Annotated in this window: 50 protein-coding genes and 1 pseudogene (1 of these 51 only partly in view); 16 read left to right on the plus strand and 35 right to left on the minus strand. The window is 69.8% G+C overall.

From position 1 onward, the window contains the following. Nucleotides 1–597 (plus strand): annotated as a pseudogene (locus tag Q0Q47_RS07150) (RNA-binding protein); the annotation flags it as partial. Nucleotides 598–605: 8 nt separating this feature from the next. Beyond that, complete coding sequence (gene rsmD / locus Q0Q47_RS07155) at nucleotides 606–1160, plus strand: 16S rRNA (guanine(966)-N(2))-methyltransferase RsmD (RefSeq protein ID WP_293856582.1); 555 nt, start codon at nucleotides 606–608, stop codon at nucleotides 1158–1160. Nucleotides 1161–1276: 116 nt separating this feature from the next. On the opposite strand, the gene mutL is transcribed toward rsmD, so the two are convergent. From mutL to Q0Q47_RS07200, 9 genes are all read right to left on the minus strand, one after another. Then, on the minus strand, nucleotides 1277–3160 hold the full coding sequence (gene mutL, locus Q0Q47_RS07160) for a DNA mismatch repair endonuclease MutL (protein ID WP_293856585.1): 1884 nt from the start codon (nucleotides 3158–3160) through the stop codon (nucleotides 1277–1279). A 90-nt stretch (nucleotides 3161–3250) separates the two neighbouring features. Beyond that, nucleotides 3251–4531, minus strand: a complete 1281-nt coding sequence (locus Q0Q47_RS07165) for a pitrilysin family protein (RefSeq protein ID WP_293856588.1) — start codon at nucleotides 4529–4531, stop codon at nucleotides 3251–3253. Nucleotides 4532–4587: 56 nt separating this feature from the next. Further along, nucleotides 4588–5883 (minus strand): pitrilysin family protein, encoded by a 1296-nt coding sequence (locus tag Q0Q47_RS07170; protein ID WP_293856591.1) that lies wholly within the window; start codon nucleotides 5881–5883, stop codon nucleotides 4588–4590. Between the two features lie 159 nt (nucleotides 5884–6042). After that, nucleotides 6043–6750 carry a hypothetical protein gene (locus Q0Q47_RS07175; protein WP_293856594.1) on the minus strand — a complete coding sequence of 236 codons (708 nt, stop codon included), beginning with the start codon at nucleotides 6748–6750 and terminating at the stop codon, nucleotides 6043–6045. 20 nt (nucleotides 6751–6770) lie between these two features. Then, nucleotides 6771–7304 carry a signal peptidase II gene (gene lspA / locus Q0Q47_RS07180; protein ID WP_293856597.1) on the minus strand — a complete coding sequence of 178 codons (534 nt, stop codon included), beginning with the start codon at nucleotides 7302–7304 and terminating at the stop codon, nucleotides 6771–6773. A 63-nt stretch (nucleotides 7305–7367) separates the two neighbouring features. Next, the gene (gene ileS, locus Q0Q47_RS07185) at nucleotides 7368–10445 is read right to left on the minus strand and encodes an isoleucine--tRNA ligase (protein ID WP_293856600.1); all 3078 of its coding nucleotides are present in this window, start codon (nucleotides 10443–10445) and stop codon (nucleotides 7368–7370) included. A gap of 310 nt (nucleotides 10446–10755) precedes the next feature. Next, nucleotides 10756–11463: an HAD family hydrolase gene (locus Q0Q47_RS07190; protein ID WP_293856603.1), complete on the minus strand. Its 708-nt coding sequence runs from the start codon at nucleotides 11461–11463 to the stop codon at nucleotides 10756–10758. 13 nt (nucleotides 11464–11476) lie between these two features. After that, on the minus strand, nucleotides 11477–12487 hold the full coding sequence (locus tag Q0Q47_RS07195; RefSeq protein WP_293856606.1) for a bifunctional riboflavin kinase/FAD synthetase: 1011 nt from the start codon (nucleotides 12485–12487) through the stop codon (nucleotides 11477–11479). A 123-nt stretch (nucleotides 12488–12610) separates the two neighbouring features. Next, complete coding sequence (locus Q0Q47_RS07200) at nucleotides 12611–13045, minus strand: MaoC family dehydratase (RefSeq protein WP_293856609.1); 435 nt, start codon at nucleotides 13043–13045, stop codon at nucleotides 12611–12613. A gap of 191 nt (nucleotides 13046–13236) precedes the next feature. On the opposite strand from Q0Q47_RS07200, the gene Q0Q47_RS07205 reads away from it, so the two are divergent. Together Q0Q47_RS07205 and Q0Q47_RS07210 are read left to right on the plus strand one after the other, a co-directional pair. Further along, on the plus strand, nucleotides 13237–13620 hold the full coding sequence (locus tag Q0Q47_RS07205) for a response regulator (protein ID WP_293856612.1): 384 nt from the start codon (nucleotides 13237–13239) through the stop codon (nucleotides 13618–13620). A 45-nt stretch (nucleotides 13621–13665) separates the two neighbouring features. Continuing rightward, complete coding sequence (locus Q0Q47_RS07210; RefSeq protein ID WP_293856615.1) at nucleotides 13666–14283, plus strand: hypothetical protein; 618 nt, start codon at nucleotides 13666–13668, stop codon at nucleotides 14281–14283. Nucleotides 14284–14314: 31 nt separating this feature from the next. Here Q0Q47_RS07210 and Q0Q47_RS07215 read toward each other — a convergent pair whose 3' ends face one another. The 7 genes from Q0Q47_RS07215 to groES form a co-directional block, all read right to left on the minus strand. After that, entirely contained in the window at nucleotides 14315–14788 is a 474-nt protein-coding gene (locus tag Q0Q47_RS07215; RefSeq protein WP_293856618.1) for an META domain-containing protein, read from the minus strand. Between the two features lie 245 nt (nucleotides 14789–15033). Then, a complete protein-coding gene (hisG, locus tag Q0Q47_RS07220) occupies nucleotides 15034–16014 on the minus strand; it encodes an ATP phosphoribosyltransferase (RefSeq protein ID WP_293856621.1) in 981 nt (326 codons plus the stop codon). After that, nucleotides 16011–17126: an ATP phosphoribosyltransferase regulatory subunit gene (locus Q0Q47_RS07225; protein WP_293856624.1), complete on the minus strand. Its 1116-nt coding sequence runs from the start codon at nucleotides 17124–17126 to the stop codon at nucleotides 16011–16013. The genes hisG and Q0Q47_RS07225 overlap by 4 nt, the downstream gene beginning before the upstream one ends. Nucleotides 17127–17308: 182 nt before the next feature. Beyond that, nucleotides 17309–18823, minus strand: a complete 1515-nt coding sequence (hisS, locus tag Q0Q47_RS07230) for a histidine--tRNA ligase (protein WP_293856627.1) — start codon at nucleotides 18821–18823, stop codon at nucleotides 17309–17311. A gap of 233 nt (nucleotides 18824–19056) precedes the next feature. Further along, complete coding sequence (locus Q0Q47_RS07235; RefSeq protein ID WP_293856630.1) at nucleotides 19057–19599, minus strand: tetratricopeptide repeat protein; 543 nt, start codon at nucleotides 19597–19599, stop codon at nucleotides 19057–19059. 132 nt (nucleotides 19600–19731) lie between these two features. Continuing rightward, nucleotides 19732–21369: a chaperonin GroEL gene (groL, locus tag Q0Q47_RS07240; protein WP_293856633.1), complete on the minus strand. Its 1638-nt coding sequence runs from the start codon at nucleotides 21367–21369 to the stop codon at nucleotides 19732–19734. Between the two features lie 48 nt (nucleotides 21370–21417). Continuing rightward, a complete protein-coding gene (gene groES, locus Q0Q47_RS07245; protein ID WP_293856636.1) occupies nucleotides 21418–21708 on the minus strand; it encodes a co-chaperone GroES in 291 nt (96 codons plus the stop codon). A 309-nt stretch (nucleotides 21709–22017) separates the two neighbouring features. On the opposite strand from groES, the gene Q0Q47_RS07250 reads away from it, so the two are divergent. Continuing rightward, on the plus strand, nucleotides 22018–23457 hold the full coding sequence (locus tag Q0Q47_RS07250) for a lipopolysaccharide biosynthesis protein (protein ID WP_293856639.1): 1440 nt from the start codon (nucleotides 22018–22020) through the stop codon (nucleotides 23455–23457). Here the strand turns inward: Q0Q47_RS07250 and Q0Q47_RS07255 are convergent. The 3 genes from Q0Q47_RS07255 to Q0Q47_RS07265 form a co-directional block, all read right to left on the minus strand. Next, nucleotides 23435–24355, minus strand: a complete 921-nt coding sequence (locus Q0Q47_RS07255; protein ID WP_293856642.1) for a DMT family transporter — start codon at nucleotides 24353–24355, stop codon at nucleotides 23435–23437. The genes Q0Q47_RS07250 and Q0Q47_RS07255 overlap by 23 nt on opposite strands. Beyond that, the gene (locus tag Q0Q47_RS07260; RefSeq protein ID WP_293856645.1) at nucleotides 24352–24858 is read right to left on the minus strand and encodes a GNAT family N-acetyltransferase; all 507 of its coding nucleotides are present in this window, start codon (nucleotides 24856–24858) and stop codon (nucleotides 24352–24354) included. The genes Q0Q47_RS07255 and Q0Q47_RS07260 overlap by 4 nt, the downstream gene beginning before the upstream one ends. A gap of 73 nt (nucleotides 24859–24931) precedes the next feature. After that, entirely contained in the window at nucleotides 24932–25525 is a 594-nt protein-coding gene (locus Q0Q47_RS07265; RefSeq protein WP_293856697.1) for a hypothetical protein, read from the minus strand. Between the two features lie 220 nt (nucleotides 25526–25745). On the opposite strand from Q0Q47_RS07265, the gene Q0Q47_RS07270 reads away from it, so the two are divergent. Then, nucleotides 25746–26456 carry a L,D-transpeptidase gene (locus Q0Q47_RS07270; RefSeq protein WP_293856700.1) on the plus strand — a complete coding sequence of 237 codons (711 nt, stop codon included), beginning with the start codon at nucleotides 25746–25748 and terminating at the stop codon, nucleotides 26454–26456. 46 nt (nucleotides 26457–26502) lie between these two features. On the opposite strand, the gene Q0Q47_RS07275 is transcribed toward Q0Q47_RS07270, so the two are convergent. From Q0Q47_RS07275 to aceB, 3 genes are all read right to left on the minus strand, one after another. Further along, nucleotides 26503–27282 (minus strand): DUF2076 domain-containing protein, encoded by a 780-nt coding sequence (locus Q0Q47_RS07275; RefSeq protein ID WP_293856703.1) that lies wholly within the window; start codon nucleotides 27280–27282, stop codon nucleotides 26503–26505. A gap of 101 nt (nucleotides 27283–27383) precedes the next feature. Further along, nucleotides 27384–27947 (minus strand): NUDIX domain-containing protein, encoded by a 564-nt coding sequence (locus tag Q0Q47_RS07280; protein ID WP_293856706.1) that lies wholly within the window; start codon nucleotides 27945–27947, stop codon nucleotides 27384–27386. Between the two features lie 6 nt (nucleotides 27948–27953). Then, the gene (gene aceB / locus Q0Q47_RS07285; protein WP_293856709.1) at nucleotides 27954–29555 is read right to left on the minus strand and encodes a malate synthase A; all 1602 of its coding nucleotides are present in this window, start codon (nucleotides 29553–29555) and stop codon (nucleotides 27954–27956) included. A gap of 282 nt (nucleotides 29556–29837) precedes the next feature. Between aceB and Q0Q47_RS07290 the strand changes: the two genes are divergently transcribed. Next, the gene (locus Q0Q47_RS07290) at nucleotides 29838–31598 is read left to right on the plus strand and encodes a methyl-accepting chemotaxis protein (protein ID WP_293856712.1); all 1761 of its coding nucleotides are present in this window, start codon (nucleotides 29838–29840) and stop codon (nucleotides 31596–31598) included. A 114-nt stretch (nucleotides 31599–31712) separates the two neighbouring features. After that, nucleotides 31713–32741, plus strand: coding sequence for a flagellar motor switch protein FliG (gene fliG, locus Q0Q47_RS07295; protein ID WP_293856715.1), 1029 nt, complete (start codon nucleotides 31713–31715; stop codon nucleotides 32739–32741). Nucleotides 32742–32846: 105 nt separating this feature from the next. Here fliG and Q0Q47_RS07300 read toward each other — a convergent pair whose 3' ends face one another. The 6 genes from Q0Q47_RS07300 to Q0Q47_RS07325 form a co-directional block, all read right to left on the minus strand. Next, on the minus strand, nucleotides 32847–33227 hold the full coding sequence (locus Q0Q47_RS07300) for a response regulator (RefSeq protein ID WP_293856718.1): 381 nt from the start codon (nucleotides 33225–33227) through the stop codon (nucleotides 32847–32849). A 97-nt stretch (nucleotides 33228–33324) separates the two neighbouring features. Then, entirely contained in the window at nucleotides 33325–33876 is a 552-nt protein-coding gene (locus Q0Q47_RS07305; RefSeq protein ID WP_293856721.1) for a hypothetical protein, read from the minus strand. 8 nt (nucleotides 33877–33884) lie between these two features. Next, nucleotides 33885–34430: a response regulator gene (locus Q0Q47_RS07310; RefSeq protein WP_293856724.1), complete on the minus strand. Its 546-nt coding sequence runs from the start codon at nucleotides 34428–34430 to the stop codon at nucleotides 33885–33887. Nucleotides 34431–34527: 97 nt separating this feature from the next. Further along, nucleotides 34528–35898 (minus strand): glycolate oxidase subunit GlcF, encoded by a 1371-nt coding sequence (glcF, locus tag Q0Q47_RS07315; RefSeq protein WP_293856727.1) that lies wholly within the window; start codon nucleotides 35896–35898, stop codon nucleotides 34528–34530. A gap of 49 nt (nucleotides 35899–35947) precedes the next feature. Beyond that, nucleotides 35948–37132, minus strand: a complete 1185-nt coding sequence (glcE, locus tag Q0Q47_RS07320; RefSeq protein ID WP_293856730.1) for a glycolate oxidase subunit GlcE — start codon at nucleotides 37130–37132, stop codon at nucleotides 35948–35950. Between the two features lie 31 nt (nucleotides 37133–37163). Continuing rightward, entirely contained in the window at nucleotides 37164–38600 is a 1437-nt protein-coding gene (locus tag Q0Q47_RS07325) for an FAD-linked oxidase C-terminal domain-containing protein (RefSeq protein ID WP_293856733.1), read from the minus strand. A 163-nt stretch (nucleotides 38601–38763) separates the two neighbouring features. Here Q0Q47_RS07325 and Q0Q47_RS07330 point away from each other — a divergent pair, with 163 nt between their 5' ends. Together Q0Q47_RS07330 and Q0Q47_RS07335 are read left to right on the plus strand one after the other, a co-directional pair. Next, a complete protein-coding gene (locus tag Q0Q47_RS07330; protein ID WP_293856736.1) occupies nucleotides 38764–39699 on the plus strand; it encodes a LysR family transcriptional regulator in 936 nt (311 codons plus the stop codon). A gap of 124 nt (nucleotides 39700–39823) precedes the next feature. After that, on the plus strand, nucleotides 39824–40207 hold the full coding sequence (locus Q0Q47_RS07335) for a cytochrome c family protein (protein ID WP_293856739.1): 384 nt from the start codon (nucleotides 39824–39826) through the stop codon (nucleotides 40205–40207). Here the strand turns inward: Q0Q47_RS07335 and Q0Q47_RS07340 are convergent. Next, on the minus strand, nucleotides 40204–41499 hold the full coding sequence (locus Q0Q47_RS07340; RefSeq protein WP_293856742.1) for a DUF3422 family protein: 1296 nt from the start codon (nucleotides 41497–41499) through the stop codon (nucleotides 40204–40206). The two genes, Q0Q47_RS07335 and Q0Q47_RS07340, sit on opposite strands and share 4 nt — an antisense overlap. A 175-nt stretch (nucleotides 41500–41674) precedes the next feature. Between Q0Q47_RS07340 and Q0Q47_RS07345 the strand changes: the two genes are divergently transcribed. The 3 genes from Q0Q47_RS07345 to Q0Q47_RS07355 are packed head-to-tail and all read left to right on the plus strand — an operon-like array spanning nucleotide 41675 to nucleotide 44618. Beyond that, the gene (locus Q0Q47_RS07345; protein ID WP_293856745.1) at nucleotides 41675–42469 is read left to right on the plus strand and encodes a (Fe-S)-binding protein; all 795 of its coding nucleotides are present in this window, start codon (nucleotides 41675–41677) and stop codon (nucleotides 42467–42469) included. 50 nt (nucleotides 42470–42519) lie between these two features. Next, nucleotides 42520–43956 carry a LutB/LldF family L-lactate oxidation iron-sulfur protein gene (locus tag Q0Q47_RS07350; RefSeq protein WP_293856748.1) on the plus strand — a complete coding sequence of 479 codons (1437 nt, stop codon included), beginning with the start codon at nucleotides 42520–42522 and terminating at the stop codon, nucleotides 43954–43956. Continuing rightward, nucleotides 43953–44618 carry an LUD domain-containing protein gene (locus Q0Q47_RS07355; RefSeq protein ID WP_293856751.1) on the plus strand — a complete coding sequence of 222 codons (666 nt, stop codon included), beginning with the start codon at nucleotides 43953–43955 and terminating at the stop codon, nucleotides 44616–44618. The genes Q0Q47_RS07350 and Q0Q47_RS07355 overlap by 4 nt, the downstream gene beginning before the upstream one ends. Here Q0Q47_RS07355 and Q0Q47_RS07360 read toward each other — a convergent pair. From Q0Q47_RS07360 to Q0Q47_RS07380, 5 genes are all read right to left on the minus strand, one after another. Further along, complete coding sequence (locus tag Q0Q47_RS07360; protein WP_293856754.1) at nucleotides 44608–45210, minus strand: maleylpyruvate isomerase N-terminal domain-containing protein; 603 nt, start codon at nucleotides 45208–45210, stop codon at nucleotides 44608–44610. The genes Q0Q47_RS07355 and Q0Q47_RS07360 overlap by 11 nt on opposite strands. Continuing rightward, nucleotides 45207–46298, minus strand: a complete 1092-nt coding sequence (locus Q0Q47_RS07365; RefSeq protein WP_293856757.1) for a cupin domain-containing protein — start codon at nucleotides 46296–46298, stop codon at nucleotides 45207–45209. The genes Q0Q47_RS07360 and Q0Q47_RS07365 overlap by 4 nt, the downstream gene beginning before the upstream one ends. Nucleotides 46299–46340: 42 nt before the next feature. After that, nucleotides 46341–48452, minus strand: coding sequence for an ABC transporter ATP-binding protein/permease (locus tag Q0Q47_RS07370; protein WP_293856760.1), 2112 nt, complete (start codon nucleotides 48450–48452; stop codon nucleotides 46341–46343). Nucleotides 48453–48548: 96 nt separating this feature from the next. Further along, complete coding sequence (locus Q0Q47_RS07375; RefSeq protein ID WP_293856763.1) at nucleotides 48549–49424, minus strand: HAD family hydrolase; 876 nt, start codon at nucleotides 49422–49424, stop codon at nucleotides 48549–48551. Between the two features lie 73 nt (nucleotides 49425–49497). Further along, complete coding sequence (locus tag Q0Q47_RS07380; protein ID WP_293856766.1) at nucleotides 49498–51147, minus strand: EAL domain-containing protein; 1650 nt, start codon at nucleotides 51145–51147, stop codon at nucleotides 49498–49500. A 367-nt stretch (nucleotides 51148–51514) separates the two neighbouring features. Here Q0Q47_RS07380 and Q0Q47_RS07385 point away from each other — a divergent pair, with 367 nt between their 5' ends. The 3 genes from Q0Q47_RS07385 (at nucleotide 51515) to Q0Q47_RS07395 (ending at nucleotide 54970) form a co-directional block, all read left to right on the plus strand. Then, the gene (locus Q0Q47_RS07385; protein ID WP_293856769.1) at nucleotides 51515–52864 is read left to right on the plus strand and encodes an aspartate aminotransferase family protein; all 1350 of its coding nucleotides are present in this window, start codon (nucleotides 51515–51517) and stop codon (nucleotides 52862–52864) included. Nucleotides 52865–52973: 109 nt separating this feature from the next. Continuing rightward, a complete protein-coding gene (locus Q0Q47_RS07390) occupies nucleotides 52974–54326 on the plus strand; it encodes a L,D-transpeptidase family protein (protein WP_293856772.1) in 1353 nt (450 codons plus the stop codon). Nucleotides 54327–54337: 11 nt separating this feature from the next. Then, the gene (locus Q0Q47_RS07395; RefSeq protein WP_293856774.1) at nucleotides 54338–54970 is read left to right on the plus strand and encodes a hypothetical protein; all 633 of its coding nucleotides are present in this window, start codon (nucleotides 54338–54340) and stop codon (nucleotides 54968–54970) included. On the opposite strand, the gene Q0Q47_RS07400 is transcribed toward Q0Q47_RS07395, so the two are convergent. Further along, nucleotides 54951–56760: the 3' portion of a bifunctional acetate--CoA ligase family protein/GNAT family N-acetyltransferase gene (locus tag Q0Q47_RS07400; protein ID WP_293856777.1), read on the minus strand. The gene runs 899 nt beyond the window's last position; only the last 1810 of its 2709 coding nucleotides appear in the window; its start codon lies beyond the right edge, outside the window; it ends in the stop codon at nucleotides 54951–54953. The two genes, Q0Q47_RS07395 and Q0Q47_RS07400, sit on opposite strands and share 20 nt — an antisense overlap.

Consider the following 56760-nt stretch of genomic DNA (forward strand, 5'->3'; position numbering starts at 1 on the left):
GGCGAAGAGCGCCCGGCCCGTCGCGACCGCGACGCCCCGCGCGGACGCTCTGCCCGTGACGAGGCGGCCGACGAGCGCCCTGCCCGTCCGCCGCGCCGGCATCCCACCGAGCCCGTCAAGAGCGTCTGGCGCGCCGAGGCGGACGCGGAGGATCGCCCCAAGGTCGCGCACGTGCCCAGGCGCGGCGCCGATCCCAAGGCGGCCCGCGCCGAGAGCGCCGAGCGCGAGCACGTCCGGGCCGGCAAGGTGACGGCCCGCAGCGGACGCTCCGTGCTCGTCGAGAAGGTGGCTCGCGATCCGGCCGCGCAGGCCGTGCGCGAGGCCAAGCCCCGCCGCACCGAGCGCCCTGCCCGCTCCGCCTGGTCGGACGAGGATCGTCCGGCCCGCCCGGCGCGCGACGGTGACGACCGCCCGCGGCGTCCGCGCTTCGACCGCGCCGAGGGTGACCGTCCGGCTCGTCCCCAGGGCGACCGGCCGGCCGGTGGCCGCAAGCCCGGTGGTTTCGGCGGCAAGCCCGGCGGCTTCGGCGGCAAACCCGGCGGATTTGGCGGCAAGCCCGGCGGCCGTCCGCCGCGCGGTCCGCGCCGCGACGGCTGAGGCCGCCCGTGCGGATCGTCGGGGGCCGGTTCAAGGGTCGCGCGCTCGCCGCGCCGAAGACCCATGCCGTGCGCCCGACCTCCGACCGGCTGCGCGAGACGCTCTTCAACGTTCTCGCGCACGCCTACGACGATCCGGTGGCCGACGCCCGCGTGCTCGACCTCTTCGCCGGCACGGGGGCGCTCGGCTTCGAGGCGCTGTCGCGCGGCGCGGCCTATGCCCTCTTCGTCGACGACTCGGCGGAGGGCCGCGGCCTGGTCCGCGCCAACATCGACACGTTGGGCGTCGCCGGCATCACCAAGGTGTTCCGCCGCGACGCCACGCGGCTCGGGCCCGCGCACCCCAACCAGCCGTTCTCGCTGGTCTTCTGCGATCCGCCCTACGGCAAGGGCCTCGCGACGCCGGCCCTCGCAAGCGCACTCTCGGGCGGCTGGCTCACGCCCGGCGCGCTGTGCCTGGTCGAGGAAGCCGCGGAGGCGGAGGTGACGCTGCCGGAAGGCTTCCACCTGCTGGAAGAACGCGCCTACGGCGACACCAAAGTCCTCTTCGCGCAGGCGGGCTGAGACCGACCGCCTAGAGCATCATTCCACCGAGTGGATGCCGGTTGGTGGAAAAAGATGATGCTCAATCAAGATCCTAGAGCGCAAACCGACCTGACGCAGTGAGGTCGGTTTGCGCTCTAGCGCCGCCCGAACAGCCGCTCCACGTCGGCGAGCTTCAGTTCGACATAGGTCGGACGGCCGTGGTTGCACTGACCGGACAGGGGCGTCGCTTCCATCTCGCGCAGCAGGGCATTCATCTCCTCGGGCCGCATGCGACGGCCCGCGCGCACCGAGTGGTGGCAGGCGAACGTCGCCAGCACGTGGTCGAGCCTGTCCTCCAGGGCCAGGGTGCCACCCCACTCCTCGAGGCTGGAGGCGAGGTCGCGCACCAGCGCCGACACGTCGGCCGCCGCCAGGGCGGAAGGCATTTCGGTGACGGCCACCGCGCCGGGGCCGAAGGATTCCAGCACGAGCCCGAGTTCCGCGAGCAGGCCGGCCTTGTCCACGAGACGCTCCGCCTCGACCGGGTCGAGATCGATGACGGCGGGGATCAGCAGCATCTGCCGGGCGATGCCGCGCTGGGCCCGGTCCTTCTTGAGGCGCTCGTAGACGAGCCGCTCATGGGCGGCATGCTGGTCCACGATGACGAGGCCGTCGCGGGTCTGGGCGATGATGTAGGTCTCGTGGATCTGCGCCCGCGCCGCTCCCAGCGGGCGATCGAACAGATCCACCACGCCGTCGTCGGCCCGCGCGTCCGCGGACGGCTCGGCGAGCGCCGCGAAGGCCGCCTGTGCCGCCTCGGCGAATCCCGAGGGTCCCGTTTCGCTCCGCCAGTCGGTTTCGCTCCGCCATGACGGACCGGGCGAGGACGACGGCGCCGCCGGCGACGCGCGCCAGTTCCAGTCGGCGACACGGGGCGCGTCGCGCCGGTCGAAGGACTGCAGGCTCGCGCCCGAATGCGGCACGATGGCGGGGCGCAGGGCATCGAGCGTGCGGGCCGAGACCGTGTTGGCGGCCCGGTGCCCCGCGCCGGCGAGCGCCTCCTTCAAGGCTCCGACGAGGAGCCCGCGAACCAGCCCGGGATCGCGGAACCGCACCTCGCTCTTTCCGGGATGCACGTTGACGTCGACGGACCGCGACGGGCACTCCACGAACAGGGCCACGGCGGGATGGCGGCCGGCCGGCACCACGTCGGCATAGGCGGCTTTCACCGCGCCCATGAGCAGCTTGTCGCGCACGGGCCGTCCGTTGACGAAGAGGTGGACGCCTCCCGCCGTCGGCCTGTGAAACGTCGGCAGGCCGGCGAGCCCGCCCACCACGATCTCTTCGCGGGTGGCGTCGATGGGGACGCTGTTGGCGACGAAGTCGGTGCCGAGAACCTGGCCGAGACGACGGGCCAGCGCGTCCGGCCCCTCGCCCTGGACGGCGGGATAGTCGAGCGCCGGCGTTCCCTCGCCGGCCAGCGCGAAGCGCACGCCGGGATGGGCCATCGCCAGCCGGCGCACCACGTCGGCCACGGCCTGGGCCTCGGCGCGGTCCGTCTTGAGGAACTTGAGGCGTGCCGGAGTGGCGAAGAAGAGATCGGCGACCTCGACGCGCGTCCCGCGGTCGAGCGCGGCCGGACGAACGGGGTGCTTGAGGCCGGCATCCACCAGGATCGAGGAGGCCTGCGTCGCACCGGCCGGCCGGGTCGAGATGGTGAGGCGGGCCACGGCGCCGATGGACGGGAGCGCTTCGCCACGAAACCCGAGGGTCTGGATGGCGAACAGGTCGCCGTCCGGGAGCTTGGAGGTCGCGTGGCGCTCGACGGCGAGTTCCAGGTCCTCCGGTCCCATGCCGCAGCCATCGTCGACCACGCGGATGAGGCGGCGCCCCCCGGCCTCGATCACCACCTCCACGCGGCGCGCGCCGGCGTCGAGCGCGTTCTCGACCAGTTCCTTGACGGCGGCTGCGGGACGCTCGACGACCTCGCCGGCGGCGATGCGGTCGACGAGCACGGGATCGAGGCGGCGGACCGGCATCGGCGGCTCCGGAGGCGAATCGGGCCCCATTCTACCCCGGCCGGGCGACCTGGCGCCGCTCCGGTTGAAGGCATCAATTCGGGTGCGAGATCACAACCCGACTGGCTTGCCGGCCACCGCCACGAGCAGCTTGCCGTCGCCATAGAGCCGGCGCGCCGTCCGCGCCACGTCCTCGCCGGTGACGGCCGCCACCAGCCCGTTGCGCCGGTCCATGTAGTCGATGCCCAGATCGTCGTTCTGGATGCGGACGAGCTGGCCGGCGATCTTCGTCGAGGTGTCGAAGTTCAGCGCATAGGACCCGATGAGATACTTGCGCGCCTTGTCGAGTTCGTCCGCCGTCGGTCCTTCCGCGACGAGAGAGGCGATCTGCTCCTGGATGATCGAGATGGACTCGGCCGCACGCTCGTTCTTGGTCGAGGTGCCACCCATGTGGAGCGCGCCGTGGTCGAACGGGGCGAGCTGCGACCAGACCGAGTAGGCCAGCCCGCGCTTCTCGCGAACCTCGCGGAAGAGGCGCGAGGAGAACACCCCGCCGCCCAGGATGTGGTTCACGACGACGGCCGCAATCCAGTCCGGGTCGTTGCGCATCAGGCCGCGGGCCCCGAAGCGGATCGAGGACTGGGGCACGTCCAGGGTGACGACCTTGGACGTCCCGACGCCCTGCGGGTCGGCCTGCGGCACCGGCACCAGGGACGCCTGCGCCGGCAGCGGCCCGAACACCCGGTCGAGTTCGCCCGCCAGCGTCTGCGCATCGATGGCGCCGACCACCGCGATCTTCAACGTGCTGCGGGCCAGGACCCGGCGGTGATAGTCGACGAGATCGTCCCGGGTGATCGCCGGCAGGCTCTCCAGCCTACCGTTCACCGTCCGCCCGTAGGGATGGTCGGGAAAGGCCGTCGCGAAGAAGGTGCGGCTCGCCAGCGAGTCCGGGTCGTTCGCCTCGTGCCGGATGCCGGCCTCGATCTGGGCCCGCACGCGCTCGAGCGGCTCCTCGTCGAAGCGCGGCTCGGTCAGCGCCAGCCGCAACATGTCGAACGCCTCGGCCCGGTGCCGCACCAGCGTGCGCAGATGGCCGCCGAAGCCGTCCCGGTCGGCGTTGAACCGCAGTTCGATGGCGAACTCGTCGAGCCGCTCATGGAAAGCCGACGACTCATAGGGACCCGCGCCCTCGTCGAGCACACCCGACAGGAAGTAGCCGAGGCCGGACTTGCCGGCAGGGTCCTGGGACGCGCCGCCGCGGATGGAGAACTCCAGCGCGACGAGAGGCACCGTGTAGTCTTCCACGAGCCAGGCCTCGATCCCTCCTGGGGAGACGACGCGCTGGATCCTGGAGGCGGAACTCTTCTCGATGCGGGTAACGGGGGCGTTCATGGCGGACTCGGTCGGTGCAGGACGGGAGGGCGTTCGTGGGCGGGCCGGGAGCCCGGTCAGGCAGCCTCGTCCTTGAGGAGATAGCCGGTGACGGCGCGGCGCCCGTCGAGCCAGCGCTGGGCGGCCTTCCGGACGTCCTCGCCGGTCACGGCGTCGATGTCGCGGGGCCACGCGGCAACGCTTTCGACGGTGCCGCCGGTGGCCAGCGTCGAACCGTAGATGCGGGCCAGCGATGCCTGGCTGTCCTGGGCGTAGACCGTGTCGGCGATGAGACGGGTCTTGGCGCGCGCGAGTTCGCGCTCGTCCACGCCGCCCGAGACGATCTCCGCGATGCAGGCATCGAGGTCGCCGTCGAGCGACTGCAGGGTCACGCCCGGGCGCGGCACGGCATAGAGGAGCAGGCGCGAGCGATCCAGCGCCGAACTCTGGTACCAGCCGCCGGCGGCCACCGCGACCTTCTGTTCCACCACGAGGCGCCGGTGGAGGCGTCCGGTGGAATGGGCGGCCAGGATCTGGACCAGCACCTCGAGGGCTTCGGCCTCACCCGGAGCGCCCGTCGTGTAGGACGGCACGAGATAGGCCTTCTGCAGCGAGGGCTGCTCGACCTTGGGGTCGGCCAGCGTCACGAGGCGGGCGGCGCGGGGATCGGGCTCCTGCGGCCGACGGCGCACAGGGGGCTCGCCACGGCGCGGGATCTGGCCATAGGTGCCCTCGGCGGCCTTGCGCACCTCGTCGGGCGTGACGTCGCCGGCCAAGACGAGAATGGCGTTCTCGGGCGTGTAGAAGCGCCGGTAGTAGGCCAGCGCGTCCTCGCGGTTCAGGCCCTCGATCTCGTGCATCCAGCCGATGATCGGCTTGCCGTAGGGGTGGTGCGTGAACAGCGTCGCCGCCACCGACTCGCCCAGCTGAGCGCCGGGATCGGTGTCGGTGCGCATGCGCCGTTCCTCGATCACGACGTCGCGCTCGGGATCGACGATGTCGTCGGTCAGCACGAGCCCCTGCATCCGGTCGGCCTCGAAGCCCATGACCGTGGCCAGGTGGTCGCGCGCCACGCGCTGGAAGTAGGCCGTGTAGTCGGTCGAGGTGAAGGCGTTCTCCTGGCCGCCCAGCTCGGCGACCACGTTGGAGAATTCGCCCTGCGGATGCTTCTCCGTGCCCTTGAACATGAGGTGTTCGAGGAAGTGGGCGATGCCCGACTTGCCGATTGGATCGTCAGCCGACCCGTTGCGGTACCAGATCATGTGGGTGACGACCGGCGTCCGATGATCGGGGATCACCACGACCTGCAGGCCATTGTCGAGCGTGAAGTCCGCGACGGTGGGCCCGGTGTCGGCGGTCGTCGTGGCTGTCATGGCGGCGGGCACTCCTGCGGGCGTGTTGAAACGGACGATGCGCGCCGGCGCGAAGGACGTCGGACGCCTTCCCTCATATAGAATGGGGGCCCGTCCAACGACAGACCCCCATGTCCTAAACTCTTCTTCAGGTCCGCCGGACCCGCAGTCGCGAAAGCCTCACTCGTCGTCAGGCGACTTGGGCTTCGGACGATAGGTGTTCAGCGGGTCCTTTTCCTCGCGGTCGCTCAGGCGCGGCGCGACCAGGGTCTTGCCGGCGTTCAGAGGCGCCTTGTTGGACGGAACACGCATGCCCGTGGGCGGATCGGTCAGGTAGCGGCGCGGAGGCTCCTGGCCGGCGACGAGCAGGTTCTGCTCCTGGGCCTTGGGCGCCATCGCCTTCAGCTTGTCGGGGGCGACCCAGCCGCTCTCCGCGAGGCTTCCCTCGACGACGAAGGGCGCGGGCTCGCTCGGCGTGGTCTTGCCATAGGTCCGGCCGCCCGGGATGTCGCTCGGCCGCCGCAGCTCGCCATCGAGGTACTTGCGGTCGGCACGCTCGCCGACCGGCGTCTTGCGGTACTTCTCCTCAGCGGCGCGGCGGGCGACGTCGGGATCGTTCGGCCACGCGGCGTTGCGCGCGGAGGCCGGAGCCTCAGGCGTCCGGAGCTTCATCTGCGGCGGCACGACCAGCGGTGCACGCTCGCGATACTCGATGTCGGGCTGCTCGTCCGACTTCAGCCCGAGGAGGCCGAGCATGCTGTCGAGCACGCCCGTCTGGGCCTGGGCCGGAGCGCCCGCGAGGAGAAACGCGCCGCACGCCAGGGCGGCAAGGCGGGCGCACATGCGCAGCTTGAGCACCATGGATGGCTTTCCCTGCTGTTGTGTCATCGAACTCTCGTGCCGCCTCATCACGGCTGATTTGAGGCGCCTTCGGACGTCCCGCCCTCGTTCGCCATGCGCGACGCGTGGCCGCGGCGTCCCTCGAGCACCAGCGAGTCATACAGAAGCAGGCCCACGCCTGCAACGATGGCCGAGTCCGCTAGGTTGAACACGTATGGAAATACAGGGATCCAGTAAAGAAGAACGAAATCGACGACCGCCCCGTAGACGAAGCGATCGACAGCATTGCCCAGCGCGCCGCCGATCAGCAGACCGAGGCCGAGCGCCAGGACCCACCCGGAGCTTCGCATGAGCCAGATGCCGAGCCCGACGGCCGCGGCGACGGACAGGACCACCAGGCCATAGCGGCCCCAATCCTCGTGCTGCTGAAACAGGCCGTAGGAAATCCCCCGATTCCAGACCATCACCAGGTCGAAGAGCCAGCCGACCCGGATGGGAGGGCTCTCCGGCAGGCGCAGGCCGTAGAGGATCCAGGCCTTCAGGGCCTGATCCAGGACGAAGGTCAGGGCGGCAAGGGAAAAGCCGAGCAGGCGGGGGGTCATGCCCCGACAGGTAGGACCTCGCCGGCGCGATGGCAACCGGCGAGGTGAAGGTCGGCGGGCCGTTCAGCCCGCGTGGGCCGCATCCCATTCCCGCATGGCGGCCGCATCACGCGGCGTGATGTCGGGGAAGTCGGGGTCGGCGCCGATCTCGGTGGAGAACTTCCATGACCGGGCGCATTTGCGCCCCGCGGCCGGCCTCGGCACGACGGCAACGCCCGGCACGTCGTCGAGCCGGAACGCGTCCCGCGGTCCTTCGCCGGTCATCAGCAGCAGGCCGGAGGTGATGCAGATCTCCGCGAGGTCGACGGTCGAGAGCAGGTCGCGCAGCCCGTCGTCGACGACGTGGAGCTCGGGCGCGGCCTCGAGCGACGCACCGATGCGCTTCTGGGCGCGCTCGATCTCGAGCGCCCCCGTCACCACCCGGCGCACGCGCCGGATCGTGGCCCACTTCTCGGCCAGAACGTCGTCGCGCCAGGACCCCGGGGTCTCCGGGAAGGTCTCCAGATGCACCGAGCCTCCGGTGTCTCCGTAGCGCGCAAGCCAGGCTTCCTCGGCCGTGAACACGAGGATGGGCGACAGCCAGACCGTGACCCGGCGGAAGATCGCCTCGATCACCGCCAGCGCACCCTGGCGGACCGCGCTCGACGCCGGATCGCAATAGAGCACGTCCTTGCGCACGTCGAAGTAGAACGCCGACAGGTCGCTGGTCATGAAGGACGACAGTTGCGAGACGACCCGCTTGTAGTCGAACTCCGCATAGGCCTCGCGCACCCCCGCGTCGAGCTCGGCGAGCCGGTGCAGCATCAGCCGCTCCAGTTCGGGCAGGTCGGCCGGCACGAGCGCGTAGTCGGGCCGGTGATGGGCGAGCGTGCCCAGCATCCAGCGCATCGTGTTGCGGAGCTTGCGGTAGGTCTCCACGAAGGTCTTGAGGATCTCGGGGCCGATGCGCAGGTCGTCCGAGTAGTCGGCGGCGGCCACCCACAGGCGCAGGATGTCGGCGCCGGAGTCGCGGATGACGTCCTGCGGGGCGGTCACGTTGCCCTTCGACTTGGACATCTTCTCGCCCTTCTCGTCGAGGACGAAGCCGTGCGTCAGCACCACGTCGTAGGGCGCCCTGCCCCGCGTGCCGCAGCTCTCCAGCAGGGACGAGTGGAACCAGCCGCGGTGCTGGTCGGACCCCTCCAGGTACATGACGGTGTCGCGGCCGCCGTCGACCCGCCGCTGCACGCCGGCGAGCCCCGGGAAGTGCTCGGGATCCTCCAGGGTGAAGGCGTGGGTCGAGCCGGAGTCGAACCAGACGTCCAGGACGTCGTTGACCTTCTCGTAGGCCGCAGCGTCGTAGTCGTTCCCCAGGAAGCGGGCGCCGGTGGCGTCCGAGAACCAGGCGTCGGCGCCCTCGGCGGCGAAGGCCTCGGCGATGCGCCGGTTGACCCGCTCGTCCTTCAGCACCTCGCCCGTCTCCCTGTTCACGAACACGGTGATCGGCACGCCCCAGGCGCGCTGGCGCGAGATCACCCAGTCCGGCCGGTTGGCGATCATGCCCGTGATGCGGTTCTCGCCGACCGCGGGAACCCAGCGGGTGTGGCTGATCGCCTTCAACGCGACGTCGCGCAGCGTCGCCTTGCGCCAGTCGGCGCCGAAGAGGCGCTGAAGGGTGGCGAGCGTCGCCGCGTCGGAGATGCCGTCGCCGATCGGCCGGTCCATCGCGATGAACCATTGCGGCGTGTTGCGGAAGATGAGCGGCGCCTTGGAGCGCCACGAATGGGGGTAGCTGTGCTGCAGCCGTCCCCGCGCCGCGAGCGAGCCCGTGGCCACGAGCCTCTCGATGACGCGGCGGTTGGCGTCGCCTTCGTTGCCCTTGTCGTCGAAGACGCGGGCGCCGGCGAAGAGCTTCACGTGCGGGAAATAGGCCCCGTCCGGCCCCACCGTGTGCGGCACCTGCTCCGTGCCGGCGGCGGCGAACAGCGCGCGGTTGGCGACGAAGGTGTTGTAGTCATCGGCGCCGTGGCCGGGCGCCGTGTGCACGAAGCCCGTGCCGGCATCGTCGGTCACGTAGTCGGCCGCCACCAGCGGGACGTCGAAGTCATAGTAGCCATCGGTGTCGGCAAGGCCGCGGAACGGGTGGCGGCACGCGCCGATGACGGACGGATCGACGTCGCAGACCCGCTCGAAGGCATCGGCCTTGGCCGCCTTCATCACCTCGTCCGCCAGCTTGTCGGCGATCACGAACAGTTCGCCGGGCTTCGTCCAGTTGCCCTCCGGCGCGGAGGCGACCCGGAAGAGGCCGTAGGAGATCGAACGCGAATAGGCGATCGCGCGGTTGGCGGGGATCGTCCACGGCGTCGTGGTCCAGATCAGCACCGAGGCCCGCGACAGGCTTTCGGCGATCCCGTCGGCCGCCGCTCCGCCGGCAAATCCAGCGAGCGTCCCCAACCGCTCGATCGGGAACTTCACCCAGATCGTCGTCGACTGGTGGTCGTGATACTCGACCTCGGCCTCGGCCAGGGCCGTCTTCTCGACCACGGACCACATCACGGGCTTCGAGCCACGGTAGAGCTGGCCCGACATCGCGAAGGACATCAGCTCGCGCGCGATCTGCGCCTCGGCCGGGTAGGCCATGGTGGAATAGGGGTGCGACCAGTCGCCCTCCACGCCCAGCCGCTTGAACTCCTCGCGCTGCACCGACAGCCAATGCTCGGCGAAGGCCCGGCACTCGCGGCGGAACTCGACGACGTCGACCTCGTCCTTGTTGCGCCCCTTCTTGCGGTACTCCTCCTCGATCTTCCACTCGATTGGCAGGCCGTGGCAGTCCCAGCCGGGCACGTAGTTGCTGTCGTGGCCCAGCATCTGCTGCGAGCGGGTGACCAGGTCCTTGAGGATCTTGTTGAGCGCGTGGCCGATGTGGATGTTGCCGTTGGCGTAGGGAGGCCCGTCGTGCAGGACGAACTTGGGCCGGCCCGCGGCGGTTTCGCGCAGGCGGCGATAGAGATCCATGTCCTTCCAGCGCTGCAGGAGCTGCGGTTCCCGCTGCGGCAGGCCGGCGCGCATCGGGAATTCGGTCTGGGGAAGGAACAGGGTCTTGGAGTAGTCGCGCGCGGACCCCTTGCTGGTGTCGCTGGCGGCGGAGGCGGCGTCGTTCATGGTGTCAACCGGATTGGGCCGGCCAGAATGGGCGGGCCTGACCTGAGAAGGGCATACGGCAAGGTATCCCGGACCTTCGCACGGCCTTTCGGCCTCACGCGAGGGCCGGGCCGGTAATTCGCGCAGCAAGGCGCCGTATCGTCGTCCGGACCACGGTCATGCCGCGCTTCTACCAGCGCCGGGCGCTGGAATAAAGCCCGGCCTGGCGCAAGCTGCCAAAAGCTGGAACCCGGCTTTTGCCCGAAAGCGTGCGACCATGGGGGGAGACCGAAGCGAGGTGCGTTCGCGTCGAAACGAAACGCGGCGTGCTTCAGTCCAGGGCCTCCAGGAGCGGCAGGAGTTCGCCCAGATGGGCGATCCGGTGGAAACGCGGTTCCTCCACGGGCTCGTCGGCGTGCTCGAGCGCCCAGGTGACGTGGTAGGGCACGTGCACCCCCACGGCGCCGGCGGCGATGGCGGGCAGGACGTCGGACTTCAGCGAATTGCCGACCATCAGGGCCCGGCTCGCCCCGTCGCCGTGGCGCGCGAACACCCGGTCGTAGACGGCCGGCGTCTTGTCGCTGACGATCTCGACGCCGTCGAACAGGGCGTCGAGGCCAGACTGCGCGAGCTTGCGCTCCTGGTCGAAGAGATCGCCCTTGGTCACGACCACGAGGCGGAAGCGCCCCGACAGGGCCTCCAGCGTCTCGCGTGCATGGGGCAGGATCTCGACCGGATGGGCGAGCAGCTCGCGACCGCTGCGCAGGATGTCACCGATCACCGCGGCCGGCACGTTGCCCTCGGTCACCTCGATCGCGGTCTCGATCATCGACAGGGTGAAACCCTTGATGCCGAAGCCATAATGGCCGACGTTGCGGCGCTCGGCGGCCAGCAGCCGGCCGCTGAGGTCCGCTCCCTCCGCGTGCGGGGCGAGCAACTCGGCGAAGCGTTCCTCCGTCAGGCGGAACCAGGTCTCGTTGTGCCAGAGCGTGTCGTCGGCATCGAACCCGACGGTGGTGATGCGACGGCTTCCGGACATCGCACCCGCCGTCTCAGCCGGCCAGCGGCAGGAGGCTCGGAGCGGGGATCTCCGCCCCGCGCGCCAGGGCCGTCCGGGCCTGCTCGCAGTCGATGGTCATGCGGGCGATCAGGGTCTCGATCCCGTCGAACTTCTCCTCGCCGCGGATCCAGGCGCAGAATTCCACGTCGAGCGTCTTGTCGTAGAGCGAGCCGGCGAAATCGAAGACGAAGACCTCGAGCAGCGGCGCGCCGTCGTCGAAGGTCGGCCGGCGCCCGAAGCTCGCCACGCCGTCATGCACCACGCCGTCGATGGCGAGGCGGACCGCGTAGATCCCGTGCCGCAGAGCGCAGTCGGGCGAGAGGCGGATGTTGGCCGTCGGAAAGCCGAGCGTGCGGCCCCGCTTGTCGCCGTGCTGGACCGTGCCGCGGACCAGCCAGCGCGAACCGATGAGCCTGGCCGCCGTCTCGACGTCTCCGTCGGAGAGCGCCGTCCTGATCGCGCTGGAGGAGACCGGGGCTCCGTCCTGCACGAGCGGGGCGATGACGTCCACGGCCAGGCCGAGTTGCTCGCCCTCCCGGGCGATGAAGGCCGGCGATCCCTCGCGTCCGCGGCCGAAATGAAAATCGTGCCCCACCGCGACGCCGCGCAGGCCAAGACGCCCGGCCAGGATGTCGCGCACGAACTGCGAGGCGGAGGTCGCCGCCAGCGTCGCGTCGAACGGCAGCACAACGGCGCCGTCGAGGCCCAGGGCCCGAGCCACGGCGAGCTTGACGGGCTCCGGCGTGAGCCGGAACAGCGGCGTGTCAGGCCTGAAGAAGCTGCGCGGATGCGGCTCGAAGGTCAGCAGCACGACCGGGGCGGACAACGCGCGGCCCATCGCCTCCGCCCGGGCGATGACGGCCCGGTGACCGCGGTGCAGGCCGTCGAAATTGCCGATCGCCGCGATCGCCCCCGATATGGCGGCAGGCACGTCGAGGCTGCGCGCGACGGTGAATCCGCGATCTTGTCGAGCACCGGACGGCGGGAGGGACGCTTCGCTCATGCAAGCCGTGTGTTTCTGCAAGCGATCTGCCGTGGGGAGCAAGCGGCTCCCGCAGCACGGGGGTCCGCCAAACGGCCGGCAACCTGACCGTTCACGCCGTTGCGGTCAAGCGTCGGGCGTTCCTCAGGCCGTCTGCGGGGTCGCGGGCACCATCACCCAGGCCTCGCCTTCGAGCACCGGCTTGCCATCGACCAGGCATTGGCAGTCCAGCCGCACCCGCCGGCCCTTCTCCACCATCTCCGCCACCTCGACCACGGCGGCCACGACGTCGCCGATCTTCACCGGAGCCAGGAAGCGCAGGGTCTGCGACAGGTAGACCGCCCCGGGGCCCGGCAGGCGCGTGCCAATGACGGCCGAGATCAGGCTGGCGGTGAACATGCCGTGGGCGATGCGCTGCCCGAACCGGCTGCGCGCGGCGAAGTCGTCGGACAGGTGGATCGGATTGACGTCGCCCGAGACCTCGGCGAACTGGTTGACCGTGCTGGCCATCACCGTGCGCAGCAGCGAATCGTGCATGCCGAGGCTGAGTTCCCCGTAGGTGTAGGTCTTGAGCGCCATGGGCCGTTCTCCTGTGCACTCCACCATCGCGTCCCGACCGCGTTCGGAAAATTAGACTTTGTTCGCCTAATTGCGTGTGCAACGCCGTCGTTAACACGTTTGCAATTGCGGTCGTCTATCTCTGTTGCTGTGGAAGGCTCTCACGGTCCGGACGCTGGTGGGGCGCGGCGGGCCGGAAAGCGGAGGCATTTATGAACATCAGTCCATCGACGCCGATCCTTGTCGTCGACGATTACCAGACGATGATCCGCATCATCAGGAACCTGCTGAAGCAGCTCGGTTTCGAGGACGTGGACGACGCGACCGACGGCACGCAGGCGCTCGAGAAGCTGCGCAAGCGCAAGTATGGTCTGATCATCTCCGACTGGAACATGGAGCCGATGACCGGCTACGAGCTCCTGAAGGTGGTGCGGGCCGACGACAGCCTCCGCGAGACACCCTTCATCATGATCACCGCGGAATCGAAGACCGACAACGTCGTGGCCGCGAAGAAGGCAGGCGTGAGCAGCTACATCGTCAAGCCGTTCAACGCCCAGACGCTGAAGGCCAAGATCGACGCCGTCGGCGAACCCTGAGCGAGGCCGGCCGGCTCCCCCAACCGGCCGCGACACCGCCCCGGCATGAAGTCCCGCACGACGCCCCCGCCACGCAAGCCGACGTCGGGCACCCGCCCGGCGGGCCCCGCTGCAGCCACTTCCCCGAACCGACCCTCGACTGCCGACGCGCCCCCCGATGGCGCCCTTCTCGTGCGCGAGATCGGCGCGGCGGCGGATTACCTGCGCCGTTGCCGCCAGGAGCTCGCCTCGCTCGGCGCCAACGAACTCGCCAAGGACCGCATTCCCGCCGCATCGCGTGAGCTCGACGACATCATCGGGGACGGCGCCGAGTTTTCGCACGCCATCATGATGGCGGCGGAGCGCGTCATGAACGCGTCGGAGGACGATCCGGCGGCCTACCGCGCCCTCGTGCACGAGGCGATCACGAGCATCATCGTCCAGTGCGCCTTCCAGGACATCACGGCGCAGAGGGCGCAGCGGGTGCGCGGCGCGCTCGACACCATCGAGCGTCGCCTGGCCCGGCTCGCGACCTTCGTGGCCACCCGCGAGATGCCGGACATCGTCGATTTCTCGGCGCCGGACGCGACGATCGTCGAGCCGAAGGCCGGCCCCGCCCCGCGCGGCCAAGGGAACGATCAGGCGAGCATCGACAGGATCCTGGCCGGTCCGGACCGCTCCTGACCGCACCAGCGGTCGGCGCGGGACGCGAGGCTCAGAGAGCGCGTTCGAACTTCAGTTGGCCGTTGTTGCCCTGGATGACGAGCTGGCCGTCCTTGAGATCCCACACGGCACCGGTGCGGAACAGGACGAGGAAGGTCTTCTCCAGGTCCATCACGCCCTTGTCGCAGGCGCGCTTGGTGACGGCGATCGGACCCACCGCGAAGCGCTGCTGGTTCAGCGGATAGGCCGTCGCCGAGAACGTGTTGCAGCCCGCGAAGCCGCGGGCGCGCAGCGCGTCGTCGATCATCACGGTCGGCCGGTTCTCGGTCACGGTCTTGCCGTTCAAGGTCACGAGCGTCCATTGCATGCCGACGGGAAACTGCTTCGGCTGCTTGGTCAGCGAGGGCACGTCGGAATCGCCGGCGGGCTTGGCCGGGGACGGGCGCTGCATCTGCGCGCTTGCCCCGCAGGACCAGAGACCGGCGAAAGCTAAAGCGGCGATGGCGGTCGACAGGCGGGCTGACATGGACGGCGGCGTCTCCGAATTTCGAGCGGCGGAGCATAGCCACCAAGGCCTTGCGCCGCAACGCCGGCCTCGAATGCCCGTCTTTGAATTTCTGACGGAGTGTCGGTGATCCGCCCCGGGGCGCGCTGCGTAGGTAAGGGCAGACGTTCCTCCCCGAGCGTCTTCCCCCAAAAGACCTCTGCATTCCCCCGGATGCAGGGAATTCCAAGGGCCGCTCGCTCCCCCGCGGGCGGCCCTTTTTTCCGTCAGCCGATGCGCCTGTCCAGGCGTTCCATCAGACTGTTGGTGGCCGTGAAGACGTAGTCCGCCTCGGCCACGGCCACGCGGACGGCGCCCTGTGCCAGGAGCCACTCCGCAAGCGCGAACATCGTCGCCTTGGGGCATTGCAGGATCACGCGGTCGCCCGCCCCGCGCTCGCCACCCTGCAGGCGGGCCGAGAAGCGTTCGTCCGCCTCGGCGAGGCCGGCATCGGTGACGCCAGGCCAGATCGCCCGCACCTCGCGCGTCGTGCGCGCCTCGCCCTCGGCCGCGATCCGCGCCAGGATGGTGCCCACGGCCTTGCGGGCGCGCGGTCCCCAGGTGGCTGGGATCGAGGCCACGAGATTGGCCTCGCTGCGCAGCATCACGCCGTCTTCGAGGACCTTCAGCGCGTTCGCCGACAGCGTCGCGCCCGTCGTCGTGATGTCGACGATCAGCTCGGCCGCGCCGGACGCCGGCGCACCCTCGGTGGCCCCCAGGCTCTCGACGATCCGGTAGTCGGTCACGCCGTGCAGGGCGAACCAGTTCCGCGTCAGGTTCACATACTTGGTCGCCACGCGGAGCTTGCGTCCGTGCCGCGACCTGAACTGCGACGCCACGTCCTCCAGATCGGCCATGCGCTGCACGTCGATCCAGGCCTGGGGCACGGCGACGACGACGTTGGCGTGACCGAACCCCAGCGGCGTCAGGAGTTCGAGCCGGTCGTTGGCGTCCGGAATGTTCTCGCGGATCAGGTCCTCGCCCGTGATGCCGAGATGCGCGCCACCCTGCGCGAGCTCGCGCGCGATCTCGGAGGCGGACAGGAAGAGCACGTCGACGTCCGGCACGCCGGAGATGGTGCCGCGATAGTCGCGGCTGCCGCGGCCCTGCACGAGAGGCAGGCCGGCCCGCGCGAAGAAGGCGAAGGCGTTTTCCTGCAGCCGGCCCTTGGAGGGAACGGCGAGTGTCAGAGGCTGGTTCGCGGTCATGCGGCGCCTCCCGGCAGGCGATCGAGCCAGATCGAGCAGCCGACCGCCGGCACCGGCGCGCTGGCGCCCAGCGTTTGCAGCAGGCGGTCATAGCGGCCGCCACCGACGACGGGCCGAGGATCCGCGCCCGCCCGGGAGCGGATCTCGAAAACCGCTCCCGTGTAGTAGTCGAGGTTCCGGCCGAAAGCGGCCGAGAAGGCCACGGCACCGACGTCCACGCCGCGGGCGGCCATGAACCCGGTGCGGGCATCGAAGCTGTCGAGGGCGGACGCGAGGTCGAGCCGGGCATCGGCGGCGAGCGCGCGGATCTCCGCCGACGCGGTATCGGGATCGCCCTGGACCGCCACGAAGCGCTTCAGCAGCGCGCAGATCTCGTCGGGGATGCCGCCATCCGCGTCGGCCGTCGCCTGGTTTAGGAAGCGCTCGGCGATCTCTCCCGCGGTGCGGCCACCGACAGAGGCGATCCCCGCGATGTTGAGGATGTCCTCGACGAAGGCGCGCGCGGCGGCGGGATCCTGCCCCTGCAGGGCCTGGAGCACGCCGGCATGGGCGCCCGGCGCGTCATGGCCGTTGGCCAGGCGGTCGATCGTCTCGGCGTCGAGGTGGCCCTGGGCATAGGCGCGCTTCAGCTTGCGCACCCGGGCGGGGGGAAGGGACAAGGCCTCCAGCAGCGCCGTGAACAGGCCGACGTCGCCCAGGCGAATGTCCGGATCGGCGAGCCCCGCGGACCCGACGGCATCGAGGGCGAGCCCCAGGACCTCGGCATCGGCCGCTTCCCGATCGGCCCGGCCGAAGGACTCGATGCCGGCCTGCACGAATTCGCCGACCTCCCCGGCCCTGAGCCGGAAGACCGGCCCGCAATAGGAGAACGACACGGGATCGCCGGCGCCGCGCGCCAGCCAGGCCCGCGCGACCGGAATCGTGAACTCGGGCCGCAAGGCCCATTCGTGGCCGTCGGCATCGGTGGTGACGAACATGCGGCGGCGAATGTCTTCTCCCGACAGGTCGATGAAGACATCGACCGGCTGGAGGATCGCCGGTTCGGTGCGCGCGTAGCCCGCCTCGGCGAATAGCGACAGGATCGCCTCGCCGCGGTCGATCCCCGCGCCCATTTTTGCGTCTGGCTGACGTGCCATTTCGATACAGACCCCTTCCGTCCGGGGCCTTCTAGCAGGACCGCCCGACCGGCGCGACCCTCATAGCATCCGAGTGTGAACGCCCCGTCACGGATGCGCCGCGCCGCCCCGGATCGCGGCCGCGTGGACGCAGGGGCGAGCGGGTGGAATGCCGCCGGTCAGCGGTGGCGGGCCAGCACCTGCGCAACCGCGTCCACCAGGGCGGTCTCCGGCACCGCGAACTGCGCCTCGGCCTGCTGGCGCAGATAGGTCTCACGGTCCGGGGCGGCAGCCAGGGTGGCACCGAGCACGAGGTCCTTGATGGAGACCTCGTTGGCGGCGCGCTCGTTGGAGCCCTGGATCACCGCGCAGACGGCGTTGCGCCGGTTGGCGTATTTGAGCTGCGCGTTCATGCCGCCGGCGCCGCCGAGGTAGAGCTCGGCGCGAATGCCGGCCTGGCGCAGGCGCGCCACGAAGCCCTGAAGCCGCGCCATCACCGCGCCGCGGTCCTCGGTCTTGTCGACCAGGGCCAGGACGACGACGGGTCCGACCGCCTTCTGCGAGCCGACCTTGCCCAGGACCTTGAGCGCCGCCAGCAGGCGCGACACGCCGATGGAGAAGCCGGTGGCCGGAACGGGTTCGCCGCGGAAGCGCGCGACGAGCCCGTCATAGCGCCCGCCGCCCGCGACCGAGCCGAAGCGGACCGGCTTGCCGTCGTCGCCCTTCACCTCGAAGGTGAGTTCGCCCTCGTAGACGGGGCCCGTGTAGTACTCGAGGCCGCGCACGACGGAGGGATCGATGAGCACGCGGCCATCGTCATAGCCGGCGGCCGCGACGAGGCCCGCGATCTCCGCGAGTTCGGCCACGCCCTCCTCGCCCCGCGCCGAGCCCTTCACGACCTCCGCGAGATTGGCGACCGTCTGACCGGTCGTGGCGCCGCGCGCCGCGGTGAACGCCAGCACCCGCTCGGCCGCGACGTCCTGGAGGCCCGCGCCCTTGGTGAAGTCGCCCGAGACGTCCATGCGGCCTTCGCCGAGGAGGGCACGGACGCCCTCGGGCCCCACCTTGTCGAGCTTGTCGATCGCCCGCAGCACCGTCAGGCGACGGCCGGCATTCTCATCGCCGGCCAGGCCGATCGCCTCCAGCACGCCGTCGAGCACCTTGCGATTGTTGACCTTCACCACATAGTCGCCACGCGGGATGCCGGCCCGCTCGAGCGTGTCGGCCATCATCATCGCCGCCTCGGCGTCGGCCGCCACGGATGGCGCTCCGACCGTGTCGGCATCGAACTGCATGAACTGGCGGAAGCGACCGGGCCCGGGCTTCTCGTTGCGGAACACCCACCCCACGCGATAGCTGCGGTAGGGCTTGGCCAGCGCATCGAAGTTCTCGGCGACGTAGCGCGCCAGCGGGGCCGTCAGGTCGTAGCGCAGCGACAGCCACTGGTCGTCGTCGTCCTGGAAGGAGAAGACGCCCTCGTTGGGGCGATCCTGATCCGGCAGGAACTTCCCCAGCGTTTCGGTGTACTCGACGAACGGCGTCTCGACCGCCTCGAAGCCGTAGAGCTCGAAGGTCTCGCGGATGGCCCGCAGCATGGTCTCGGTGGCCGCGATGTCGGCGGGACCGCGATCCGCGAAACCGCGCGGCAGGCGCGCCTCCACCTTGCGAGACTTGTCGGCAGGAGCATTCGTCATCGTGTTCGGTCCGGACGCGGCCAAAGGTGGGCGGGTGGTAACGCACGCCCCGCCCTGCGGCAAGCCGCGGCGCCGTCACGGCCCGGCGCGACGCTGGTATCCGGGCACAATGCCCCCCGCCGCGCCGAAGCTCGCTTTCGACCGTGCAACCACCTCTCCGCCGTCCGGGCCGACCCCGACCAGGACGCGGAGAGGGAGATGCAAGCCGGGCGAGCGGAAGGATCGACGCGCATTCAGCTGCCGGCGCCGGCCTTGCCCCATTCCTGGCGCAGGGCACGGGCCCGCGGGAAGCGCGGTTCGATCGCCAGCACCTTGTCGAGCTCGGCGATGGCCCCGCGCACGTCACCGCGCTGGCGGGCGATGCCGGCCATGCCGAACAGGGCCCGGGCGTGGCGGGGGTCGATCTCGACGGCCTGGCGGTAGTCCTCCGCCGCGCCCTCGATTTCCCCCTGGACGAAGAGGAAGTCGGCCCTGGCCGTGAGGATGTCGGGATTGTCGGGAGCCAGCGAAACGGCGCGGGACAGGTCGGCGCGCGCCTTGTCGGGCTCCTTCTTGCGGACATAGGCGGCGGAGCGCTGCACGAGGGCACGGGCCCGGCGCGTCTTGCTCTGGTCACCGGCGCCTTCGATGACGGCCGTGCAGTTGAAGACGATCCAGTCGGGCTCGGGATTTCGCTTGCACTCTTCCCAGGCGCGGTCGTCCACCTGGGCGAATGCGGGGAACGCACAGGCAAGAGCGAGCGCGGCGGCCGTCGCCAGAACGCGGGGGTTCGGCATCGCCTCGTCCTCCATTTCGAAAGTCGGGCGCATTCAACCTTGGATCGCCCCCCAAAGCGAGTCCCACACGCACATGCGAAAAGGGCGCCCGCGAGGGGCGCCCTTTCCGTTAAGCGAAGCGCTTGGAGCGGATCAGAAGTCCATGCCGCCCATGCCGCCGCCACCGCCCATCGGGGCAGCCGGCTTGTCCTTCGGCAGCTCGGCGACCATGGCTTCCGTCGTGATCAGCAGGCCGGCGACCGAAGCCGCGTCCTGGAGAGCCGTACGGACGACCTTGGCCGGATCGACGATGCCGGCGTCGAGCATGTCGACGAACTGCTCGGTCTGGGCGTTGAAGCCGAAGGTCTGCGACTTGTTCTCGCCGATCTTGCCGACGACGATCGAGCCTTCCACGCCAGCGTTCTCGACGATCTGACGGATGGGAGCCTCGAGGGCCTTCAGCACGATGTTGATGCCGGCCTGCACGTCCGAGTTCTCGGACTTCAGCTTGGCAACCGCGCCCTTGGCGCGCAGGAGAGCCGTGCCGCCGCCGGGAACGATGCCCTCTTCCACCGCAGCGCGGGTGGCGTTGAGCGCGTCGTCCACGCGGTCCTTCTTCTCCTTCACCTCGATCTCGGTCGCGCCGCCGACGCGGATGACGGCCACGCCGCCAGCCAGCTTCGCCAGACGCTCCTGCAGCTTCTCACGGTCGTAGTCCGAGGTGGTCTCCTCGATCTGCGCCTTGATCTGCTGGACGCGAGCCTCGATGTCCTTCTTCTTGCCGGCGCCGTCGACGATCGTGGTGTTCTCCTTCTCGATGCGGACGCGCTTGGCGCGGCCCAGCATGTTCAGGGTCACCGACTCCAGCTTGATGCCGAGGTCTTCGGCGATCATCTGGCCCGACGTGAGGACCGCGATGTCCTCGAGCATCGCCTTGCGGCGATCACCGAAGCCCGGAGCCTTCACGGCCGCGACCTTCAGGCCGCCGCGCAGCTTGTTCACGACGAGCGTGGCGAGAGCCTCGCCCTCGACGTCCTCGGCGATGATGAGCAGCGGCTTGCCGGTCTGCACCACGGCCTCGAGAACCGGCAGCATCGCCTGGAGCGACGACAGCTTCTTCTCGTGGATGAGGATGTAGGGGTCCTCGAGCTCGGCGACCATCTTCTCCGCGTTCGTGATGAAGTACGGGGAGAGGTAGCCGCGGTCGAACTGCATGCCCTCGACGACGTCGAGCTCGGTCTCGGCGGTCTTCGCCTCTTCGACCGTGATCACGCCCTCGTTGCCGACCTTCTGCATCGCCTGGGCGATCATCTCGCCGATCGAGGCGTCGCCGTTGGCGGAGATGGTGCCGACCTGGGCCACTTCGGCCGAGGACTTCACCTTCTTCGAGCGGTTCTGGATGTCCTTGATGGCCGCGGTCACGGCGAGATCGACGCCGCGCTTCAGGTCCATCGGGTTCATGCCGGCGGCAACCGCCTTGGCGCCCTCGCGGACGATCGACTGGGCCAGGACCGTGGCGGTCGTGGTGCCGTCACCGGCGATGTCGTTGGTCTTCGAGGCCACTTCGCGCACCATCTGGGCGCCCATGTTCTCGAACTTGTCCTCGAGCTCGATCTCCTTGGCGACGGTGACGCCGTCCTTGGTGATGCGGGGAGCGCCGAAGCTCTTCTCGATGACGACGTTGCGGCCCTTCGGGCCGAGGGTCACCTTCACCGCGTTGGCGAGGATGTCGACGCCGCGCAGCATCTTGTCACGCGCGTCGGAAGAAAAGCGAACGTCTTTGGCAGCCATGACGTCTTGCTCCTATCTGGGAATTACGATTGGCGGGGCGTCTTCGGCTTACTTGCCGACGATACCCATGATGTCGGACTCCTTCATGATGAGGAGGTCCTGGCCGTCGATCTTCACTTCCGTGCCCGACCACTTGCCGAACAGGACGCGATCGCCCTTCTTCACGTCCAGCGGGACGAGCTTGCCGGCTTCGTCACGGGCGCCCGAACCGACTGCGAGGATCTCGCCCTCCTGGGGCTTCTCCTTGGCGGTCTCGGGAATGATGATGCCGCCCTTCGTCTTCTCCTCGGAGTCGAGGCGGCGGACGACGACGCGGTCGTGCAGCGGACGGAATTTCATGGTGCTTTATCCTCTCGGCGACGCGCCGCTGGGCGCTGAAGCGATCCTGAACCATTGCTAGCACTCTCAAGAGGTGAGTGCTAACTGTGCCGGGAGATAAGCGGGCCATCCGGGTCTGTCAAGACGAGAACCCGACGAAAGGCTGAGGTCAGGGTTCCGTCGCCGACGCTCGGCATATAGGCGCACCGGCGGCCGAACGCCACCCCCGCCCTCTCGCCTCTGCACCCAAGCTTAACGCGCGAGCGGTACGGTCCCCCCCGACCGGCCGTGGCGACCCGACCGGCGATCTGCATGTCCCCGGGGCCCGTCTTGGCGCTGATTGCGAGCTTCCTGTTCAACGCCGTGGCCAATTTCGCGCTGGGTCTTCTCCTGGCGCGCTATCTCGGACCGCAGGCCTTCGGCGTCTTCGCCGTGGCGATGGCCGGCGCGGGCGCGCTCGCCGCCCCGGCGCTCGACTGGCTGCGGCACGCCGGCACGCGCTTCTATTCGGCCCGGTCGCGGACCGAGGCCCCGGAGGTCCGGGCCACCCTGGACGCGGCGGTCGCCGCCATCGCCGGGGCCCTGCTCACCGGCGCCGCTGCACTGGCCCTGTTCGCGCCCGCGGTGATCCACGACCCGGGCGTGGCGGCTCTCGCTCTCGTCTCCTGCGCGCTCGGGGGCCTCTTCGACTACGCCACCGCGCTCATGCGGGCCCGCTTCATGCAGCGCGACTATGCCGGGCTCGTCATTCTGAAGAACCTGCTCACCCTCGTCCCCATGCCCGTCGCCGCCGTCCTGACCGGGGACCCGCGGATCGTGCTCGCCGCCGGCTGCGTGGGGCAGGCCGTCTGCCTGGCCGTGGCGGTGATCCGGCTCGCCGATCCGGGCGTCCGGCTTGCCCTGGTCGACAAGGGCCTGCTGAGGCGGTTCGCCGTCTACGGCATGCCGCTGACCATGGCCGGCGGCCTCGCCATGGTGCAGGCCTTCTACAACCGCGGGGCGCTGGCCAGCCTGGCGGGCTACGCCGAGGCCGGCCGCTTCGCGCTGGCCTACGACATCGGCGTCCGGCTCGTCGCCGTCACCGCGATGGCGCTCGACGTGCTGCTGTTCCAGCTCGCCGTGCGGGCGGAAGCGGAAGGCGGCCGGGCAGCGGGCCTCGGCCAGGTGGCACGCAACCTCGGCACGGTGGTCGCCCTGCTCGCGCCGGTCACGGCGGGCTACGCCCTCGTCCTGCATCCGTTCGAAAGCGTGTTCATCGCGGCCGACTTCCAGGGCGCCTTCGCCGCCTACTCGCTGGCCCTGCTCCCCGGACTGGCCGCCTGGGCCTTCATGCAGTTCGGGCTGAGCCCCGCCTTCCAGATCACGGGATCGACCCTTCCCATGGCCGGGCCCAACCTCCTGGCGCTGGCGATCAACGTCGCGATGGGCTTCGTGCTCGCGCCGCAGATGGGACCGATCGGCCTCGCCCATGCCTTCTCGATCGGCATGATCGCGGGCCTCGCGTCGGCGGCGGGACTGGTGCGATGGCGGGCGCCGATCGACGTCCCGTGGCGCACCGTCGCCGGCGCACTCGTCTGCAGCGCCGCCATGGCGGCGGCGGTCCTGGCGGCCCGGCAGGCGTTTCCGGAGCGGCTCTCGGAGGGATGGACGGCCCTGGCGGGCAGCGCCGCCATCGGCGGAGCGGTTTATCTCGGCCTCGCCTTCGCCTTCGACCTCGCCGGCGGCCGCTCCTTCGCGCTGGCTCGCCTCAGGCGTCGGCCGGCGCCGTGACGGGAGCCTTGGTCGACGGCTTGCGCAGGAGCATCAGCGAGCCCGACACGATGAGGGCGGCACCGGCCAGCATCGGCAGCGTCGGCCATTCGCCGAAGGCGAGGATGCCGATCCCGGCCGCCCAGATGAAGCCGGTGTACTCCATCGCGCCGATCTTGGCGGCCGGTGCCCCCTTGTAGGCCTCGGCAAACAGGAGATGGCCGGCCGTGCCGAGCGCGCCGATGGCCAGCACCCCGAGCGTCTCGTCCCGCAGCAGCGCGAGAGGATCGCCCAGCAGGAACGCGGCCGGCACGGCCATGGCCGCGGCGAAGAGATTCTGGGTGACGACGATGGTCACCGTGGGGTCGCTCGCCGTGCGTGCCCGCAGCAGCACCATCGACAGCGCGTAGGCGAGCGCCGCCGCCAGGGCCGCGGCAACGCCCAGTCCATCGCCGCCGAAGCCGCCACTGCCAAGGCCCCGTCCCCCGGCGATGACCACAACGCCGGCAAAGCCGAGCACGATGGCCAATCCCGTGGCCCGTGCGACGGGCTCGCCCAGGATGACCCGCGCCAGGACCGCCATGAACACCGGCGCCAGGTAGCCGAGTGTCGTCGCCTCGACCAGCGGAAGGCGGGCCAGCGCGTAGAAGAAGAAGAGCGCGGTCGCCAGGACGACGATCGAGCGCATGGCGTTGGCCTTGAGCATGTCGGCGCTGGGCCGGGGCGGACGCACCACCGCGAGGATGGGAAGGGCCCAGACGAAGCCGCAGGCATAGCGCAGCGCGACGATGTCGATCGTGGACCGGCCGGCGCTGACGCCCTTGATGATGGCGTCCATGACCGTCAGGACGATGATGGCCGCGATGGCCAGGACAATCGGAACCAGGGTCCCGTCGTCACGCCCGGGACCGCGGCTCATCGGTCCACTCCCGGACAATCGCGGGCAAACCCGAACTCGAGCGTGTCCGCCGCGTCGTGCAGCGCCCTGATGCCCGGCACGCGGCGGAACCCGTTGCGCCGGTAGAAGCGATGGCCGGACAGAAAGCGCGTGTCCGACCACAGCACAACGCGTTCGCCACCGTGCGACCGGATGAAATCGTAGCCCCCCTCGAGCAGCGTTTGGGCGAGACCGGTGCCCCGTTGCCCGGCCGCGACGTAGACCTTGAACAGCTCGTAGGTGCCCGCGTCGAGGGCCTTCGCCACCGCCAGCGAGCCCACCACCTCGCCCGCGTCGTTCTCCGCGACCCACAGGGCCCCGCCCTTGCCGGCGTAGTGGGAGGCGGGCGCGGCGAGCTCCGGGAACTCCTCCGGCACGTAGGGACATCCCTCGTACTCGGAGAACACGGCGGAGATCAGTCGCGCGAGAGCGGGCCCGTCGGTGTCCCGGCCGGGCCGGATGGAAGGAAGCGTGGGGGATGCCATGACCTGGACCTGATGCGTACCCGTGCTTGTCGCACGGCGGGCCGGTTCGTGGAAGATGCACGGCCGACCCGGCTCAACCGGTCCTGTCATCCTCGAAGATCAGATCGATTTCGCCCTGGGTGAGATGCCCGTCATCCGACTGGAGGCGGGGCCCGTTCTCCAGCATGGAGGCGTTCGTCCTGCGGGGACGGACGAGTTCTCCGGCAGTGGAATCGACCTCGTCCAGGACGGACCGGACGGCCGCGAGCCGTGCCTCGAGGTCGGTGAAGAGACCGGCGACGTTGCCGATGCGCTGCCCCGTCAGGTCCTGAAAGTCGCAGGCCTGGATGATCATCAGCGACCGCTCGGCGATGTCGTCGAGAGCATCGGAGGTGACCGCGCCGCCGCCGGCGACGCGCAAGCGGTCCGCGGCCTCGTCGATCTCCTCGACCGCGGCGAGGATGGCATGGGCGGCCCGGGCGGTGTCGCTGACCACCGCCTGGAGTTCGTCGGCGGCGCGCCTCAGACCGGTGCCCGCAACGAGGGCGGCGCGGACGGCCGAACGCGCACGCTGCCCGAGAGCAGGCTCCACGGAGCGCAGGGTCTCGCCGCGCGGGACCGGGGCGCGGACGTGCGGCCCCGCCGGCGGCGAGGAGCGCTCGATACGAAAGACCTTCGGTGAAGGCATGCCCTGCCCCGTTTGACCCGGCGAGACCATGCCACCGTGGCGTTAAGGGACACCTACCCCCAATTGAAGCGACGAATTTTCAACCATAACAAACGATGTCCGGCGAACTGCAACTTGTCGGCGCCGGTAACCATGATCCTTCACGCCCCGTTGACCCTGCTCGGCCAGCGTCATGCCAACGCTCGGCCAGAAGGGCTGGGTCGGTCGAACGAGGGTGATCATGAAGAAGACATCGATCGTCGCCGCTGCCGTGGCCGTGGTGCTCACGGCCCTGCCCGCCTCCGCGCAGGTGGCAGCATCGCGGTCCGGCAATCTGGGCGGCGGCTTCATCGAGTTGCTGATGACGGGCCGCGATCCCACGCCCCGATCGGCGGCCCGCGCCGGCGAGCCCCTCACGGGGGCACCCGATCCCGCCACGGCCCCGCGCACCGTGCGCACCGCCGCCTACGCGCCCCCGGCGCTGTCCTCGCACATCGAGACAGCCCTCGATCCGCGCTTCGAGCGGCAGGAGGTGGCCTATGAGGGCCCGCACGGGCCCGGCACGATCGTCATCGATACCGACAACAAGTTCCTCTATCTCGTCCAGTCGCAGGGCCGCGCCCTGCGCTACGGCATCGGCGTCGGCCGTCCCGGCTTCGTCTGGACGGGCGTGAAGTCGATCACGCGCAAGGCGGAATGGCCGTCCTGGACGCCGCCGGCCGAGATGCTCAAGCGCCGGCCCGACCTGCCGCGCTTCATGGAGGGTGGGCCCGACAATCCGCTCGGATCGCGCGCCATGTATCTCGGCGACACGCTCTACCGCATCCACGGCACGAACGAGCCGAACACGATCGGCCAGAACGTCTCGTCCGGCTGCATCCGCCTGCGCAACGAGGACGTCATGGACCTCTACGAGCGCGTGCGGGTGGGCACGAAGGTCGTCGTCCTCTGAGGATGAAGGGCGCGGAGCCGGGCATCGCCGGCTCCGCCCCGAACGGTCAGGCCCAGTCGCCGCCGTCGTCGCCGCCGGCATCGAAGCCGTCGTCGAAATCGTTGCCGAGCGACGCATCGTCGATCTGCGGATCGCCGGCACCACCGCCCAGGAACTCATCGGACGCCGCGCTGGCAGGCGTCCCGCCGAGCGCGTTGGTCACGCTGTCCGAGAGGTTGCCGCCCCCGCTCAGCCCGGCTCCGTCGGCCAGGCTCTGGCCGAGGCCGCTGCCGTGGCTGCTGAACAGCGACTGGATTCCCGAGAACAGCAGGGCGCCACCGGCCACGCCGGCGGCGGTGGTCATCGCGCTCCGCAGGAAGCCGCCGCCGGCCGGACCCTGCTGGGCACCGAACGGCATCTGCTGCCCGCCGAAGCCGGGGGCCTGGGGCTGCTGGGGCTGGCCGCCCCACGGGCCGGAGGGAGCCTGCGGCATGGCCGCGGCGGCATCCCGACGCCCGAACGACGGAACGCCACTGCCCGACGTGCGCGGGGCGGACGAATCGCCGCCGAAGATCGACTTGCCGAGGCCGCCGAGAAAACCGCCCTGCGCCTGCGGCTGCTGCTCCAGCTGCGCCACGCGGGCTTCCAGCTCCTGGATCCGCGCGGCGGCGGCCTTGAGGCCTTCCTCCTGCACGATCACGGCCTGGGCCATGAGGTAGGGAGCATAGGGCTGCGCCCGCACGGCATCGGCGATCAACGCCTCCGCCTCCCTGTCGCGCGGCGCGGTGGCGGATTGCTTCACGCGGTCGAACAGGCCTTCGAGCAACTGGCGTTCTTCGGGGGTCATGGTCCGTCCTCGCTCCTTGTCGCCGGATGATCGCGCCGGCGTGTGGCGAAGATGTGGGGCGGCCTTGCGCCTTCACAAGACCTTGACATTCGACAGGGCGATCACCAGCGCGACCTCAGCCGCGCGTGGACCCGGGGGCAGACCCTGGCGAGGTCCGCGATGGGGCGCCACGCCAGGCCGGACACCTCGGCATCCTGGGCCGACAGGACCGCCCCGGGCTCGAGCACGAAGACGAACCGCATGTCGAAATGCACGTGGGCGGGCTCGCCCCTGGCGGGTCTTGCGGGGATGTCGTGGCTGTCGATGTCGATGGGCAGCGGATCCTCGACGGTGCCGTGCCAGGGATGCAGCCCGAGGCCCGCGGCGCCCGTCTCCTCCTCGGCCTCGCGGCGCGCCGAATCGACGAAGCGCGGTGCGGGTTCCCAGTGCCCGCCCGGCTGGAACCAGCGCCCGGCGGCCCGGTGGTGGATGAACAGCGTCTGCGACACGGCCGGATCGACGATCACCGCGCTCGTCGTCACGTGGCCCGGCACCGTGCGCCGATCGTCCAGCGCGTCACCGGCCGCCATGCGCTCGAGCAGCAGGGCGAGGTCGTCGGTCCCGTCGGCGACGGTCGCGCGGTAGCGCGCGACCGTGCCCTCGAGCATCCGCGCGAAGGCGGTCACGACCGTTCAGTCGAGCAGCTTGTAGGCCGGCAGCGTCAGGAACTCGGCGAAGTCCTTGGCCAGCGACATCTCGGCGAACAGCGCGGTGGCTTCCCCGAAGCGGCCCTTGTCGTAGAGCTCGGGTCCGATCGCCTCGCGCACCTTGGCCATCTCGTCGGCCATGACCTCGCGGAACAGCTCCGGGGTCACCACGCGGCCGTCCGAGAGGGTCGCGCCGTGATACAGCCACTGCCAAATCTGGGCCCGCGAGATCTCCGCCGTGGCGGCGTCTTCCATCAGGTTGTAGAGCGGCACCGCGCCGCGGCCGCGCAGCCAGGCCTCGATGTACTGAACGCCGACGCGGATGTTCTCGCGCAGGCCGTTCTCCGTGCGGCGGCCGGGATGCACCTGGAGCATGTCCTCGCGGATGATGTTCACGTCGTCACGCAGCTTGTTCAGCTGGTTCTGCGACGGCATGAGCCGGTCGAAGACCTCCATGGCCACCGGCACCAGGTCGGGATGGGCCACCCACGTGCCGTCATGGCCGTCGGCCGCCTCGCGCTGCTTGTCGTTGCGCACCTTGTCGAAGGCGGCCTCGTTGGCGGCCGGGTTGTTCTTCACGGGGATCTGCGCCGCCATGCCACCCATCGCGAAGGCCCCGCGCCGATGGCAGGTCTTGATGAGCAGCAGGGAGTAGGCGGCGAGGAAGTTGGAGCCCATCACCATGGCCGAGCGGTCGGGGGTGAGGAAGGCCTTGTTCTTGCCCAGGCGCTTGATGAACGAGAAGATGTAGTCCCAGCGGCCGCAGTTCAGGCCGACGATGTGGTCGCGCATCTCGAAGAGGATCTCATCCATTTCGAAAGCGGCCGGCAGGGTCTCGATGAGGATCGTCGCCTTCAGCGTGCCCTTCGCGATCCCGAGCGCCTCCTCGGCATGGGAGAAGGCATCGTTCCACAGCCGCGCCTCGAGATGGCTCTCGGTCTTGGGAAGATAGAAGGCCGGGGTCGAGCCACGCGCGACGATCGCCTTGGCGTTGTGGAAGACGTAGAGGCCGAAGTCGAACAGCGACGCCGACATCGGCTCGCCGTCGACCGAGACGTGCACCTCGGGAAGATGCCAGCCGCGGGGGCGCACCAGCAGGACCGCCGGCTTGTCGGACAGCTTGTAGGCCTTTCCGGTGGTGGCGTCGGTGAAGTCGATCGCGCCGGCCCAGCGGTCCTTCAGGTTGACCTGGCCCTCGATCATGTTGGCCCAGGTCGGCGAGGACGCGTCCTCGAAGTCGGCCATGAACACCTTGGCGCCGGAGTTCAGCGCGTTGATGATCATCTTGCGGTCGACCGGCCCGGTGATCTCGACGCGGCGATCCAGCAGATCGGCCGGGATCGGCGCCACGCGCCAGTCGCCTTCGCGGATGTGGCGGGTGTCGGCCAGGAAGTCCGGCAGCTCGCCGGCGTCGAAGCGCTTCTGGCGCTCCTCGCGCAGTTTCAGCAGCCGCTTGCGGGTCTCGTTGAAGCCGCGGTGCAGGCCCGCGAGGAAGGCCAGGGCCTCCGGCGTGAGGATCTCGGACGCCCGGGCTATCGCGGTGTCGGAAACGGAGACGCCAGGAACGACGGACGGCACGAGCGGCATGAGGATCCTCGCAGCAAAGAGCGTTTCGAACGGCATGTCTATACAGCCATTCGGTGTCTTTTCGATACGAGCGTGAATGCGAGAGAGTTTATTCCCCCGGGAATAAATGCCCCGAAAAGAGAGGCCAGGGTTGCCGAATGCCTACCGCGCACCCTGAAACAGCGCAGCCGTACCGTGTTGTTAACGGTGTGAAACTACCATCGCGGGAGCCGGGACGAGGAAGCCCGGGGACGGACTAGCACGGCCTTGGCATTATCCTGGCTCCTCCGACGCAAGACCCACGTGCCGGCGGCAGACCCCGTGCCGGCGGCCTTGCCCGTGGACGACGACTTCCTGACGGATCCGCCCGTCACCGATTCCATCGACACCGTCCTCAAGCAGCTCGAGGAAGACGTCTCGCTCACGATGAGCGTGATCGGCCATGCCGTCGCCGACGTCGGCTCCAGCGCCGGGCGGACCGTCGCGCTCATGACCGAGATGAGTTCGGCGAGCGCCGAGCTGTCCATGCTGTCGAGCGCCGCCTTCGACGTCGCCACGGGGCTCGCCGACACCACGCGCCAGCTGGAGCACACCGGCGAGGCGATCGGGGGACAGCTGTCGGGCACGGACGAGTTCGTCGGCGAGGCGCAGACGCTGGCCGGGACCGTGACGTCGAGCATGGCGGATCTCACGGCCGCGGTGGAGCGGATCGCGGGGATCGTGGCCGTGATCGGCGCCATCGCGCGCCAGACCAACCTCCTCGCCCTCAATGCCAGCATCGAGGCGGCCCGGGCCGGGGCGGCGGGGCGGGGCTTCGCGGTGGTCGCCACCGAGGTGAAGGCGCTGGCGGGGCAGGTCCAGGCCGCCACCAACGACATCTCCTCCCACATCGTGGGCCTGCAGCGGGTCGCCCGCGAGAGCGGCGCGAGCGTCGACGACATCGCCGACCTGCTCGGGCGGGTGGGACCGGTGCTCGGCACCATCCGTGACGCCATGCGCACGCAGATCGCCGGGGCCCGCGAAGTCGCGCAGAGGGCCGGCGAGACGCTGGAATTCGTCAGCGTCGTGTCCCAGAAGAGCGCCGCCATGAGCGAGCTGGCGGCCGCGGCCACGTCGTCCTCCCTGGAGGTCGGCGCGACGGCGGAGAAGATGAGCCCGGTGCTCCAGCGGCTGTCGCAGCGGTCGGAGACGTTCCTCCGGCACGCCGAAGGCCGCAACAAGCGGCAGGCTCCCCGCATCCCGGCGCGCCTGCCCGCCCGCTTCATTCCCCCGCCGGGCAGCAACCGTCCGGTCACGACGCTGTGGAGCCTCGACCTGTCGGTGGGCGGCGCGCTGTTCGAGCCGACGCGGGAGCCCCTCAGCGAGGGCGACGGCGGCATGCTGGAAATCGAGGGATTTGGGACCGTCGAGGCCGAGCTGCGCCGCTTCAGCGAGGATGGCATCCACGTCTCGTTCGGTCCGCTGGACGCCAGTTTCCGGGCGCGGCTGCGGGAACGGCTGATCCAGGCCGAACGGGAGAACCGGACGGCCATCAAGCTGGTCCAGACGGCGGCCGCCGAGATCAGCCGGATCTTCGAGGATGCGGTGGGGTCCGGCCGGATGCGGATCGACGACCTCATCACGGTCGAGTACCAGCGCATCGCCGGCACCGATCCGATCCAGTACGCGACCCCTGCCCTGCCCTTCTACGAAGAGGTCCTGCCCCCGATCCTGGAGCGCTTCCGGCGGCTGTGCCCCGAGCGGGAGTTCCTGACCGTGTGCGACCGCAACGCCTATGCGCCGGTGCACGAGCCGGACGCGTCGCTGCCGCAAAGGCCGGGCGAAACCGAATGGAACGACCTGCACGCCCGCAACCGGCGGATCTTCGAGCGGTCGAAGATGCTGATCGTGTCGCGCAACCAGGCGCCCTACCAGCTGAACTCGCTGATGCGCCAGACCAACGATGGGCGCTGGGTGGGCAGCAAGCTGATCGGAGCCCCGGTGAAGGTCAACGGCCGGTTGTGGGGCAACGTGCTGCTCGCGATGCCATACACGGCCATGCTGCAGGACAACGCGGCGGCCTGACCGCCCTCCCGAACGGTTATGGTTAAGATTCCAAAGCCCCGTTAAGGGTTCGGTAGGGAATCTGCGCTCCTGTAGGACACAACCCTTAACTGTTGTGGCGCCGTCCAACTCCCTATGGCTGCTGAAGCAATCGACGACCGGCGCGTTGCCGAGCTCAGCGGCCCCGAGCGGGCCGCCGTGCTCCTGCTCGTCCTCGGCGATGAGTACGGCGCGCCGATCTGGGCCTCGCTGGACGACGACGAGCTGCGCAAGGTCACGCTGGCCATGTCGACGCTCGGCACGGTCAGCTCCAAGCTCGTGGAGACCGTGCTCGGCGACCTGGCGAGCCAGTACAACAGGCTGACGGTGGTCGGCGATTTCGACCGCACGCACGAGCTGCTGCTGAAGCTGCTCCCGCGCGAGCGCGTCGACCCGATCATGGAGGAGATCCGCGGCCCCGCCGGACGCACCATCTGGCAGCGCCTCTCCAACGTGCAGGACAACCTGCTGGCCAACTACCTGAAGACGGAGCACCCGCAGACCGTCGCGCTGATCCTGTCGCGCATCCGCGCCGATCATTCCGCCCGTGTGCTGGCGCTGCTGCCGGACGATTTCTCGACCGACGTGATGGTGCGCATCCTCCAGCTCGACACCGTGTCGAAGGAGGCCCTCGACCAGATCGAGGACAATCTGCGCACCAACTTCATCGCCAATCTCTCGCAGACCTCCCGGCGCGACGCCCACGACCTGCTGGCCGAGATCTTCAACTCCTTCGACCGGCAGAACGAGACGAAGTTCATGGAGGCGCTCGAAGGAGTGGCCTTCAAGTCGGCCGAGAAGATCCGCGCCCTGATGTTCACGTTCGAGGACATCACCAAGCTGGACGCCAACTCCGCCCAGGTGCTGATCCGCAACATCGACAAGACGGACCTGTGCAAGGCGCTGAAGGGGGCCTCGCCGGCCACCCGCGAGTTCTTCACGTCCAAGATGACCCAGCGCGCCGCGACGGTGTTCATGGACGAAATGCAGGGCCTGGGCCCGATCCGCCTCAAGGAGGTGGACGAGGCACAGCAGCGCATTATCGCCATCGCCAAGGGCCTGGCCGACAAGGGAGAGATCATCATCTCCAAGGCCGGCAACGACGACGACATGATCCTGGAGTGAGCCGACCCGGAGGTTGCTGCGAAAGGGTCGAATCCGGCCTTTCGCGACGGGCATCCGACCATCGGGAGCCGAGATCGTACCCCGTTCTACCGCAAGACGACCGATCTAGCCGGCGACGCGGTCGATCTCGTCCATCAGCGACTGCGCCGTGAACGGCTTCAGCAGCACGTTCTTGATCTTCGCCTTCTCGAACTTGGACTTGTCGTAGGTCTCTTCCCGCGTCGTGATCAGCAGGAAGGGGATCTGCGCCCAGGTTCCGTTGCGGTCGATGACCGCCTTCAGGTCGACGCCGTTCATCGGCATCATGAAGTAATCGCAGATGACCAGACCGTAAGGTTTCTTGGACAGGAGCCGGATCGCCTCGGGGCCGCTGCCGGCTCCGTCGACTTCCTTGACGCCCTGGCTGTCCAGCAACGTCTTCACGATCCGGATGATGGCGAAGTTGTCATCGACGACGAGGACGGGGCGGGTGCGATCGAATGCCAATGGTCCGTGCTCTTCTTTCGCAAACTGTCCCGGTGCGCCGGAATGCGAAAACTTATGCCCGGTTTGAGCCGATTGACAACAGATTTGCGAAACCACGTCAGCCGCGCCCGGGGGCTATCTTTCCCTCGGCCAGGCGGGCGCGATAATCGGCCACCACCTTGGCCAGCGTACGGGCCAGTTCGACCGCCAGCGCGTTGGCCTCGTCGCGGATCCCGGAGCGCACGATGGAGGCGATCGCCTCGACGTAGCGCCGCATGATCACCGGCGGCAGGCCGATGTCTTCCTGCCGCTCCAGCAGGTCGCACAGGCCGCCGGCCAGCTGGGCCGCGATCGGGTAGCCGAACTGCAGGGCCTGCCCGCGCACGTCGTGCACGACGATGAAGAAGGACTTGGCCGCCTCCGGTCCGCGGTCGCTCGCCTCGAAGGTCGAGATGGCCTCGAACAGGCGGTGGATCTCGTTGCCCATCCACTCCGCGAAGCTCGGCGCGAGCGCCTCGAGCGCCCGGTCGGCCCGCTTGATCATCTCGTCGATGTCCTGCTGCCCGTTCTTGGCGCGCACGAGCGCCTTGGCCCGCAACGTGTTGGGCGGAACGATGACGGTATGGTCCTTGTGGACCTGCTTCTCCGGCTCGGGCGACAGCTTGTTCATGGCGATGCTCAGCCTTCCTGCACGAGCCCGGCCGCGAGCTTGCGCGGGGCGATGAGTTCGGCCTCACCGCCCGAGCGACGCTCCGGACCATTGTATTCGGTGGCCTTCGTCCGACGGCGGTCGGGACCGAAGAAGGTGGCGGTCCTGATGAACGGCCGCGGGTTGGCGATGACGCTGAGCACGCGCTGGTGCACGGTCTGCGCCGACAGGGGCTTCACGAGGAATTCGGTCACGCCCGCGTCGCGGGCTTCCATCACGCGGTGACGCTCGGAGTGAACGGTCACCATGATGATGGGGACATAGGGGTTCACGCTGTTGTCCGAGCAGCGCATGAGCTTGGCCATGTCGATGCCGTTGATGAGCGGCATCTCCCAGTCCGTGAAGACGATGTCCGGATAATGCGACGCAAAGGCGTCGAGCGCCGCGGCACCGTCTTCCGCCTCGAAGACCTCGCGCGCGCCGAACCCATGCAGCAGCGTTTTCACGATGCGGCGCATGTAGGTGTTGTCGTCGACGACGAGAAAGCGCAGCCGGTGATATTCGACGCGATACATGGGGGCCCGGGCGAGCGGCTACGGTTCAGTTCCGTTTACGCTAGACCCATCGGCGTAAATAATGTGTTTGCAACGCCCGCGCGAACACTCCCCGGTGTCATTCGGCCGCGACGGGCGGAGCCAGCGCGGGACCCTCGGCGAAGCCCGCCTCGTGCAGGGTCTCCGGCAAGGGACCGCCGAGCGCCCAGTCGATGAGTTCGACCGTGTGGACGACCCTGACCGCGCTGCCCCCGTCGGCCAGCCCCTTCCCGATCTGGGTCATGCACCCGATGTTGCCGGTGGCCACGATCTCCGGCCGGGTCCGGACGATGTTGGCGACCTTGCGCTCGCGCAGGCGGCCCGCGATCTCGGGCTGGAGGATGTTGTAGACCCCGGCCGAGCCGCAGCAGATGTGGCCTTCCGGCACGTCGCGCACGGTGAAGCCGGCCTGCTTGAGCAGGCGCTTCGGCAGGTCGGTGATCTTCTGGCCGTGCTGCATCGAGCAGGCGGAGTGATAGGCGACCACCTGCCCCGTCCGCCGGGAGGGCTCGGGCAGGCCGATGCGGTCCAGGTACTCGGTGACGTCGACCGCGAGGGCCGAGACGCGGGCGGCCTTCTCGGCATAGGCCGGGTCGTCCCGGAACATGAACCCGTAGTCCTTCACGGTCGTGCCGCAGCCCGACGCCGTGATGACGATGGCGTCGAGGCCGGCCGTCTCGATCTCGTGGGTCCAGGCGTCGATGTTGCGCCGGGCGGCGGCGTGGGAGTCGTGGTCGCGGCCCATGTGGTGGACGAGCGCACCGCAGCACCCTTCCCCGCGCGGCAGGACGACCTCCACGCCGAGGCGGTTCAGGAGGCGGATGGCCGCCTCGTTGATCGAGGGCTGCAGCACGGGCTGGGCGCAGCCCGACAGCATGGCGACGCGCCCGGTGCGCGGCACCGCCGGCGCGAAGGACGCCGGCCCCTCCATCGTCGAGCGCGCCGGCAGGCGCAGCGGGGCAAGGGCGAGCATCGCCGCCAGGCGCTCGCCGACGACCGGAAGCCGCCGCAGGATCGGGCGGAACGGCTTGCCCACCAGCGCGCCGAGCAGGGCGAAGCGGAACCGCATGGGGTGCGGCAACACCGCGGCCAGCACGCGCCGGATCAGGCGGTCGGCGAGAGGCCGCTCGTAGGTCTGCTCGATGTAGCTGCGGGCATGATCCACGAGGTGCATGTAGTGGACGCCGGACGGACAGGTCGTCATGCAGGACAGGCAGGACAGGCACCGGTCGATGTGCTTCACCACCTGGGGCGTCGCGGGCCGCTGGTTCTCCAGCATGTCCTTGATCAGGTAGATGCGCCCGCGGGGGCTGTCGAGCTCGTCGCCGAGGAGGAGGTAGGTCGGGCAGGTCGCCGTGCAGAACCCGCAATGGACGCAGGTCCGCAGGATCTTCTCGGAGCTGCGCATGGCCGGGTCGGCGAGCTGGTCCGGCGTGAAATGGGTCTGCATGATCTGGTCCTCGTCGCCGAAGGCGGCGCCCGCGTCGTCAATCAGGATGTCAGAGGCCGGCGTACATGCGGCCCGGGTTCAGAATGCCGGCCGGGTCGAAACTCGCCTTGACCCCCGCCGTCAGCGCCGCGATGCCGGCGGCCGGCGGATCGAAGACGGGCGCGCTCGCACGCACCTCCGCAGGGGCCCGCACCAGGGTGGCATGGCCGCCCGATCCCACGAGCGCGGCACGAACGGCCGCGACGCCGGCATCGGACGCGGACGTCCCCACCCAGACGAGTCCGCCGCCCCAGTCGTAGACATGACGGAAGGGCAGCATCTCCGAAAGGCCGGCAACGAAAGCCGCGGCCTTCGACGGTGCGATCGAGACGCGCCAGACCGCGGCGTCGCGCGGCTCCGCCAGAAAGGTCGCGTCCCTGATGCCCCGCCACAAGGCCGCGACCACGTCGCCCTCGAGCACGTCCGCCCGGCCGAAGCCCGACAGGAGCCGCCGCAGCTCACCCATCCTGTAGGCCACGGATGCGGGAAAGCCCTCGAGGCGGAGCAGCGTCTTGGGAACGCGCTCGATGACGCCGGGAAGATGGGCCGCGCCGGAGACCTCGAACGGGGAGCCGAGGCCCTGCGACAGGGCGTCGATGGCCCGACGGTCGTCGAGCCCGTGCAGCACCAGGGTCGCGGTGTGCGCGGGAGCCGGCGACACCTTGAAGGTGATCTCCGTGAAGACGGCGAGGGTGCCCCAGGACCCCGCGAGGAGACGCGCGAGATCGAGGCCCGTCACGTTCTTCATGACGCGCCCGCCCGACACCACCTCCTCGCCGCGCCCGTTGACCATCTTCACGCCGATCAGGGAGTCGCGGCACGCACCCGCCGCGATGCGGCGCGGGCCGGAGAGGTTTGCCCCGACGAGCCCGCCCACGGTCGGCTCGCCAACCGAGCCCAGGAGCGCGCGGTAGTCGAGCGGCTCGAACGGCAGCATCTGGCCGCGCTCGGCGAGCGTCCGCTCGATCTCCGCCAGCGGTGTTCCCGACCGGGCGGCGATGACGAGCTCGGCGGGTTCGTAGAGGGTGATCCCCGCCATGCGTCGCGTCGACAGGGTGCTCGCCGCCTGGGCCGGACGGCCCATGGCGGCTTTGGTCCCGCCGCCCTCGACGGCGAGCGGCGTGCGCGCCTCGGCGGCGGCACGCATGATGGCGGCCGTTTCCGGGGCGTCGGCGGGAGTCAGGACATCGGTCATGGACAATCCGGGCAGGAGGGCCGTCGGTGGATCAGGCGGCGATACGCCCGTCGAGCGGGAAGACCTTGGCGGGGTTCAACAGCCATCCACGGTCGAAGACCGCCCTCACCCGCATCTGCTGCGCGAGGTCCGTCTCGGTGAACTGAAAGCGCATCAGGTCCCGCTTCTCGATTCCGACGCCGTGCTCGCCCGTCAGGCAGCCGCCCACCTCGACGCACAGGCGCAGGATGTCGTTGCCCGCCTCCTCCGCCTTGCGCGCCTCCTCGGGGTCGTTGACGTTGTAGAGGATGAGCGGATGCAGGTTGCCGTCGCCGGCATGGAAGACGTTCGCCACGCGCAGGTTGTAGCTGCTGACGATCTCGGCCATCCGGCGCAGCACGAAGGGCAACTGGCCGGTCGGGATGGTGCCGTCCATGCAGATGTAGTCGGCGATGCGCCCCGTCGCGCCGAAGGCCGACTTTCGGCCCTTCCAGATGGCGGCCGTCTCCATGGCGGACTTCGATTCCCGGACGGTCTGGACGCCGTGCTCCCGCGCAATGGCGACGATGCGGGCGAGCGTCGCGTCCATCTCCGCGTCCGATCCCTCGACCTCGATGATCAGCAGGGCTTCGACGTCCAGCGGGTAGCCCGCCTTGGCGAAGGCCTCGCAGATCTCGATCGCGGGCTTGTCCATGAACTCCATGGCGACGGGCACGATGCCGGACCCGATGATCGCCGCCACGGCCGAACCGGCCTGCTCGCTCGACGGAAAGCCGAACAGAACCGGCCTCGCCCCTTCCGCCGCCCGCAGGATGCGCAGCGTCGCCTCGGTGACGACGCCGAGCTGGCCCTCGGAGCCCACCACCAGCGCCAGGAGGTCGTAGCCCGGGGAGTCGAGGGCATCGCCCCCGATCTCCACGATGGTGCCGTCCATCAGCACCATGCGCACGCCCAGCACGTTGTTGGTCGTGACGCCGTATTTGAGGCAATGGGCCCCGCCGGAGTTCATGCCGATGTTGCCGCCGATGGTGCAGGCCAGCTGCGACGACGGATCGGGCGCATAGAAGAAGCCTTCCGCCGAGACGGCCGCGCTGACGGCGAGATTGGTGATGCCGGCCTGCACGCGGATGGTGCGATCGCCGAAATTCACGTCCAGCACGCGGTTCATCTTGGCGAGGCCGAGGACGACGGCGTCCTCCTGGGGAATGGCTCCCCCGCACAGCGACGTGCCGGCCCCGCGGGGCACGACCTTCACGCCCTCTCGGTGGCAATAGGCCAGGACGGCCGCCACCTCTTCCGTGGTCGTGGGCAGGACGACGCCGAGCGGCATCCGGCGATAGGCCGTGAGGGCATCCGTCTCGAAGGCGCGGCACTCGTCCTCGGTGGTCACCAGCGATTCGGCCGGAACGAGCCGTCCCAGATCCGCCAGGATGGCGGCCCGCCGGGCAATGATGCCCGCATCCGGTGCGGGAAAAGCGATGCCGGCCATGGCGTCTCCTCTATCGACCTCTCGCGCGGCACCTCGGACGCCCCGCTGGCGAACACAATACCTGAACGCCCCGCACCCTTGCAGTGCGGCACGCGAGCGAAGATTATTTCCCCCACGGATAAAATCGAGCCCCGCCTTGGCCGGGCCGTGGAGTGCCGGCGGCATGAACACCCTCGCAGACCTCGACATTTTCGCGCGGGTGGTCACCGCGGGATCGATGTCCGCGGCGGGCCGCGAACTCGGCTACTCGCCCGCGGTGATCTCCAAGAGGATCCGCAAGCTGGAGGAGCGGCTGGGGATCCGGCTCCTGCAGCGCACCACCCGGCAGATCGCCATGACCGAGGCCGGCCAGGGCTTCTACGAACGCGTCGTCGCCATCCTGGCCAGCGCGGAGGAAGCCGAGGCCTGGGTCTCCCGCTCGTCCTCGGCCGTTCGGGGGGTGCTGCGGGTATCGGCGCCGACATCCTTCGGCCGGCTGCACGTCGCCCCGCACCTGGCGCCGTTCCTGGACGATCATCCCGAACTGACCGTCGAACTGGCGCTGTCGGACGCCTTCGTCGACATCGTGGGGGAAGGCTTCGACCTCGCCATCCGCATCGCGGACCTCCAGGACTCCAGCCTCGTGGCGCGTCGGCTCGCCTCCAATCATCGGCTTCTCGTGGCCACCCCCGCCTATCTCGCCGCCCGCGGGGCGCCCGCCTCGATCGCCGACCTGCAGCGCCATCGCCTGCTGACGCACAATGCCGACCAGTGGCGCCTGGAGGGTCCGGACGGCCCCGCCGCGGTGCGCGTGGCCAGTCCCCTGCGGACCAATTCGAGCGAGGTGGTCCGCGAAGCGGTCCTCGCCGGAGCCGGGATCGCGCTGCGCTCCACCTGGGACGTGGGCCCCGAACTGCGCAGCGGCCAGCTCGTGCAGGTCCTGCCGGGATGGGGAGGCTCGCGCCGCGTCGCCATCTACGCGGTCTATCCCTCCCGTCGCCACCTGGCGCAGAAGGTGAGGGTCTTCATCGATCACCTCGCGGCCCTATATGGTCCCACGCCGGCCTGGGACGAAGGCCTGGGCTGGCTTACCGGGGAGGCGGCCGGACGCACGGCGTGACATGCAAAGGGCCGCACGCGACATCGGCGCGCGTGCGACTTGGTACCAACTTACGCTCGGGCTCAGCCGTGCTAGAGAAGCCTCGCGAATCCGCCTTCCGCACACCCAAGGTCAGGAAACGACAATGAAGACAATCGCCACAAGCATCGCTGCTCTGTTGCTCACTGCCACCGCCGCCTCGGCCCAGGATGTCGCCGCGGGCGAGAAGTCCTTCCTCAAGTGCCGGGCCTGCCATCAGATCGGCGAAACCGCCAAGAACGCCGTGGGCCCCGTGCTCAACGGCCTGATCGGCCGCAAGTCCGGCTCGGTCGAAGGCTACAGCTACTCTGAGGCGAACAAGAACTCGGGCATCACCTGGGACGAGGCCACCTTCCGCGAATACATCAAGAACCCGAAGGCCAAGATCCCGGGCACGAAGATGATCTTCGCCGGCATCCAGCAGGACGCCGAGATCGACAACCTCATCGCCTATCTCAAGCAGTTCGGGCCGGACGGCAAGAAGCTCTAATCGCCGTCATTGCCCTGTCGGATGCGCCGGACGATCAGCGCGACGACGAGGATCACCAGGGGAACGGCGGCGGCCGTCGCCGTTCCCGGGTCCAGGGGAAGCCAGCCCACGTCCTTGGCGCCCTTGAACACGTAGGACAGCAGGCCGATCACGTAGTAGCTGATCGCCGCGACCGAGAGCCCCTCGACCGTCTGCTGCAGCCTGAGCTGCAGGCGCGTGCGGTCGTTCATGGCGCTGAGCAGGTCGCGATTCTGCCTCTCGATCTCCACGTCGACGCGCGTGCGCAGCAGGTTGGCGGACCGGCTGAGCTTCTCGGCGAGCTGGGCCTGCCGCTTTTCCAGAACCGCGCAGGTTCGCATGGCCGGGCTCATGCGCCGGGACAGGAAGTCCGCGAAGGTCGTCCACCCCTCCACGCTCCGCTCGCGGATCACCTGCAGGCGTTGCCGCACGATCTCGTCATAGGCCCGGCTTGCCGCGAACCGGTAGCCCGAGGCCGCGGAGTCGGCCTCCACCGTCGCGGCGAGCCCGGTGAGCTCGTCCAGGAGGCGATGATCGGCGTCGAGCCCGCCGCCGGCGGCCATCTCGTTGGCGATGCGGGTCAACTGGTCCTCGACGGCCTTGACCCGCGGCGCCAGCGCCTGCGCCTCCGGCAGGCCGAGAAGGGCCAGCGTGCGGTAGGTCTCGATCTCGAGGAGCCGCTGGGACAGGGCACCGGCGCGGGCCGGCGTGAGCCCGTCGTCGATCATCAGGATGCGGACGAACCCCGCCGGGTCGGCCCGGAAGTCCGACGCGATGACCGCCCCCTCGTTGTCGACGCGCGACACGGCGAGGCTGGCGCTGTCGAACAGCGAGGCCATGTCCGGCAGGCCGGGTGACCGCTTCATGAGATGCAGGTCGATGGCCGCCAGCAGCGGCCCCGGCTGCGGCAGGGCCTTCATCACGTAGGCGAGCACGCCCGAGGCCGGGGAAAACGGCAGGTCGGCGGCGCCGTCGAGCTCCCAGGTGTAGGTCGTGAACTCGGCGTGGAGTTCCCAGCGCAGCGCGCCCTGCGGCATCACCAGGTAATGGTGGCGGGCCGAGTCGCTGGGCACCGGCAGGCCCCGCGCCGTGCAGAAGGCGGCCAGCGCCGCGCGATCGGCGCCCGGCTGGGTGCCGCCCGTCATGAAGGCGAAATGCAGGAACCGGCGCGGCGTCGAGATGGGGTGAAACGGCCGGGCGTGCACCTCGCCCAGCACGCTGTCGCGCGACGGATGACTGACGAGCGAGAAGGAATCGGGAGCATCATCGGTCATGGGCGGCGCCGCATCGGTCCTGGCCGGCGCCGAGGCTGCGCCGGTTACGTTCCGCGAATATAGGGCACCGCCAGAGCTTGGGCAGGGTCGGCCTGCGACGGCTCTGCGATTGCGGCCTTCCATGCACACCGTTAAGGTCCGCCGCCGACAAGAAGACACCCGGAGACGCCCGTTCATGGCGCCACATTCTGCCTCCTCCCCGCCGTCCAGGCCGCGCGTCGCCCTGTTCGCGACCTGCCTGGTCGATCTCATGCGGCCCAGCGTGGGGTTCGCGGCGCTGAAGCTCCTGGAGGATGCCGGCTGCATCGTCGACGTGCCGAACCAGACCTGCTGCGGCCAGCCGGCCTTCAATTCCGGCGACCGCGCCTCGGCCCAGGCCCTCGCGCTGCAGATGATCACGGCGTTCGAGGGCTTCGACTACGTCGTGGCGCCCTCCGGCTCCTGTGCCGGCCAGATCCGCCGCCACTACCCCGAGCTCTTCGAGGGCGACCCCAACCTGATCCGCCGCGCCGAGGCGGTCGCCGCCAAGACGTGGGAGCTCACGAGCTTCCTCGTCGACGTGATGAAGGTGGAGGCCGTCTCCGCCTCCGTGGCCGGCACGGCCACCTACCACGACAGCTGCTCGGGCCTGCGCGAGCTCGGCGTGAAGGCGCAGCCGCGCAAGCTGCTGGCCAGCGTCGAGGGACTGACGCTCACGGAGATGAACGAGAACGAGGTCTGCTGCGGCTTCGGCGGCACCTTCGCGGTGAAGTACGGCGAGATCTCGGACTCCATCGTCGGCAAGAAGGCCGGCAACGTGACGCAGAGCGGGGCGGCCATGCTGCTCGCCGGCGATCTCGGCTGCCTCATGAACATCGCCGGCAAGCTGTCGCGCGAAGGCAAGGCGGTCGAAGTCCGCCACGTCGCCGAAGTGCTCGCCGGCATGACCGACGAGCCGCCGATCGGCGTCCCGCCCCAAGGCGCCCGCTAACGTCGCCCGCTGACACCCTCGCTGCGTCCCGCGATCCCGGAAGTCGATCCATGACCTCTCACATCACCTCGCCGCAGTTCAAGGAGAACGCCAGCCGCGCGCTCGTCGACGCGCCGCTGCAGCAGGCGATGGGCAACGTCCGCGTCAACTTCATCGAGCGCCGGCGCGCCGCGGCCGAGAAGCTGCCCGAGTTCGAGGGCCTGCGCGACAGCGCCCGCGACATCAAGAACCACGCTCTCGAGCATCTCGACCTCTATCTCGAGACGTGGGAGCAGAACGTCACGAAGGCGGGCGGCCACGTGCACTGGGCCCGCACCGCGGAGGAAGCCCGCGAGGCGGTGCTCGCCATCTGCCGACGGGTGGGGGCGAAGACCGTCACCAAGGGCAAGTCGATGATCTCCGAGGAGATCTCGCTCAACACGGCGCTGGAGGCCGCGGGGATCAAGCCGGTCGAGACCGACCTCGGCGAGTACATCATCCAGCTGCGCGGCGAACTGCCGTCCCACATCATCGCGCCGGCCGTGCACCTGAACGCCACCCAGGTGGAAAGCGATTTCCGGCGGGTGCACACCCACCTCGATCCCAAGCGCGACCTGTCGCAACCCGTGCAGCTGCTCACCGAGGCGCGCGGCGTCCTGCGCGACCGGTTCCTGGCCGCCGACGTGGGGATCACCGGCGCGAACTTCCTCATCGCCGAGACCGGCACCTCGGTCATCGTCACCAACGAGGGCAACGGCGACCTCACCCAGATCCTCCCCAAGATCCACGTGGTCATCGCCTCGATCGAGAAGATCGTGCCGACGCTGGAGGACGCCTCGCAGATCCTGCGCGTGCTGGCGCGTTCGGCGACCGGCCAGGAGATGAGCGTCTACACGACGCTGTCGACGGGTCCGCGGCGGCCCGGCGACCCGGACGGCCCGGAAGAGTACCATGTGGTGGTGCTCGACAACGGCCGGTCCTCCATGCTGGGGACCGCCTTCCAGGACATGCTGCGCTGCATCCGCTGCGGCGCCTGCATGAACCACTGCCCGGTCTACCATGCGGTCGGCGGCCACGCCTATGGCTGGGTCTATCCGGGCCCGATGGGCGCGGTGCTGTCGCCGTCCCTGATCGGGGTGGACAAGGCCGGTCACCTGCCCAACGCCTCCACCTTCTGCGGGCGCTGCGAGAGCGTGTGCCCGGTGCGCATCCCCCTGCCGAAGATGATGCGGAGCTGGCGCGAACGCGAGTTCGAGCGGCACCTGTCACCGGCGACCGTGCGCGGCGGGCTCGCCTTCTGGTCGTTCTTCGCGCGCAGGCCGGGCCTCTACCGGCTGGCGACCCGGCTGGGCATGGGCGCCCTGGCCTGGTTCGGCCGCGACAAGGGCAAGTTCGCGTCCCTGCCCTTCGCATCGGGCTGGACCAAATACCGCGACTTCCCCGCGCCGCAGGGCGGGACGTTCCAACAGCGCTACCGTGACACACGCAAGCAGGGAGCCCGGCGATGAGCGCCCGCGACGACATCCTCGGCACCATCCGCCGCTCGCTGGGCGTCACCGGGCAGGAAGCGCCCCGCCGCTCCATCGTGGAGAACCGGCTGGCCCAGGCGCCGCGCGGCGTGATCCCGCAGCGTGGCCAGCTCGATCCGCAGGCGCGGGCCGCCCTGTTCCGCACCATGGCCGAAGCCGCTCTCGCCACCGTCGAGGAGGTCGAGAGCCTCGACAAGGTGCCGGCCGCCGTCGCCGAATACCTGCGTCGCGGCAACCTGCCCGCGCGGGCCCGCGTGGGCGAGGCCCTGGCCGGACTGCCCTGGGGCGAGACTACCCTGGAGGTCGGCACCGGCCCCAGCGACGGACGCGACCTGATCGCCGTCAACCGCGCCTTCGCGGGCGCCGCGGAGACCGGCAGCATCGCGCTCGTCTCGGGTCCCGACAGTCCCACCACGCTGAACTTCCTGCCCGACTACGCGATCGCGGTGCTCAGGGAGAGCGAGATCGCCGGGGACTACGAGAGCGTCTGGGACCGTATCCGCGAGCGCTACGGCAAGGGCACGATGCCGCGCACGCTCAACTGGATCACCGGCCCGTCCCGCTCCGCCGACATCGAACAGACCATGCTGCTGGGCGCCCATGGCCCGCGCAGCCTGCACATCCTGGTGGTCAAGGACTGAGGCGGACCCGCGCGCCCTCGCCCCCGTGCGCCAGTGAATCCCTGAGGGCGGCCGGCGCATCGCGCAGCCTGCCGCCATTGGCGAGATCGACGGCGCCGGTCCACAAGGCCTGGGCTCTGAGCACGGCCGTGTCACGCACGAGGCCGGCGCCCGGCAGTCCGGCCACGGCGAGGTCCCACTGGCCGTCCGTGAGGTCGCGCCAGACAACGTCCAGATGCACGTCCGCGTGGCTCGCGAGGTGTCGCAGCGCCCGGACCGGAAGCGTCTCGGCGAGATCGAGCGCCGCCTCGTCGGTGTCGGCGATCTCGTCCGGGACCTTGCCCGCGGCCAGCGTGATGGCCTGGGCGAAGGCCCGGGCCTGCAGCGCCGAAGCGGCGACCAGGCGCCGACGCGACCACCCGGGCCTGGCCGAAGGCGCGTCGAGGTCGGCATCGGCCAGTTCGTTGAGCTTGCGCGAGAAATAGGCCCGGCCCAGCCGGGCCCACTGCAGGGGGACCGCCGGCGCGGCGGCCGCGTCGTAGCGGGCGCCGGGGCCCTGGCGGGCGCGCAAGGCCGCCCGCGCGTCCTCGAGCGGGTCCCGGCGATCGGTCACGCAGGCTGGCCTTCGACCCGCACGCGGTCGAAATGCAGGCGCTCCACGATGGGCGCGTCGGAGAAGTGGAACAGGTCGAACGTCGTCTCGGACTGCAGCGACCACGACACCCAGCTCGGCACGACGAAGATGTCGCCCTTCTCCAGCCGGTGCGTCTCGCCGCCCAGCACCACGGCCCCATGCCCCTCGAAGACCTGGAAGACCGAGGAGCCGACCTCCTGGCGCGCCGGGGTCTGCACGCCCGGCCGCAGGCGATGGAACTGGGTACGGATCGTCGGCATCACGTCGCCACCCGTCGTCGGGTTCACGTAGCGGATGGCGGCATGGCCCTGCTCGACGGTGGCCGGATGCCCCTCGTCCTCCAGGAGCAGCTGCTCGGTCAGGGCGCGGTCGGTATGCTCCCACCGGTAGGCCCCGATGGGCGAGGCGACGGTGTTCTGGAGCGCCGACAACGGCCGCAGCCCGGGATGGCACCACAGGCGCTCGCTGCGCGAGACCATCGGCGTGGCGTAGTCGGTCACCCGCTCGGCGCCGAACTCGAAGAAGCCGACGTCGTTGGCGTAGGTGAAGGGGATGTCGAGGCCGTCGATCCACGCCATCGGCGCGTCGCGGTCATTGTGATGGCCGTGGAAGCACCATCCGGGCGTGAGCAGCAGGTCACCCCGGCTCATCCGGACGGGATCGCCGTTGACGACCGTCCAGACGCCCTCCCCCTCGACCACGAAGCGGAAGGCGTTCTGGGAGTGCCGGTGCTCGGGCGCCGTCTCGCGCGGGCCGAGATACTGGATGGCGCACCACAGCGTCGGCGACACGTAGGCGACACCGCCCAGGCCCGGATTGGCCAGCCCGATCGCGCGCCGCTCGCCGCCCCGGCCGACCGGCACGAGGTCGCCGGACCGCTGGGCCAATGGATAGAGATCGGACCAGCGCCAGACATGCGGCACCGCCTTCGGGCGCGGATGCCGGGGCATGAGGTCCCCGGTCTGCGTCCAGAGCGGATTGAGGTGGTTCGCCTTGAAGTCGGCGTAGAGCTGGGCGAGCGCGGGCGTGTCGTCCGGCAGCATGGCGTTGTGCGGCTTGTCGTCCATCAGGCGGTCCCCTCCGACGCCCGGCCGGTGCGAAACCGGCCGTCAGGCGCTGGCGCGTTGTTCCGCGTCGCCGGGCGCGAAGGTCCCGTCGCCCTGCGGCTTCATCTCCACGTGGCGCCGATGCAGGGCCTGGAGCGTCGACCGGTGGCCGATGGACACGATGGTCGTGGAGGGCAGCGCCTCGGGCAGCATGCGGTAGAGCGCGGCCTCGGTGGTCTCGTCGAGCGCCGAGGTCGCCTCGTCGAGGAAGAGCCAGTCGGGCTTGGCCAGCAGCGCCCGGGCCATGGCGAGACGCTGCTGCTCGCCGCCGGACAGGCGCTGGCCCCAGGCCTCCTCGTCGTCCAGGCGGTTCACCAGGTCCGGCAGCCGCGCCGCGGCGAGCGCCTCCTTGATCGCCGCGTCGGTATAGGTGCCCGACACGGACGGATAGGTGACCGCGCCGCGCAGCGTGCCCAGCGGCAGGTAGGGCCGCTGGGGCAGGAGCATCATGCTCGATCCCTGGGGCACGGCGATGTTGCCCTGGCCATACGGCCAGATCCCGGAAATGGCGCGCAACAGCGTGGACTTGCCGGAGCCGGAGGGCCCGGTGATCAGCGTGGCCTCGCCGCGGTGCAGGTCGAGCGCACCGGCGGACACGATCTGCCGGCCATCGGGAAGCCTGAGGGCGAGGTCGCGGACGGTGAGATCGGCGGCGCTGCCCTGTTCGATGGCGATGCGGGGCGGCGTGCGGCCGAGTTGCCGGGCGGCCTCGATCGAACCGTGGAACGTCGTGAGACGATCGATCACCGCCTTGTAGTCCGCCAGGGTGACGTAATAGTTCAGGAAGAAGGTGAGCGCGCCCTCGACCCGCCCGAAGGCACCGGCCGTCTGGGTCAGCGTGCCGAGCTGCACCTTGCCGAGGAAGTAGAACGGGGCGGCGATCACATAGGGGATGATCGGGCTGATCTGGCCGTAGCCGGCGGTGAAGGCCATCAGCCGCTTGCGCAGGTTCACGATCTGCCAGAAGTTCCCGATCACCGACCCGAAGCGGTTCATGACGATCTGACGCTCGGCGCGTTCGCCGTCCAGCAGCGCAACCTGCTCGCTGTATTCGCGCAGGCGCGCCAGCGAGAAGCGGAAGTCGGCCTCGTAGCGCTGCTGCCGGAAGTTCAGGCCCACGAGGGACCGCCCGATCAGGTGCGTGATGAGGGTGCCGATGCCGGCATAGACGAGCGCCACCCAGAACAGCAGGCCGGGGATGACGATCTCCGTGCCGGGGATGGTGAAGCTCGATGAGATCGTCCACAGGATGATCGAGAACGACACCAGCGACGACACCGTCGCCAGCAGCTGGATCGAGAAGCCGTAGGTGCTGTCGATGAAGCGGTCGATGTCGACGGCGATGCGCTGGTCCGGGTTGTCGGCGGCGTTGCCCGCCAGGGCCATGCGGTAGTGGGTGCCCTCGCCCAGCCATTCGCCGACGAACCGGTCCGTCAGCCATTGGCGCCAGCGGATCGTCAGGCCCGACTGCAGCACGTATTCGACGATGGCGCTGACGATGTAGATGGCGGCCCAGAACAGGAAGACCGTGTAGAGCAGCGACCAGAACAGCTCCTGGTTCTTCTCCTGGATGGCGTTGAACCAGTCGCGGTTGAAGAAGGACAGCCTGACGTTGATGGCGACCTGGGCCTGGTTGATGAGCACCAGCGTCACGATGGCGATGCGGGCCAGCGTCGCCTCTTTCATCCGGATCGTCCCGACGGGCCAGAACGTCGCCACGCCCACTTCGCGGGTGTCGAAATACAGGTCGGCGATGCGCATGATCGTGCGGATCACCGGGATGTGGGAGATCGCGAAGACGATGATGCCGAAGATGCCGACGGTGACCGGCAGGCTGGAGGGCGGGACGAAGCCGGCCAGCGCCTCGGGCCAGATGCCGGCCTTGGTCAGCAGGCTGATCGCCCCGAAGCCGATGTACTCGATCGAGAAGATGGTCAGGAAGACCTTGAGGAACGACGAGATGGGTCCCGATCGAAACACCGCCGCGGCGAGCAGGAGCCCCACCACGCCCAACCCCTGGAGGGAGCGGTCGCCCCAGGCTGTGCCGAAGCCGCCAGCGATGGCGGCGAAGGCGAGGACGGCGAGTGCGAGGAGGGCCAGTCGCGATGAGGTCATGGGTCGTCTCTCGAGGGAACCCCGGTCGGGGCCGAATCAAGCCCTAGCACGCGCCCCGTCGCCGACCAATGCGATCACGCCCGCCCGTCGCGCGCTTTACCACACAAGCTTGTCAATGGCCGCGGTCGGCCGGACCGACGCCTGCGCCAGGAAGCGGGACAACCGCGCGTCGTCGAGCCGGGCATCGGCGAGGCCGAGCTCGTGCACGTGTATGCCGCGCGCGACGAACAGGCTGTCGATCCCCAGGCCCACGGCGCCGGTGACATCGGTGCGCAGTGCGTCGCCGATGGCCAGCACGCGCGGCAGCGGCGTCTCCTGCTTGCGGATCGAGGCCCCGACGTTGAGCGCCGCGTCGTACACGGGCCGGAAGGGCTTGCCGGCGTAGCGCACCGTGCCGCCGATCGCCGCATAGGCCTCGGCCAGCGCACCCGCGCAGTAGATGATGTCCTTGCCCCGCTCCACCACGAGGTCGGGGTTGGCGCACAGGAAGTCCATGTTGCGGGCCAGCGCGCCGGCGAGGTAGTCGCGATAGTGGTCCGGCGTCTCGACGGTGTCGTCGAGCAGGCCGGTGCACACGATCGTGCCGGCTTCCTCGAAGGGCACCGGTCCCGTGGCGAGCCCCTCGAACAGCGGCCAGTCCCGGTCGGGCCCGAGCCAGCAATAGGGCCGGTCCGCCTCCTCGATCATGCTGCGCGTGACGTCGCCCGACGTGACGATCCCGTCCCAGGACTCGCGGATGACCTTCAGCCCGTCGAGATAGGGAACCACCTCGATCGCGGGCCGCGGGGCGTTGGACACGAGAACGACCGTACCGCCCCGCGCGCGAAAGCGCTTCAGCGCCTCGCCGGCGCCGGGGTGCGCCTGGACGCCGTCGTGCAGCACGCCCCAGATGTCGCACAGGATGAGGTCGTAGGCGTCGAGAAAGGACGACACGCCGTGCAGCACGGGAGGAAACCCTGAGGAAACGGACATGCGCTCTTCCCTGTGCGGGGCGACCCTCGGCCGCTCCATCAGGAGGCGCGCCTACCGGCCGGGCGGCCGAGTGTCAAGCGGTGGTGCGCCGCAGGAAGGAGCGCAGGGACGCGCGCTTCGGCGGCGCTTCGGGCGGCGGCGCGGCCTGCTGCGCGCTTGCCGCGGCAGCCTCCTGGGCGGCCTGCGCCTCGGGCAGCGGCGGCGGATCCTGGGTGATGACGTCCTTGCGCACGGGGCGCGGGCCGGCGAAGACGTCGCCCTGGCCCAGCGTGGCGCCGTAGTCCATGAGCTCGAGGGCCATCTCCTCGTTCTCGACCTCGCAGACGATCATGGCGATCCCCTGCCGCGTCAGGAAGCCCGCCAGGTCCGCCGGATGGATCTCCGCGGGAACCGTTCCCTCCGCCGCGGCGAGGAGGAGCGCAGCCGGGACCTTGACGAAACGGATGCCCCGCCGCGCCAGCCCGTGCGGATCGATCCGCAGGTCCTCGACGCCGTCGACCAGAAGCTTCACGCCCAGCGCCCGCACCGCGTCCATGGCCTCGATCTGGCCGGGCGACGCCATCAGGAAGGGATCGTGCGCGATGCGCAGCACCAGCCTGGTGCCGACCGACTGGCCTTCCGACACCAGGTCGGAGAGCACCTCGAAGTAGCCGCGATCCGCCAGGCTCGCGAGCGAGACGGGACAGACCACCGCGACCTCCCGCTCCCGGGCGGCCAGATGCCGGATGACCTTCACCACCTGCCGAAGCACGTTGATGTCGTAGACGGAGCTGACCCCGAGCCGCCATGCGATCTCGGCGAGCTCGTCGCCCTGGGTCGCCCCGCCCTCCACTTCCTTGACCCGCGGCAGGGCCTCGTAGAGGCGGATCTTGCGCTGGGGCAGCGTGACCACCGACTGCAGGAACAGGTCGATCCCGGCGCCCGTCACGACGGCCCGCTTCGCCACGTTGCTGGCTTCGCGCACAGGCGGCGGCTGGGGCGCAGGCGGCGGCTGGACGGGCGCGGCAAGGGGCGCCGGAGTCGGCACGGGCGTCGGCGCGGGCGCCGGGCGCTGCGCAGCGGCAGGCTCGGCGACCGGCCCCCGCGCGGCCTGCGGGGTGGTCGGGACCGGGCGGTCCACGGGCGGCTCGACGGCGGGAGCCCGGCTGTCCAACGGTTCGTCGCGCGTCGCCTGCAGGGGCTTCGGCGCATGGGGGAGTGAAGGCTGGGAGGGCCCGGCGAACAGTTCGGCCTCGTGCAGGGCGACAGCCTCGGCGAGATCGCGCACGACGGAGCCGACCATGTCGAGCTCGCTCGCCACGGCGGCGACGGTGTCGCGGGTCCGTTCCAGGGCCTGCCGGTCGAGTTCCGTGATCCGCTGGTCGATCTGCCAGATGCGCTGGGCCAACGTGCGCAGCCCGGCCTCGACCGCTTCGAGCCGGGACGCCAAGGCCGGATCCGCCGCGCCGGCATGAAACGGCGGGGCGGCATGAAACGACGGTCCGGCGTGCGTGGAGGGAGCCAGGGCGGCCGAGGCGGAGGGCAAGCGAACCCGGCCGGGCTTCAGGCGGCGCATCGAAGCGGCGACGAGGGGCAGCTGTACGCCCAGGCTCGCCACCCCGGCCAGCAAGGCGAAGGGCCAGTTCAGGCCAAACCAGGCCCACAGCATCAGTCCGATGCCGACCGACACCGTGACGACGACGCCGCCAATGGCCGTGACCTGGAGCCGGTTGCCCAAGTTCAAGCTGCTCCTGTCCTCCAAAATATCCCTTGTCAAATTCCACGGCTTCGCAGAGACGGGACGAATCGACCCAAGGCCTCACCTTCACCTAGCGCCGCTTCCGCCGAAGCGACAACCGTGAAACGACGCGGGATCGGCCCTGCGCACCGCTTTCTCGCTTCAATTGCAAGACCATGCGGGCTCACGCACCGGAGAGCGTCTGCACCGACCGGTTGCACGGTTCTTCGGCTCATCGCCTCGACGGCCGCAGAATCTTCGATGCCGCGCGCGTGCGCTGCTCAAACTTCGCAGAGCCTGCCGGTCTGTCCGCCTTCCGCCACCGCCGCTGCTTTGCTAGGCTCGCGCCACGTCAACACTCAGGAGTCCGGCCATGTCGGCAGCCCACGAACAGTTCTCCGGCCGCGATGCGGCTCCCAATGACCTGGAGGCGTTCTGGCTGCCCTTCACGGCCAACCGCTCGTTCAAGAAGAACCCGCGGATGATCTCCGGCGCCAAGGACATGCACTACATCACGCCGGAGGGTCGCAAGATCCTCGACGGCGCGGCGGGGCTGTGGTGCTGCAATGCCGGCCACAACCGCAAGCCGATCGTCGAGGCGATCCAGAAGCAGGCGGCCGAGCTCGACTTCTCGCCGACCTTCCAGTTCGGCCACCCGAAAGCCTTCCAGCTCGCATCGCGCATCGCGCAGATGGCGCCCGGTGACCTCGACCACGTGTTCTACACGAACTCGGGATCCGAGGCCGTCGACACCGCCCTCAAGATCGCGCTGGCCTACTGGAACGCGCGGGGCCAGGGCCAGCGGACCCGCCTGATCGGCCGCGAGCGCGGCTATCACGGCGTGGGCTTCGGCGGCATCTCGGTCGGCGGCATCGTCAACAATCGCAAGTTCTTCGGCGGCCTGCTGACCGGCGTCGACCACCTTCCGCACACCTACAACCGCGCCGAGCAGGCCTTCTCGGTCGGCCAGCCGGAATGGGGCGCCCACCTGGCGGACGAGCTCGAGCGCATCGTCACGCTGCACGACGCCTCGACCATCGCCGCCGTGATCGTCGAGCCGATGGCCGGTTCCACCGGCGTGCTTCCGCCGCCCAAGGGCTACCTCGAGCGCCTGCGCGCCATCTGTGACAAGTACGGCATCCTGCTCATCTTCGACGAGGTGATCTCGGGCTTCGGCCGGCTGGGCACCGCGTTCGCCGCCGAGCGCTTCGGCGTGCAGCCGGACATGATCTGCTTCGCCAAGGCCGTGAACTCGGGCACCGTGCCCATGGGTGGCGTCATCGCCCGCAAGGGCATCTACGACACCTTCATGAAGGGTCCGGAGCACGTCATCGAGCTGTTCCACGGCTACACCTATTCGGGTCACCCGCTGGCCGCCGCCGCTGGCCTGGCGACGCTCGACCTCTACCGCGAGGAGGGGATGTTCGAGCACACGAAGGCCATCGAGCAGCGCTGGGCCGACGCCGTGATGACGCTGCGCAGCCTGCCCAACGTCCTCGACATCCGGACGCTGGGCCTCGTCGCCGGCATCGACCTCGCGTCCAGGCCGGACGCCTTCGGCCAGCGCGCCTTCGACGCGATGGACAAGGGCTTCCGCGACCACGACGTGATGATCCGCATCACCGGCGACACGCTGGCCTTGTCACCGCCGCTGATGATCACCGAGGCCCAGATCGACGAGCTGATCGACAAGGTGGGCAAGGTCATCCGCGCGGTGGCGTGACCGGGCGCGCGGCCCCGGCAAAGACGGGGCGTCCGGCTCGACCGAAAGCGGGACGGCATCGGCCGGCGATTCCGACGATTGCTTAACCATTCTCGTTCACCATGAGGGTGTGAACGCTCGTCTTGCCTCGCCCGGCGGTGCCGACCGCCCCTTCCGCCCGCTGCGGTTTGCCGCGGCGGCCCTGCTTCTCGCCAGTGCGGGCATGGCGTTCGCCAGCCCCTCGGCCGCGCAACAGCCGCCCGGCCCGGTCCAGACCGCGCCGGACGTGCAGGGGCCCGTGACGCCGGAGACCGCGCCCGCCGCGATCCCCAAGCCCAAGGTCGTCGCCAAGCCCGCGCCTCCGCCCGAGATCAAGATCTCGCAGGACCCGCGCCCGAGCTTCCATCCCGAGAGCGCGGCGATGATCGCGCAGGCCTCCCGCGCCTATGCCGCCATCGCCGAGCGCGGCGGCTGGGTTCCGGTGCCCGATGGGCCGGCGCTGAAGCCGGGCCAGGAAGGCGCCGCGATCCCCTTCGTCCGCGCCCGCCTCGCCGCCGAAGGAGAGCCCCTGGCGGATCTCGCCGGCCAGCGGCTCGACGCCGACCTCACGGCGGCCGTCCGCCGGTTCCAGCAGCGCTACGGCCTGCCCGAAACCGGCATCGTGGGGCCGGCGACGGTGAAGGCCATGAACGTGCCCGCGGCCGACCGCGCCAAGGCGCTGGGCTACTCCGCCGAACGCCTGGCGTCCTCAACCTTCGCCTTCGGCGATCGCTACGTGGCCGTGAACATTCCCTCCGCGGCGGTCGAGGCCATCGAGTTCAATGCCGTGGCGCGCCGCTACGTCGCGGTGGTCGGCGATCCGGCCCACCCCTCGCCGGTGGTGGAAGCCCGCATCGGCGCGATCAACCTGAACCCGACCTGGACGGTCCCGGTCTCGATCGTGAAGAACGAGATCATCCCGAAGATGCGCAAGGATCCGGGATACCTCGCCAAGTCGAAGATCCGCATGTTCGGCGCGTCGGGCCAGGAGATCGATCCGGCCCGTATCGACTGGTCGACCGAGCGCGCGGTGAACTACACCCTCAGGCAGGACTCCGGCACCGCCAACGCGCTCGGCCAGATCCGCATCGCGATGCCCAATCGGCATGCCGTCTACATGCACGACACGCCGTCGAAGCGCTTCTTCGGGCAGGATTTCCGATTCCTGTCGCATGGCTGCGTGCGGGTGGCAGGGGTCACGGACCTGGCGGCGTGGCTCGCCGAACCCTACGGCTTCGGCAAGGCGGCCATCGAGGCCGGCATCGCGGGCGGCGAACGGCGCGACATCGCCCTGCCCAAGCCGGTGCCGGTGGCCTGGGTGTACCTGACGGGCTTCGTGACCGCCGATGGAGCCATCCACTTCCGGAACGACGTCTACGGTCTCGACAAGCCCGATCCGCTGGACGAACTCGTGACGGCCACCATCGCCCAGCCGGTCCGCTGACGGGCCGGGCGATGCCGCTCCAGAACAGGGTGGCACCCGACGCGAGCATCTGGGCCCGGCCGGAACGCGGTCTCGTCATGGGCAACCGGGGCGGACGCATCCACGATCCCGTCACCAAGACGCTGCGCACGGCGCGCTGGTCGTCGCGGGCCTGGATCTGCTGCACGCTGGCCTTCAAGGGCCGCCACCACGACGTGTTCGGCCGAACCTATACCGCCCTCTTCTTCTGCGACGAGGTGACGGCGCTCGCGGCCGGCCACCGCCCCTGCATGGAGTGCCGCAGGCGCGATGCGCTGGCGTTCCGCGCGGCCGTCGTCGCCGGCCGCGGACTGACGGAAACGCCATCCTTCCCCGATCTCGACCGCCTCCTCGACGCCGAGCGCCGCGACGGGCGGGACAAGAGGCTGCACGAGGTCGCCTTCGACGACCTGCCGGACGGCGCCATGGTGAGCGAGGGACCGGAGCGGTTCGCGGCCATCCGGGGCACCGCGCTTCTGCCCTGGAGCTTCGCCGGCTACGGCGCGCCCCGGCCAAGGCCGCGCGGCAAGGCGCAGGTGCTCACGCCGCCGACGACATTGGCCGCCCTGGCATCGGGCTACAGCCCGACCTGGCACCCCGGCGCCGTCACTCCGTCAGGCGGGTGAGGTCGAGCTCGACGACGCGGATGTCGCGATCGTCCGGATCGCTGTGCGACTGGAACCCGAGCGCCTCGCACATGGCCAGCATGGTCGTATTTTCGCGCAGGACCTGACCCGACACGCGCTTCAGGCCGTCCGCCCTCGCATACTCGATCATCAGCTTCATCAGCGCCCAGCCCAGTCCCCTGCCCTTCAGGTCCGACCGAAGCAGGATGGCGTACTCGCCCTCCTCGTGGTTGGCGTCGGAATGCAGGCGCACGACGCCCATGAGGTCGCCCGTGCTGCGCTCGATGGCGACGAAGGCCATGGCGCGCGCATAGTCGATCTGGGTGAGCCGGGCGATGAAGGCGTGGCTGAACTCCTTCACCTTGGCGAAGAAGCGCAGGCGCAGGTCCTCGGCCGTGACATGGGTGAAGAACTCTTCGTAGAGCCGCTCGTCCTCCGGACGGACCGGCCTGACGTCGACGGTCCAGTCGCCCTTCAGCGTGAGGCTGCGCTCCCACTCCGTCGGATAGGGCCTGATGGCGAAGCGCGGGTTGATGCCGTGGCGGCGCGAGGACGGCGGCGCCGGCTCGATGCGGACGCGCGCGTCGAGCGCGATGCAGCCCGTCTCGTCGGCGACCAGCGGGTTGAGATCGAGCTCGCGAACTTCCGGAATGTCGGCCGAGAGCTGCGCGAGTTTCACCAGCGTCAGCGCCACGTCGTGCTTGTCGGCCGGCGGAACGTCGCGGTAGCCCTGCAGCAGCCGGTACACCCGGGTTCGGGCCATCAGCGTGTCCGCCAGCACGAGGTCGAGCGGCGGCAGGGCGAGCGACTTGTCGTTGATCACCTCGACGGCCGTGCCGCCGCGTCCGAACACCACGACGGGCCCGAAGGTGGGGTCGTCGGCGAGGCCCGCGATCAGTTCCCGGCCGCGCGGCCGATGGATCATCGGCTGCACGGTGACACCGTCGATCACCGCGTCGGGCCGGGCGACCCCCACGCGGGCGATCATGGCCTGCGCCGCCTCCACCACCGCCTTCTCGCTGGAGAGGTTCAGCACCACGCCGCCCACGTCGGACTTGTGGGTGATCTGCTGCGACAGGATCTTGATGGCGACGGACGAGCCCGTGGCCAGGAAGCCCGCGGCAACCCGACCGGCCTCCTCGGGTGTCGCCGCGGCCCGCACCGGCGCGACGGGCACGCCATAGGCCTCCAAAAGCCCCGTCACGTCGACGGGATCCAGCCAGCGCTGGCCCGCCTCAAGCGCCCGGCGGACGATCGCCCGCGCCGCATCCACCTGCGGATTGAAATCCGCCGGCATGCTGGGCGGCGTCTCCATCAGGAGGTCCTGGGCCTTGCGATAGGCGACGAGATGCATGATGCCCTGCACGGCATCGGCTTCCGTGGGGTAGCTCGGGATGCCGGCCGCCTCGAACACGGCGTTGGCCTCGGTCTGGTCGCCGAGCCACACGGCGAAGACCGGCTTCGGCCGGAACACCCCCGTGCGATAGGCCTTCACCGTATCGGCGACCGCCTGGGCCGCCTCGCGGCTGGACACCAGGGCCGTCGGGCAATTCATCACGAGGATGGCGTCGGTGGCCGTATCGGACAGCATGGCCTTGAGCGCCTTGGCGTATCGGCCCGCATCGGCATCGCCGATGATGTCGATCGGATTGGGCCCGCTCCAGCCCGGCGGGAGCTCGGCGGCGAGGCGGTCGAGCGTCTCCTGCGTCGGCGTGGCGAGGGTGCCGCCCAGGTCGATCAGGCGGTCCACGCTGAGCACGCCGAGCCCGCCGCCATTGGTCAGCACGGCG

Source organism: uncultured Alsobacter sp., from assembly GCF_945952055.1.
GTDB lineage: Bacteria > Pseudomonadota > Alphaproteobacteria > Rhizobiales > Beijerinckiaceae > Alsobacter.

Coding starts and splice junctions, on each gene's coding strand:
- Q0Q47_RS07370 (WP_293856760.1), bottom strand. CDS start 48,452: ATGACCTCATCGCGACTGGCCCTCCTCGCACTCGCCGTCCTCGCCTTC.
- Q0Q47_RS07255 (WP_293856642.1), bottom strand. CDS start 24,355: ATGAGCCGCGGTCCCGGGCGTGACGACGGGACCCTGGTTCCGATTGTC.
- groL (WP_293856633.1), bottom strand. CDS start 21,369: ATGGCTGCCAAAGACGTTCGCTTTTCTTCCGACGCGCGTGACAAGATG.
- Q0Q47_RS07310 (WP_293856724.1), bottom strand. CDS start 34,430: ATGTATCGCGTCGAATATCACCGGCTGCGCTTTCTCGTCGTCGACGAC.
- groES (WP_293856636.1), bottom strand. CDS start 21,708: ATGAAATTCCGTCCGCTGCACGACCGCGTCGTCGTCCGCCGCCTCGAC.
- ileS (WP_293856600.1), bottom strand. CDS start 10,445: ATGAACGACGCCGCCTCCGCCGCCAGCGACACCAGCAAGGGGTCCGCG.
- Q0Q47_RS07335 (WP_293856739.1), top strand. CDS start 39,824: ATGAAGACAATCGCCACAAGCATCGCTGCTCTGTTGCTCACTGCCACC.
- Q0Q47_RS07395 (WP_293856774.1), top strand. CDS start 54,338: ATGCCGCTCCAGAACAGGGTGGCACCCGACGCGAGCATCTGGGCCCGG.
- Q0Q47_RS07340 (WP_293856742.1), bottom strand. CDS start 41,499: ATGACCGATGATGCTCCCGATTCCTTCTCGCTCGTCAGTCATCCGTCG.
- Q0Q47_RS07200 (WP_293856609.1), bottom strand. CDS start 13,045: ATGGCGCTCAAGACCTACACCTACGGGGAACTCAGCCTCGGCATGCAC.
- Q0Q47_RS07195 (WP_293856606.1), bottom strand. CDS start 12,487: ATGAGCGAAGCGTCCCTCCCGCCGTCCGGTGCTCGACAAGATCGCGGA.
- Q0Q47_RS07305 (WP_293856721.1), bottom strand. CDS start 33,876: ATGAACAAGCTGTCGCCCGAGCCGGAGAAGCAGGTCCACAAGGACCAT.
- hisS (WP_293856627.1), bottom strand. CDS start 18,823: ATGACGAATGCTCCTGCCGACAAGTCTCGCAAGGTGGAGGCGCGCCTG.
- Q0Q47_RS07265 (WP_293856697.1), bottom strand. CDS start 25,525: ATGCCTTCACCGAAGGTCTTTCGTATCGAGCGCTCCTCGCCGCCGGCG.
- Q0Q47_RS07330 (WP_293856736.1), top strand. CDS start 38,764: ATGAACACCCTCGCAGACCTCGACATTTTCGCGCGGGTGGTCACCGCG.
- fliG (WP_293856715.1), top strand. CDS start 31,713: ATGGCTGCTGAAGCAATCGACGACCGGCGCGTTGCCGAGCTCAGCGGC.
- Q0Q47_RS07355 (WP_293856751.1), top strand. CDS start 43,953: ATGAGCGCCCGCGACGACATCCTCGGCACCATCCGCCGCTCGCTGGGC.
- Q0Q47_RS07385 (WP_293856769.1), top strand. CDS start 51,515: ATGTCGGCAGCCCACGAACAGTTCTCCGGCCGCGATGCGGCTCCCAAT.
- Q0Q47_RS07365 (WP_293856757.1), bottom strand. CDS start 46,298: ATGGACGACAAGCCGCACAACGCCATGCTGCCGGACGACACGCCCGCG.
- Q0Q47_RS07235 (WP_293856630.1), bottom strand. CDS start 19,599: ATGCCGAACCCCCGCGTTCTGGCGACGGCCGCCGCGCTCGCTCTTGCC.
- hisG (WP_293856621.1), bottom strand. CDS start 16,014: ATGACCGCGAACCAGCCTCTGACACTCGCCGTTCCCTCCAAGGGCCGG.
- Q0Q47_RS07325 (WP_293856733.1), bottom strand. CDS start 38,600: ATGGCCGGCATCGCTTTTCCCGCACCGGATGCGGGCATCATTGCCCGG.
- aceB (WP_293856709.1), bottom strand. CDS start 29,555: ATGCCGCTCGTGCCGTCCGTCGTTCCTGGCGTCTCCGTTTCCGACACC.
- Q0Q47_RS07215 (WP_293856618.1), bottom strand. CDS start 14,788: ATGTCAGCCCGCCTGTCGACCGCCATCGCCGCTTTAGCTTTCGCCGGT.
- Q0Q47_RS07205 (WP_293856612.1), top strand. CDS start 13,237: ATGAACATCAGTCCATCGACGCCGATCCTTGTCGTCGACGATTACCAG.
- Q0Q47_RS07225 (WP_293856624.1), bottom strand. CDS start 17,126: ATGGGCGCGGGGATCGACCGCGGCGAGGCGATCCTGTCGCTATTCGCC.
- mutL (WP_293856585.1), bottom strand. CDS start 3,160: ATGCCGGTCCGCCGCCTCGATCCCGTGCTCGTCGACCGCATCGCCGCC.
- Q0Q47_RS07170 (WP_293856591.1), bottom strand. CDS start 5,883: ATGACAGCCACGACGACCGCCGACACCGGGCCCACCGTCGCGGACTTC.
- Q0Q47_RS07375 (WP_293856763.1), bottom strand. CDS start 49,424: ATGTCCGTTTCCTCAGGGTTTCCTCCCGTGCTGCACGGCGTGTCGTCC.
- lspA (WP_293856597.1), bottom strand. CDS start 7,304: ATGACCCCCCGCCTGCTCGGCTTTTCCCTTGCCGCCCTGACCTTCGTC.
- Q0Q47_RS07165 (WP_293856588.1), bottom strand. CDS start 4,531: ATGAACGCCCCCGTTACCCGCATCGAGAAGAGTTCCGCCTCCAGGATC.
- Q0Q47_RS07190 (WP_293856603.1), bottom strand. CDS start 11,463: ATGTCCGGAAGCCGTCGCATCACCACCGTCGGGTTCGATGCCGACGAC.
- Q0Q47_RS07210 (WP_293856615.1), top strand. CDS start 13,666: ATGAAGTCCCGCACGACGCCCCCGCCACGCAAGCCGACGTCGGGCACC.
- Q0Q47_RS07345 (WP_293856745.1), top strand. CDS start 41,675: ATGGCGCCACATTCTGCCTCCTCCCCGCCGTCCAGGCCGCGCGTCGCC.
- Q0Q47_RS07175 (WP_293856594.1), bottom strand. CDS start 6,750: ATGACACAACAGCAGGGAAAGCCATCCATGGTGCTCAAGCTGCGCATG.
- Q0Q47_RS07275 (WP_293856703.1), bottom strand. CDS start 27,282: ATGACCCCCGAAGAACGCCAGTTGCTCGAAGGCCTGTTCGACCGCGTG.
- Q0Q47_RS07350 (WP_293856748.1), top strand. CDS start 42,520: ATGACCTCTCACATCACCTCGCCGCAGTTCAAGGAGAACGCCAGCCGC.
- Q0Q47_RS07270 (WP_293856700.1), top strand. CDS start 25,746: ATGAAGAAGACATCGATCGTCGCCGCTGCCGTGGCCGTGGTGCTCACG.
- glcE (WP_293856730.1), bottom strand. CDS start 37,132: ATGACCGATGTCCTGACTCCCGCCGACGCCCCGGAAACGGCCGCCATC.
- glcF (WP_293856727.1), bottom strand. CDS start 35,898: ATGCAGACCCATTTCACGCCGGACCAGCTCGCCGACCCGGCCATGCGC.
- Q0Q47_RS07260 (WP_293856645.1), bottom strand. CDS start 24,858: ATGGCATCCCCCACGCTTCCTTCCATCCGGCCCGGCCGGGACACCGAC.